At 69.8% G+C, this 57,671-nt stretch carries 39 protein-coding genes and 1 tRNA gene (1 of these 40 running past the window's edge); 15 read left to right on the plus strand and 25 right to left on the minus strand.

Annotated elements, in window-relative coordinates; genetic code table 11:
* Nucleotides 1-356 precede the first annotated feature (356 nt).
* Together mmuM and PPSIR1_RS19765 are read right to left on the minus strand one after the other, a co-directional pair.
* Nucleotides 357-1,334, minus strand: coding sequence for a homocysteine S-methyltransferase (gene mmuM, locus PPSIR1_RS19760; protein WP_006972898.1), 978 nt, complete (start codon nt 1,332-1,334; stop codon nt 357-359).
* Complete coding sequence (locus PPSIR1_RS19765) at nt 1,331-2,164, minus strand: dienelactone hydrolase family protein (RefSeq protein WP_006972899.1); 834 nt, start codon at nt 2,162-2,164, stop codon at nt 1,331-1,333. Before PPSIR1_RS19765 ends, mmuM begins: the two co-directional genes overlap by 4 nt.
* A 26-nt stretch (nt 2,165-2,190) precedes the next feature.
* Between PPSIR1_RS19765 and PPSIR1_RS19770 the strand changes: the two genes are divergently transcribed.
* The 3 genes from PPSIR1_RS19770 (at nt 2,191) to PPSIR1_RS19780 (ending at nt 6,812) form a co-directional block, all read left to right on the plus strand.
* Nucleotides 2,191-3,384, plus strand: a complete 1,194-nt coding sequence (locus tag PPSIR1_RS19770; protein WP_006972900.1) for an NAD(P)-dependent oxidoreductase — start codon at nt 2,191-2,193, stop codon at nt 3,382-3,384.
* Nucleotides 3,385-3,492: 108 nt separating this feature from the next.
* Nucleotides 3,493-5,163: a hypothetical protein gene (locus PPSIR1_RS43245; RefSeq protein ID WP_006972901.1), complete on the plus strand. Its 1,671-nt coding sequence runs from the start codon at nt 3,493-3,495 to the stop codon at nt 5,161-5,163.
* A 26-nt stretch (nt 5,164-5,189) separates the two neighbouring features.
* Nucleotides 5,190-6,812 carry a vWA domain-containing protein gene (locus PPSIR1_RS19780; RefSeq protein ID WP_006972902.1) on the plus strand — a complete coding sequence of 541 codons (1,623 nt, stop codon included), beginning with the start codon at nt 5,190-5,192 and terminating at the stop codon, nt 6,810-6,812.
* 508 nt (nt 6,813-7,320) lie between these two features.
* Here PPSIR1_RS19780 and PPSIR1_RS19785 read toward each other — a convergent pair.
* The 5 genes from PPSIR1_RS19785 to PPSIR1_RS19805 all read right to left on the minus strand — a co-directional run bounded on the left by PPSIR1_RS19785 (nt 7,321) and on the right by PPSIR1_RS19805 (nt 13,692).
* A complete protein-coding gene (locus PPSIR1_RS19785) occupies nt 7,321-7,536 on the minus strand; it encodes a hypothetical protein (protein WP_006972903.1) in 216 nt (71 codons plus the stop codon).
* Entirely contained in the window at nt 7,530-8,645 is a 1,116-nt protein-coding gene (locus tag PPSIR1_RS19790; protein ID WP_006972904.1) for an NAD(P)/FAD-dependent oxidoreductase, read from the minus strand. The genes PPSIR1_RS19785 and PPSIR1_RS19790 overlap by 7 nt, the downstream gene beginning before the upstream one ends.
* 124 nt (nt 8,646-8,769) lie before the next feature.
* Nucleotides 8,770-10,416 carry a hypothetical protein gene (locus PPSIR1_RS50240; RefSeq protein ID WP_045116367.1) on the minus strand — a complete coding sequence of 549 codons (1,647 nt, stop codon included), beginning with the start codon at nt 10,414-10,416 and terminating at the stop codon, nt 8,770-8,772.
* A complete protein-coding gene (locus PPSIR1_RS50245) occupies nt 10,400-12,952 on the minus strand; it encodes a VWA domain-containing protein (protein ID WP_006972906.1) in 2,553 nt (850 codons plus the stop codon). The genes PPSIR1_RS50240 and PPSIR1_RS50245 overlap by 17 nt, the downstream gene beginning before the upstream one ends.
* Before the next feature lie 11 nt (nt 12,953-12,963).
* The gene (locus PPSIR1_RS19805) at nt 12,964-13,692 is read right to left on the minus strand and encodes a hypothetical protein (RefSeq protein ID WP_232296513.1); all 729 of its coding nucleotides are present in this window, start codon (nt 13,690-13,692) and stop codon (nt 12,964-12,966) included.
* Nucleotides 13,693-14,525: 833 nt separating this feature from the next.
* On the opposite strand from PPSIR1_RS19805, the gene PPSIR1_RS43250 reads away from it, so the two are divergent.
* A complete protein-coding gene (locus PPSIR1_RS43250; protein WP_006972908.1) occupies nt 14,526-15,128 on the plus strand; it encodes a c-type cytochrome in 603 nt (200 codons plus the stop codon).
* Between the two features lie 156 nt (nt 15,129-15,284).
* Here the strand turns inward: PPSIR1_RS43250 and PPSIR1_RS19815 are convergent, their stop codons facing one another.
* Both PPSIR1_RS19815 and PPSIR1_RS19820 read right to left on the minus strand, forming a co-directional pair.
* A complete protein-coding gene (locus PPSIR1_RS19815; RefSeq protein WP_006972909.1) occupies nt 15,285-16,412 on the minus strand; it encodes a hypothetical protein in 1,128 nt (375 codons plus the stop codon).
* Nucleotides 16,413-16,547: 135 nt separating this feature from the next.
* Complete coding sequence (locus PPSIR1_RS19820; protein ID WP_157595737.1) at nt 16,548-17,966, minus strand: esterase/lipase family protein; 1,419 nt, start codon at nt 17,964-17,966, stop codon at nt 16,548-16,550.
* Nucleotides 17,967-18,021: 55 nt separating this feature from the next.
* On the opposite strand from PPSIR1_RS19820, the gene PPSIR1_RS43255 reads away from it, so the two are divergent.
* Nucleotides 18,022-18,492: a GNAT family N-acetyltransferase gene (locus PPSIR1_RS43255; RefSeq protein ID WP_006972911.1), complete on the plus strand. Its 471-nt coding sequence runs from the start codon at nt 18,022-18,024 to the stop codon at nt 18,490-18,492.
* Between the two features lie 91 nt (nt 18,493-18,583).
* Nucleotides 18,584-20,815 (plus strand): molybdopterin-containing oxidoreductase family protein, encoded by a 2,232-nt coding sequence (locus tag PPSIR1_RS19830; protein ID WP_157595738.1) that lies wholly within the window; start codon nt 18,584-18,586, stop codon nt 20,813-20,815.
* Nucleotides 20,816-20,836: 21 nt separating this feature from the next.
* Here PPSIR1_RS19830 and PPSIR1_RS19835 read toward each other — a convergent pair whose 3' ends face one another.
* From PPSIR1_RS19835 to PPSIR1_RS19845, 3 genes are all read right to left on the minus strand, one after another.
* Nucleotides 20,837-22,009, minus strand: coding sequence for a hypothetical protein (locus PPSIR1_RS19835; protein WP_006972913.1), 1,173 nt, complete (start codon nt 22,007-22,009; stop codon nt 20,837-20,839).
* A gap of 153 nt (nt 22,010-22,162) precedes the next feature.
* Nucleotides 22,163-22,858: a hypothetical protein gene (locus tag PPSIR1_RS19840; protein ID WP_006972914.1), complete on the minus strand. Its 696-nt coding sequence runs from the start codon at nt 22,856-22,858 to the stop codon at nt 22,163-22,165.
* An 86-nt stretch (nt 22,859-22,944) separates the two neighbouring features.
* Nucleotides 22,945-24,534, minus strand: a complete 1,590-nt coding sequence (locus PPSIR1_RS19845) for a 3,4-dehydroadipyl-CoA semialdehyde dehydrogenase (RefSeq protein WP_006972915.1) — start codon at nt 24,532-24,534, stop codon at nt 22,945-22,947.
* Nucleotides 24,535-24,777: 243 nt separating this feature from the next.
* On the opposite strand from PPSIR1_RS19845, the gene PPSIR1_RS19850 reads away from it, so the two are divergent.
* Entirely contained in the window at nt 24,778-27,492 is a 2,715-nt protein-coding gene (locus PPSIR1_RS19850) for an MXAN_6230/SCO0854 family RING domain-containing protein (protein WP_006972916.1), read from the plus strand.
* Between the two features lie 33 nt (nt 27,493-27,525).
* Here the strand turns inward: PPSIR1_RS19850 and PPSIR1_RS19855 are convergent, their stop codons facing one another.
* The 5 genes from PPSIR1_RS19855 to PPSIR1_RS19875 form a co-directional block, all read right to left on the minus strand.
* Entirely contained in the window at nt 27,526-29,919 is a 2,394-nt protein-coding gene (locus PPSIR1_RS19855) for a CocE/NonD family hydrolase (RefSeq protein WP_006972917.1), read from the minus strand.
* 124 nt (nt 29,920-30,043) lie between these two features.
* Nucleotides 30,044-30,766, minus strand: coding sequence for a hypothetical protein (locus PPSIR1_RS19860; RefSeq protein ID WP_006972918.1), 723 nt, complete (start codon nt 30,764-30,766; stop codon nt 30,044-30,046).
* Between the two features lie 109 nt (nt 30,767-30,875).
* Nucleotides 30,876-31,442, minus strand: coding sequence for a Uma2 family endonuclease (locus PPSIR1_RS19865; RefSeq protein WP_045116377.1), 567 nt, complete (start codon nt 31,440-31,442; stop codon nt 30,876-30,878).
* Nucleotides 31,443-31,473: 31 nt separating this feature from the next.
* Nucleotides 31,474-33,405 carry an aconitase family protein gene (locus tag PPSIR1_RS19870; RefSeq protein ID WP_006972920.1) on the minus strand — a complete coding sequence of 644 codons (1,932 nt, stop codon included), beginning with the start codon at nt 33,403-33,405 and terminating at the stop codon, nt 31,474-31,476.
* Nucleotides 33,406-33,508: 103 nt separating this feature from the next.
* A complete protein-coding gene (locus PPSIR1_RS19875; protein WP_006972921.1) occupies nt 33,509-34,039 on the minus strand; it encodes a DUF4188 domain-containing protein in 531 nt (176 codons plus the stop codon).
* Between the two features lie 121 nt (nt 34,040-34,160).
* Here PPSIR1_RS19875 and PPSIR1_RS19880 point away from each other — a divergent pair, with 121 nt between their 5' ends.
* Complete coding sequence (locus PPSIR1_RS19880; RefSeq protein ID WP_006972922.1) at nt 34,161-34,895, plus strand: TetR/AcrR family transcriptional regulator; 735 nt, start codon at nt 34,161-34,163, stop codon at nt 34,893-34,895.
* Nucleotides 34,896-34,942: 47 nt separating this feature from the next.
* Here the strand turns inward: PPSIR1_RS19880 and PPSIR1_RS19885 are convergent, their stop codons facing one another.
* The 3 genes from PPSIR1_RS19885 to PPSIR1_RS19895 all read right to left on the minus strand — a co-directional run bounded on the left by PPSIR1_RS19885 (nt 34,943) and on the right by PPSIR1_RS19895 (nt 41,696).
* Nucleotides 34,943-36,793, minus strand: coding sequence for a hypothetical protein (locus PPSIR1_RS19885; protein ID WP_006972923.1), 1,851 nt, complete (start codon nt 36,791-36,793; stop codon nt 34,943-34,945).
* 104 nt (nt 36,794-36,897) lie between these two features.
* Entirely contained in the window at nt 36,898-40,215 is a 3,318-nt protein-coding gene (locus tag PPSIR1_RS19890; RefSeq protein WP_198154559.1) for a serine/threonine-protein kinase, read from the minus strand.
* A 392-nt stretch (nt 40,216-40,607) separates the two neighbouring features.
* On the minus strand, nt 40,608-41,696 hold the full coding sequence (locus tag PPSIR1_RS19895) for a hypothetical protein (RefSeq protein ID WP_006972925.1): 1,089 nt from the start codon (nt 41,694-41,696) through the stop codon (nt 40,608-40,610).
* A gap of 92 nt (nt 41,697-41,788) precedes the next feature.
* Here PPSIR1_RS19895 and PPSIR1_RS19900 point away from each other — a divergent pair, with 92 nt between their 5' ends.
* Both PPSIR1_RS19900 and PPSIR1_RS19905 read left to right on the plus strand, forming a co-directional pair.
* Complete coding sequence (locus tag PPSIR1_RS19900; RefSeq protein WP_006972926.1) at nt 41,789-43,561, plus strand: N-acyl-D-amino-acid deacylase family protein; 1,773 nt, start codon at nt 41,789-41,791, stop codon at nt 43,559-43,561.
* 592 nt (nt 43,562-44,153) lie between these two features.
* Nucleotides 44,154-46,049 (plus strand): thiamine pyrophosphate-dependent enzyme, encoded by a 1,896-nt coding sequence (locus PPSIR1_RS19905; protein WP_198154560.1) that lies wholly within the window; start codon nt 44,154-44,156, stop codon nt 46,047-46,049.
* 98 nt (nt 46,050-46,147) lie between these two features.
* Here the strand turns inward: PPSIR1_RS19905 and PPSIR1_RS19910 are convergent, their stop codons facing one another.
* A complete protein-coding gene (locus PPSIR1_RS19910) occupies nt 46,148-46,612 on the minus strand; it encodes a hypothetical protein (RefSeq protein WP_006972928.1) in 465 nt (154 codons plus the stop codon).
* A 1,150-nt stretch (nt 46,613-47,762) separates the two neighbouring features.
* On the opposite strand from PPSIR1_RS19910, the gene PPSIR1_RS19915 reads away from it, so the two are divergent.
* Nucleotides 47,763-48,728 (plus strand): terpene synthase family protein, encoded by a 966-nt coding sequence (locus tag PPSIR1_RS19915; protein ID WP_157595740.1) that lies wholly within the window; start codon nt 47,763-47,765, stop codon nt 48,726-48,728.
* 110 nt (nt 48,729-48,838) lie between these two features.
* On the opposite strand, the gene PPSIR1_RS19920 is transcribed toward PPSIR1_RS19915, so the two are convergent.
* The 3 genes from PPSIR1_RS19920 to PPSIR1_RS19930 form a co-directional block, all read right to left on the minus strand.
* Entirely contained in the window at nt 48,839-49,267 is a 429-nt protein-coding gene (locus PPSIR1_RS19920) for a hypothetical protein (RefSeq protein WP_006972930.1), read from the minus strand.
* Nucleotides 49,268-49,526: 259 nt separating this feature from the next.
* Nucleotides 49,527-49,598, minus strand: a tRNA-Val gene (locus tag PPSIR1_RS19925).
* Between the two features lie 237 nt (nt 49,599-49,835).
* Complete coding sequence (locus PPSIR1_RS19930; protein WP_006972931.1) at nt 49,836-50,249, minus strand: acyl-CoA thioesterase; 414 nt, start codon at nt 50,247-50,249, stop codon at nt 49,836-49,838.
* Nucleotides 50,250-50,858: 609 nt separating this feature from the next.
* Here PPSIR1_RS19930 and PPSIR1_RS19935 point away from each other — a divergent pair.
* Nucleotides 50,859-51,338: a hypothetical protein gene (locus PPSIR1_RS19935; protein WP_006972932.1), complete on the plus strand. Its 480-nt coding sequence runs from the start codon at nt 50,859-50,861 to the stop codon at nt 51,336-51,338.
* A 310-nt stretch (nt 51,339-51,648) separates the two neighbouring features.
* On the opposite strand, the gene PPSIR1_RS43260 is transcribed toward PPSIR1_RS19935, so the two are convergent.
* A complete protein-coding gene (locus PPSIR1_RS43260) occupies nt 51,649-53,013 on the minus strand; it encodes a serine/threonine-protein kinase (protein ID WP_157595741.1) in 1,365 nt (454 codons plus the stop codon).
* 899 nt (nt 53,014-53,912) lie between these two features.
* Between PPSIR1_RS43260 and PPSIR1_RS19945 the strand changes: the two genes are divergently transcribed.
* From PPSIR1_RS19945 to PPSIR1_RS19955, 3 genes are all read left to right on the plus strand, one after another.
* Entirely contained in the window at nt 53,913-56,525 is a 2,613-nt protein-coding gene (locus tag PPSIR1_RS19945) for a carboxypeptidase-like regulatory domain-containing protein (protein ID WP_157595742.1), read from the plus strand.
* Between the two features lie 26 nt (nt 56,526-56,551).
* Entirely contained in the window at nt 56,552-57,082 is a 531-nt protein-coding gene (locus tag PPSIR1_RS19950) for a protein-disulfide reductase DsbD family protein (RefSeq protein ID WP_006972935.1), read from the plus strand.
* Between the two features lie 116 nt (nt 57,083-57,198).
* Nucleotides 57,199-57,671, plus strand: partial view of a serine protein kinase PrkA gene (locus tag PPSIR1_RS19955; protein WP_006972936.1) — the start only. The gene runs 1,870 nt beyond the window's last position; 473 of the gene's 2,343 nt are visible here — the first part of the coding sequence; it begins with the start codon at nt 57,199-57,201; its stop codon lies off the right edge, out of view.

Genomic DNA, 57,671 nt, shown 5'->3' on the forward strand with positions numbered 1-57,671 from the left:
GTCGACGGAGGGGTCGGCTTCGGTGGGCGTTGGGGCGGCTCCTCGCGCTGGGGGATCCGACCCCCTTGCCCCTTTTGTGCCCGTCGTGGTGCGGAGGTTGTTGGCTCCGACTCGACGTGGGAGCGGGGGTCTTGGGGCTAATCGTTGGCGTCGAGGTCGGCGCGGATGCGGTCGGTCTCGGCTGCGCCGTACTCGCTCTCGATGACGAGTCGGTAGCCGCGCTCGTAGGTGTAGGCGTCCGGGCCTGGGGCGGATGAAGGGGGCGAGGGCGGCCATGGCTTGGCCGTAGTCGTCGAAGGGGTCGCGGTCGACGAGCAGTTGGCCGTCGCGTTTGACGGACAGGTAGTACATGGCGGTCAGGTGGCCGCGGCGATGCGCTCGCGCAGCTTCACGAGGGCCTGGATGTGGGCGTAGTTGGTTCGGCAGCAGCCGCCGATGAGGCGGGCGCCGAGCTCGAACCAGCGCTCGGCGAGGGCGGCGAATTTGTTCGGCTCGAGGGCGGCGCCGGACCAGCCGCGATCGATCCAGCGCTCGCCGGAGTTGGGGTAGGCGACGAGGGGGCGATCGGTGCAGGCGGCGAGGACCTCGAGGGCGGGGGCGACCTCGCGGGGGCCGACGCAGTTGACCCCGAGGGCGGCGACCTTGGGGTGGTCGGTGAGGGGGGCGAGGGCCTTGGTCAGCGGGGTGCCGTCGGCGAGGCGAACGCTGCGGTCGGGGCCGGGCGGACTCAGGGAGGCGGAGATCCAGGCGCGCGGGAGGGTGTCGCCCAATTCGGTGAGCAGCTCGGTGAGCAGCTCGGCGAGGGCGGCGAGCTCGACAGCGTCGGGGAAGGTCTCGAAGGCGATGAGGTCGGGCCCGGCGGCGGCGAGCTCGAGCAGGCGAGGGCGGTGAAAGTCGGCGAGGGCCTCGACGCTCAGGCCGTAGCCGCCGCGGTACTCGGAGCCGTCGGCCAGGTAGGCGCCGTAGCTGCCGACAGACGCCGCGATGAGGGGCCGGGGAGCGTTCGCTTCGTCGGCGGCGGCTCGGGTCAAGGTCACGCTCTCGCGCAGCAGCGCCTTCGCCCGTGCCTCGCTCAGGCCCTTGGCTCGAAGCCCGGGGAGGCTGGCCTGATAGCTGGCTGTCGCGAGGATGTCGGCCCCAGCGTCGCGCCAGCGCCGGTGCACCGTCCGCAAGGCCTCCGGGTCATCGAGGAGCAGCCGGGCCGACCACAGCGGGTCGTCGAGGTCGCAGCCGCACGCTTCGAGCGAGGTCGCCAGCCCGCCGTCGAGGACGGCGAAGGGTTCACGCGCGAGCAGCCTGTCGAGTGCATCCATGCCGTCGGCTTCGGCGCTCACGCGCGGGCCTGCTTTGCCGGGCGCAGCTTGGCCTCGAACAGCTCGAGCACCCGGTCGAGGGCGCGCCGGGTGGGGTGGCCGTCCTCGTCGACGAGGTGCTCGGTCAGCACGCTGTGGGCCGAGAGCGGGTTGCCGTGGGGGTTGCCGCGGCTCGAGTCGATCTCGATGCCTTCGAAGTGCGGCCCCAGGCTCTCGCGCAAGCTGGCGAAGCGCCGCGCCGGGCACATGAAGTCGTGGGTGAAGCGCAGGCCGAGGACGGTCAGGTCCTCCTCGCGGCAGCGTGCGGCGACGCGCTCGAGCTCGCCGGGGTCGAGGTGCACGGCGCCCGCGTGGGCCGGGGTCACGGCGAAGGGCAGGGAGGGCTGGGACAGCACCGGGGCCTGCATGCAGGGGTCGAGGGCCATGGCCAGGGCGAAGTTGCCGGTCAGGCACATGCCGACCGCGCCCACGCCCGGGTCGTCGGGGCGCTCGGCGTGCATGGCCCGGGCGAGGGCGCGCAGCCACTCGGTCACCCGCGAGCGCTGGCCCCGGGACAGCACGGTGAACTCCCGCGCGACGCAGGCCTTGGCGATGATCTGGCCCATGTAGAGGGGGCTGGGGGGGCGCCCGGGCTCGCCGAAGAGATCGGGCAGCCAGACCCGAAAGCCCCGCTCGACCACGCGATCGGCGAACGCGACGACCTTGGGGGTGATGCCGGGGACCTCGGCCATGACGATCACCCCGGGGCCTTCGCCGCGGGTGTAGACGGTGCGCGTCTCGCCGGCGAACTGAAAGGGGCGCTGGCCATACTCGGCCAGCGCGGCGGGGTCGCGGGGCAGGGGGGTCGCCATGGACGGCGCGAGTGTACCCTCGGGCCGTGGCGAAGCCCCCGATCGTCGTCGACGACGCCGTCCCCCTCGCCGGGGAGGTGTTCACAAAGCTCGGGGAGGTCCACGCCTTGCCCTCGGGGGCCATCGACGCGGCCACGCTCGCCCGGATCGGCGCGCGAGCCCTGGTCGTGCGCAGCGTGACGACCGTCGACGCCGCCCTGCTCGACGCCTGCCCCGAGCTCGAGTTCGTCGGCACGGCGACGGCGGGCCTCGACCACCTCGACCTCGAGGCCCTCGCCGCGCGCGAGGTGGCGGTCGCGGACGCGGCCGGGTGCAACAGCCTGGCCGTCGCCCAGTGGGTCGCGGCGGCCTTGCTGACCACGCGGCCGCGCTGGCCCGAGGCGCTGCGCGAGGCCGGGGACGCGCCGACGGTCGGGGTCGTCGGCCACGGCCACGTGGGCTCGAAGGTCGCCCGAACGCTGCGCGCCCTCGGCTTCCCCGTGCTGGTCAGCGACCCCTTCGCGCCGCCCTCGGATCCGGCGGTCGCCGTCGACTTCGAGACCCTGTGGCGGCGCAGCGCCATCGTCAGCTTCCACGTCCCGCTGACCCGCGGCGGGCTGCACCCGACCGCGGCCATGCTCGCGCCCGTGGGCGAGGGCGGACCGCCGCTCGCGGGCCCCAAGCTCGTCGTCAACACCAGCCGCGGGCCCGTCGTACGCGACGCGGCCCTCGACCGACCGGACGTGCGCGCGGCGATCCTCGACGTGTGGGAGGGCGAGCCCGAGCCCGCCGCCGCGCGCCTCCGGGACCCCAAGGTGCTGCTCGCCTCGCCCCACGTCGCCGGCTACAGCCTCGACGCGAAGATCGACGCCAGCTTGGCCGTCGCGCGGCAGCTCGCCGCCCGCTGGGGGGCCGAGCGCGGGGCCTTCGAGCGCGGGCGTTGGCTCGGTCCGGCGGGCGTGGTCGAGGGGGGGACGAGCGCCGAGATCCTGAGGGCCGTCGTCGCCCTCGAAGCCGACGATCGCAGCGTCCGCGCGCTGGCCGAGCTCGAAACTGGCGGGGCAGGCGCGAGTCCACGGGCGAGGGCTTTCGAGGCGCTTCGGCGGGGCTACGCGCTGCGCCGGGAGTTCGGCGCCTGGGAGGCCGTGGGCGGCGATTCGCGCCTGGACACCCTGGGCTTTGGGCGAGCCAAAAAGGGCGCAGACCGCACGGGACCAAGCGAGCCGAAAACGGCGTTTTGACGCGCCTTTGGGCGAGCGGAGCTCGCGCCACGCGTCCAGGGAGGCCCGTGTGAGCCCCCTTGTCGCCAATGTGAACCGTTCGGTGCCCGCTCGGTACGATAAGCGCGGATGCCGGAGACCCCGAACATGGCCAACGACGACCGCTCGAATCTCCGCGCGCTCAGCCCCGAGCGCGCGCTCTTGACCCCCACCTGGGTCGCCTCGCTGGTTGTGCTCGTCGCCAACGACCACTGGCTCAAGGGCTCGGGCCTGCTGCCCGACGTCGCCACGGGCAAGCTCAGCGACTTCGCGGGCATGATCGTCGCGCCCGTGCTGCTCGCGGTGCTGCTGCGCGTGCGGACCCGTCGGGGCCTGCTCGCCTGCCACCTCGCCGTCGCCGGGGTGTTCTCCGCCATCCAGCTCTCGCCCGCCTTCGCCGGGCAGTGGTCCTCGCTGATGGCCGCCGTCGGTCACCCCTGGGCGATCACCTGCGACCCCACGGACCTGCTCGCGCTGCCCTTCCTGCTCCTGAGCTGGCGGCTGCTCGTGCCCGAGATGGAGGCCGAGCGCTCGCTCCTCGTCCCGCTGCAGCGCACGGCCATCGCGGCCCTGAGCGTGGTCGGGCTGTGGTCCACGGTTGCGACCTCGGAGATCGACGGGGGGATCGACGAGAGCAACGTGTGGTTCGAGGACGTGTTCGGGCGCGTCTACATCAACAACGCCAACGACTTCGACATCAGCTTGTTCATCCGGCCGCTGCGCGAGGACATCCACGTCGACTGCGACGACGTCGCCAGCGAGCCCGAGCGCCTGCTCGCCGACGCGGCCTTCGGCGAGGCCGAGCACTGGTCGCTGCCGCCGCGGACCAACGTCGCCATCGAGATGAACACCAGCCGCAAGTGCTCCGCGGCCCTGGTCGCCGGCGAGGGCATCCCGCCCCAGCTGATCTTCGTCGACAACGACGTCGTCGTGCAGCAGTCCTTCCCCGGTCAGACCCTCGACAGCGTCGACCTGCTCCCGCTCAACGGCATGGCCATCGAGTTCGGCGAGGGCGGCGGGACCTGGATCGGCGGCGAGACCTGGCGCTACACCCCGACCGACGCCGCCCCGGAGCAGCCGCAGAGCTGCGAGCCGATCGAGGGCGAGAGCCGCCTCGACTGGTCCGACGTCCCGGCCAACGGCCTCAACGCCCGCGTCGAGGGCCTCGACCTGGGCCCCGACGGCTGCTTCGAGTTCACCATGCAGCGCGTCGAGATCAGCGACGGCGTGGCGGTGGACATCGGCAACCTCGAGCCCTGGTACCTGTGCGCCCCGGAGGCGGCCGTGCCCTTCGCCGTCGGCGAGACCGTGCTCGTCGAGCGCTCCGCGGCCCTGGCCGACGCCGGGGTGGACGTGACCGAGCTCGACCCCGAGACCCTCGAGGTCGCCACCGACGAGCAGGGCCGAGCGCTCCGCATCGCCCGCTACATGCGCGGCGCCGCCGACCCGGGCGACATCGACACGGCCGTCGATCAGGTCCTCGTCGCCGTGCCCCGGGCGGGCTGCCCCTGGCTCGTGGCCGAGGCCTGCGCCACCGTCGAGCGCGGCGTGGACGTGGCCGTGCTCGGGGGCCAGAGCTTCTTCGTGCCCGGCGAGCCCGAGGTGTTCATGGACGAGGGCGACCCGCTCGCGGCCAAGGTCCGGACCGCGGTGCTGTCCTACGCCCGAGAGCGCGCCGTGCTCGACGGCAACTGCTCCCCGGGGTCGATGAGCCCGCCCTACGACATCGACCTGAGCGTCATCATCGAGCCCCTGAACTGAATCCAGCCGGACGCCTGAACCACCCCGTGCGCCGCCGCGACAACCTGCCCGTAGCCCCCATGGAGACCTTGACGATGAACCAGCCCAAGCAAGCCCGTCGCCCCCGCCTGGCCCTGTCGACCACCGCCCTCGCCGGTCTCCTGGCCCTGGCCGGGCCGAGCCTGGGCTGCGCCGACGCCGGCCTCGACAGCGCCGCGGGCTTCGGCGGCGGCGGCTCGGCCCTGGGCGGCGCCAACGCGGGCCAGGGCGGCGCCCAGGACTTCGGCCTGTTCCGCGAGATCCTGCTCGAGGGCGGCATCCCGGGGCCCGAGACCATCGACGACATGGGCTTCTTCGCCGAGCACCAGATCGAGCTGCCCGAGCCCACCTGCGGCGAGGACGTGTGCATCCACGGCAAGCTCGGCGTGATGGGCAACATGATCAACGGGGGCAACTGCACGGTCGTCGTCGTCGGCATGAACACGCCCATCGACCCCGCCGAGCTCGACCGCCCGCCGCTGAACCTGACCATCGCCGTGGACCTGAGCAAGTCCATGGAGGGCGAGCCCATCGATCGCGTGCGCCAGGGCCTGCTGCAGATGCGCGAGCAGCTCGAGCCCGAGGACCGCGTCACCCTGGTCGGCTTCGGCGACGAGGCCCAGGTCATCGTCGAGAACGCCGACAAGGACTCCGTCGAGCTGGCCACGGCCATCGCCGCCCTCGTCCCCTGGGGCTCCACCAACCTCTACGCCGGCCTGCGCACGGCCTTCGAGCAGACCGACCTCTACGCCCAGGAGGGCTGGCAAAACCGGGTCCTGCTCGTGTCCGACGGCGTGCCGACCACGGGCATCGTCAACTCCGACAAGATCGAGGGCCTGGCCGAGGCCTGGAGCGGCATGGGCTACGGGCTCACGACCGTCGGCATCGGCAACGACTTCGACATCGAGCTGATGCGCAACCTGTCCGAGCTCGGCAGCGGCAGCTTCTACTACGTCGAGGACCCCGACGCCGTCATCGAGGTGTTCTCCGAGGAGGTCCAGGCCTTCACCGTGCCCCTGGCGGAAGACGTCATCATCGACGCGACCGTGTTCGAGGGCTACGACCTGCGCGCCGTCTACGGCACCAAGCAGGTCGAGACCTGGGGCAACCAGGCGCTGATCGACATCCCGATCCTGCAGATCGCCCACCGCGAGGGCGCCAGCGACAACGAGAACGGCCGCCGCGGCGGCGGCGGGGCGATGATCTTCGAGCTGCTGCCCACCGGCGAGAGCCCCGGCGAGGTCGGCCGCCTCGAGTTCGAGTACACCGTCCCGGGCACCGAGGAGGTCGTCGAGCAGGTCGTCGAAATCTCCTCGCCCCTGGGCCCGTGGGAGCTGCCCGAGGACGGCTTCTTCGAGGCCGACGCCGTCGAGAAGAGCTTCGTCATGCTCAACATCTACGTGGGCTTCGAGATGGCCGCGAGCCGGGCCGCCGCGGGCGACTACGCGGGCGCGCTGACCGTGCTCGAGCCGCTGGTGCTGTCCGTCGAGGACTGGCTGAGCGCCAACGAGGACGAGGACATCGAGGACGACCTGTTCTACATCAACCTGTTCATCGACAACCTCGAGGCCCAGGGCGGGGCGACCAACTCGCCCAACCCCGTGCCTCCGGACCCTTGGCCGAACGACTAGTTCAAACGGCAGGACTCCCAAGGGGAGTCCTGTCGTTCGAGCTAGTCTCTAGGTTTGAGGAGAGCTTTCGCAGGCCCTCCCCCGTGCCGGCAAAGCCGTCCCGGGTCCCCCTCCCCGGCGGTCGGGCCGAGGCCCTCCTGGTCTCGTAGCAAGGAGCTTCGTTGGCGCGAGGGGCTTGTCTCTGGGCTTGATGGGGGGCCTTCGCAGAGCCCTCCCCCGTGCCGGCAAAGCCGTCCCGGGTCCCCCTCCCCGGCGGTCGGGCCGAGGCCCTCCTGGTCTCGTAGCAAGGAGCTTCGTTGGCGAGGGGCTTGTCTCTGGGCTTGATGGGGGGCCTTCGCAGAGCCCTCCCCCGTGCCGGCAAAGCCGTCCCGGGTCCCCCTCCCCGGCGGTCAGGCCGAGGCCCTCCTGGTCTCGTAGCAAGGAGCTTCGTTGGCGCGAGGGGGCTTGTCTCTGGGCTTGATGGAGGCCTTCGCAGAGCCCTCCTCCGTGCCGGCAAGTTGGAGCGCCCTCAGTCGGCTTCGACGCTGGCGATCGCGGCGACGTTGGCGACCAGCCAGGCGGACGCGGCGGCGAGCTGCAGCCAGTCTCCGGTTTCGCTGACGCCGTAGACGAACACGCTGACGATCCAGCACAAGCTGGCGACGGTCTGGCCGAGCCACTCGACGCGCAGGACTCGTTCGAGCCTGCGCGTGCGCTCGGCCCCGTTCTTTTCTGCTTTCAGCACAGGCACTCCTCCCCACAGATCGAAAGATCGTCGAGGTACATGCCCCACTTGCGGTAGAGCTCGAGTCCCGGCGCGGGCAAGCCCAGGGAGCTGGCGATGGCCTTGGCGACCACGGCGAAGCGCTGGCGGTACTTGTAGACGAAGCAAAAGATGATGCCGCCGTGGCGCACGGCGGGGCCGCACAGGAACAGCCCGGGCACGAGGGTCGACTCGTCGTTCTCGCTCAGCAGCGGGAAGCCGTCCTCGCGCGACTCGAACTGGTCGGCGACGAGCTCGTGGCTGCCCGTGAAGCCCGTGCCCAGGAGCGGCGCGACGGGGGTCTGGAACTGGCTGCCGTCGGCGGTGGTGACGGTGTAGCCGGAGTCGTCGTCGCCCTTGACCGAGGTGACCGGCATGTTCGGCAGCAGCGTCACGTGCTCGGTGAACCAGTCCTCGCGCATGCGCTCGATGGAGTAGGTCGAGAGCGCGATGCTGGGGTCGGAGGTGTCGCTCTCCCACGGGCAGCCCGAGTCGAACAGGCGCACCTTCTCGTTGCGGCTCGCCAGGTGGAAGGCCACGTCGACGCCGCTCTCGTAGCCGCCGATGACGATGAAGTCGTCGCCCGGGAGCGCATCGAAGCTGGGGATGGTCGCGGTGTGCCGGCACAGCTCGCTGCCCTCGAAGGCGCGCACGCGCGGGTACTGGTACTCGCCCGCGGCCCAGATCACGTGCTTGGCCCGGATCGTGTCCTCGTCGGTGTCGACGCGGAAGTCCTCGCCGATCTTGGTGACGCGCAGGACCCGGGTCTTGGTGCGCACGGGCAGCTGATTGAACTTGGCGACGGCGTTGAGGTAGATCGCGTACTCCTCGCCCGTGGGGTGCTCGGACTCGAGGATGAAGGCCGGGGAGGTCCCGAGCGCGACCGCGTTGAGGTCGAGCATGCCGATCGAGTGGGTCGGGAAGGAGGGCGTGATGAAGCAGGTCTCCGCCGGCCACAGGGCAAAGGAGGCGCCGATCATGTGGCGCTCGAGGATGATGAAGTTCTCGATGCCGGCGTGCTTGAGGGCCACCGCGACACCCACCCCCGCGGCTCCGCCACCGACGATCACGACGTCGTAGGAGTCGGTCATGCGGCGGTTTTTACATGCAAGCGGCTTGCATGTGCAACCCGCCTGGATGGCGCCGTGCCGGGGCGCAGGCCACGAAAAACGCCCCCGGCTTGGCCGGGGGCGCCCTCGCGGTTGCAGCGGAGGGCTAGAGCTGGAGCTCGAGGGGCGAGAAGCCGTCGAGCTCGGTCGAGCCGGTCCGGATGGTCTGCACGCCGCCGACCGAGGGCGGGTCGACGTTGGGGTCGCAGGGCGAGGTCGAGGGCGCGTTGAGCTTGGGCCCGCAGTTGTCCCCCTCGCACAGGACCTGCTCGACCACCGGGGACGAGAGCGCGGCCGAGGCCCCGAAGCCGTCGCCGTAGTCCGAGGGCAGGTTGTAGGCCGAGGTGAAGTCGAAGGCGTCGGTGCCCTCGACGACGAGGCGGAAGGTGACCTCGTAGGTGGCGCCCGGATCCGGGATCCACTCCTCGGTGTCGGCGTCGTACCAGCGCTCGTCGCAGTTGGCCTTGCCGGGCTCGTAGATGGTGTAGGTCACGTAGTAGACCTCCACGTCGAGCTGGTTCCCGCCGTCGAGCACACCGGTGACCCGAATCATCGGGGCGCGGAGCGGGCGGGCGGCCTTGGAGAAGTTGCGGGTCTCCGTCTCGACGTCGTCGTTGGGGAACACGATCGTCCGCGTGCGCTCAATCTGGCTGAGCGGCAGGCGCATGAAGGTGGGGTTGGTCCCCGGAGCGGTCGCGGGCGCGTTGGCCGGGATGCCGAAGCCCGCGGACGGGTCCGCGCGGTGGTCGTCCGCCAGCAGATAGAGGCTGCTGTGGAAGTCGTTGAGCGGGTCGCCGCCGTCGATGCTGTCGTCGTTGGGGCTGCCGCTGACGAGCGCGACGAGGAACTGGTCCCGGTCGCCCGTGGGCAGCGTGGTGCCCGGGTCGTCGACGTCGTCGATGCGGTTGTTGGCCGCGATCGCCGGGGCGAAGGTGAACACGTCGCCCTTGTTGCCGCTCGGGCCGATGGCGGCGATCGAGCAGTTGAACTCGTCCGTGCTCTGGCAGGCCGGGAAGCGGAAGGCCTCGGTGGCCACGGCGAAGCCGTCAGAGTTGAGCGGCCAGGCGCCGCCGCTGTCCGCCACGTGCGGGAAGCTGTCGACGTCGCTGGAGTCGGCCGCGATGTCCCAGCGGAACAGGCGCCCGGCCGGGTCGATCATGTAGGCCTCCTGCATCTCGCCCCAGTAGCGCGACAGGCAGTGCGAGCCGACGGCGATGTCGGTCACCGAGGTGATGTCGTCGAGGTCGTCGTAGGTGGTGTCCGAGGCCGGCAGCGGGAGCAGGGCCTTGGACACGTTGGTCTCGCCCGTGGCCGCGTCGACCATCCACATGGTCCGGCCGCGCTCGAGGTCGCCGGCGCCGTCGCGGTAGCCGCTGCCGAACACCAGGTAGGCCTTGGGCTCGACCGACATCTCGTCGTTGGGCACCGCGTAGGTCAGCGCCGGGCGGGACCAGGTCTCGCCGAGGGTGTCGGCGTAGTCCTGCTCGTTGCCGGTGGTGCTGGTGGTCCACACGATGTCGAAGGGATCGTCGGGGCGACCCATGTGCGACACGTCCATGGCGACGAGCTGGCTGCCGCCAGGCCCGAGGCCGAACACCGCGAGGTGCCGCCACTGGCTGGCGGACTCGTCGTAGATGATCGCGTTGTTGACCGTGGCCGCGAGCCCGAACACGTGCCCGTCGAGGTCCGTGGGCTGGCCGAAGTTGGTCGTCCCGTTGAGCGAGAGCACGCGGGCGTTATTCAGCAGCTCCATGGGCACGAAGCCGAAGATCTCGTTGCCGCTGTTGTAGTGGAAGGCGTGCAGGATGCCGAAAGTCGTCGCCGACGAGGACGGCCTCCGTGTACTCGTAGTAGTCGTTGCCGGCGTCGACGAGGTTCCAGGCCTGGGCGCTGAAGGCCTTGAGGCTGTCGGGAGCGTCGTCGCCCTGAACGTTGCGCCGCCCCGCGCAGTGCGGGTCCGCGATGCCCACGCTGGGCAGGAACTGGCTGTCGTGCTGCGCCACGCGGCGGATCAGCACCGGGGCCGAGTTGGCCAGGCCCGGGAGCTTCCAGTCGTTGGGCATGTCCTTGCCGTAGAGGAACTCGGCCATGGCCTGGATCTCGACGCTCTCGTTGCCGGGGGTGAGCGGCGGGTCGATCTTGCCCTGGCCGTTGAGGGTCGTGATCAGCGACTCGAACTCGGGCGTGACCGAGCCGGCGCTCATGATCTCGACCTTCTCGTTGGAGAAGCCGTGGGTGTAGAGGTTGCGGTTGCTCCACGTGGTCTGCTCGAGGCAGTCGCCCGCGTCCCACACGCGCCCCATGGCGCAGGGTCCGAAGGTCTCCTCCTCGAGGGTGTCCATGGGCAACAGCGCCACGTTCTCGCAGTACTCCGCGAGCTGGCCGGGGTTGTCCGGGTCCTCGTCGTCGCAGCCTTGGCGGGCGACGTGGCCGGCCCAGGTCGCGCTCTCCGTCCACGACTCGATGGTGGTCTGGGTCGCGGCGTTGGCCGAGTTGGGGTCGTTGGGGTCCGAGAGCTGGAAGTCGCTGGCGACCGTCGGCGCGCCGCCGGGCACGTCGGTCTCGAGCACCTTGGCGATGATCGACGACAGCACCGTCTCGAGCTCCTCGTGGTTCGAGGCCAGGTAGGCGCAGTCGTTGGCCGGGTCGGCCGGGTTGCGGCAGGTGTCCCAGTTGAAGGTGGCGTTGGTGCCGTTGCAGGGGTCGGTGATGCTGTCGGAGCCCGAGGCCGCGCAGGCCATGTGATGGACGCGCTCGAACTTGAGGGCGTCGGCGACCACGCCGTCGGCCAGCGCGACGAGGTAGGTCTTGACCCCGAAGATGTGGCGGACGGCGCTCATGCGATCGTAGAGCGCGGTGCCGCCCTGGCTCGTCCAGGTGTGCGGCTGACCGTCGGTCACGATGATCATGCTCAGCGGGGAGCACAGCGCGTTCTCGTCGTGCACGCGCATGAACGCGAGGTACGAGGAGATGGTCGGCTGCGAGAAGGCGGCGTTGCTCATCGTCGCCGCGGGCTTGGCCCCGGTGATCTTGCCCTCGGAGTCGAGGTAGACCATGTACTTGGGCACGCCGTAGGCGACCTTCATCGGGGTGCCGCCGGTCACGTCGACGCCGCCCATGAAGTTCTTGGCGACGGCGCCGTCGAGCATCATCTGGGCGTCCTCGATGCTCAGCGGGCCCTTGTCAGCCGGCGCGACGCCGGGGTCGGCGATGACCTCTTCGGAGTAGAAGGGGGCGTAGAGCGAGGTGCCCACCCACTGGTTGCGGCGGGTCACGCCGGTGCGGTGCTTGTCGTCGGTCTTCGTCGAGCAGTTCTCGTTGTCGTCGCACTCTTGGTGCGAGAAGTTGTCGAAGCTCTGGCCGAGGTAGAAGCTGTAGCCCGGGTTCCCGTCGACGTAGGGCCAGTAGTAGAAGTCCCGCCCGCACACGTCGGACTGCTTGTCGGGGTCGGTGTTGCCCCAGTCGCCGTAGGAGGCGAGCGCGATGGCCTCTTGGTTGGCGTCGCCGCAGTCGAGGTTGACGCGGCGGCCCAAAAAGCGCGGGAAGAACTGGACCTTGCGATCGTAGTTGGCGGCGTCGGTGTAGCCGCTGACGTTGGACTCGGTCACGTAGAGCGGCTGGTCGGGGAGCGCCGCGTTGCTGTTGTTGGGCATCGAGAAGGTGCCCAGGTCGTCGTGACGCAGGTAGGGGAAGGGCCGGTTGTCACCGCACAGCAGCCAAAAGCCCTGGGTCCCGAAGGCGTTGGTCGCGACCTTCCACTGCGTCGAGTAGGGCTGGTTGACGTTCTCGATCCAGGTGAAGCGCTTGGACTCGGTGGTGCCCAGGTCGACGCAGGGCTCGGGGACCTCGGCGGCGGAGCTCGGCGGCGCGGCGGTGCCGAAGGTCATCAGCGCGAACTCGGCCGAGCCCTCGTTGTCCGAGCTCAGCTTCTTGATGACGTTGCGCGCGGCGTGGATGCGGCTCTGCAAGAAGCCGGCGTTCTCGTCCTCGCAGTTGTCCCACCAGCACTTGGTGTCCGGGTAGGTCGCGCCGGGGATGTAGGTCTCGTCCATGGCCATCGAGCCCGAGTTGTCGAGCACGAAGAGCACGCGCGCGGGCACCTGGCCGTAGCTGGTGCCGTGGACGATGTAGAAGGGATCGAGGCGGGCCTCGGTCTGGCCCGGGCGGGCGAGCAGGCCGAGGGCGAGGAGCGCGAGGCCGAGCAGGCGCAGCGCCGCGGTCCGGGCCCGCGGGGAGAGCTGGGGGGCTCGCTTCGAGTTCGAGTTCGAATTAGGGGCTCGAGTGCTCATGGTCTTCGTCCTCACTGCAGGAAGTTCTCGACGCAGACGTCGGCCATCACGTTGTCGTTGTTGTGTCCGCCGCCGTAGCCGATGTCCGGCGTGGCCATGTTCCACGAGGACTTGTCGTCGGCGAGGGCGAGCACGAATTCTTGTTCGACGGCGATGGTCGAGTTGCCGACCGTGGCCATCGCCGTCAGCACCACCCGGTTGTCGCCGTCGATGATCCAGCTGCCGCTGCCCTCGGAGCTGTCGGCCATGGCGTCGGCGGAGTTGTTGCGCACCCACAGGCTGACCCGCGCGTGGGGGTCGGCGTTGTCGAGCAAGTTGCGCAGCGGGACGTTGGCCCAGTCGACGAGGTTGCCCTGGGCGTCGGGCAGGCGGAGGATGGCGCCCTGGCGCATGCACGGGCGCCCGGAGCAGTCGGACTTGCCCGTGACCCAGCGGTTCTTTTGCCCGGTCGCGGGCACGTTGGCGGCCCCGCCTCCGCCCGGGATGCAGTCCTCGAAGGCCGAGGCGCAGATCTCCGGGTCACCGGCCGGGTTGTGGCCGGCCAGGGCCTCGTCGACGACGGCCTGGAGCGAGCCGCCCTTGACGGCTTCGCGCAGCTGCGCGGCCCCGAGGTCGATGGTCGCTTGCGCGGACATCAGGGCCCGCTCGCGGGACACGACGGCGTTGGCTTGGCTCAGCTCTCGATTGGCCGAGCGAATCACGAGGATGCTGACGGTCAGCATGGAGACCGTCAACAACATCACGCTCACCATGGTCGCGCCGCGAGAGGCGCGACGCCGGGTGAGCTGCACACGAGGATCCAAGCGGGTCACGGTGATCCAATCCTAGCATGAAAAATCGCATCGATTCATAACACCCCAGCTCCTGGAGGTACGATGAGGTGGGAAGCTCAGAATCGCTGTGTGCGGCTCTCTTCCCCGTGGGAGTGGAATTTTTGCGCTTTGCCAGAGCACAACCAAACTAGTCAGATCGTCAATGTATACGAATGGCAGTGTCATCATTTTTGCGGACATGCGTCGTGGACCCCACCGCGGCACTGGGGGCGCGAAGGTCGGTCATCGAGTGCAATCTGGCCCAAAGACCAGTCTGGCTCGGTATTGGCCGAGGTTTGAGGCATTTTTGGACGGCCTCTCACTTGCTCACCCGCGATATGAAAAAAGTGCACAGCGGTGCGGAGAAGGTTCAGGACCTGCGTGCCGCGTCGTGAATCTTGGTTCATGGTCTGTCCGATTTCGCCCGCGCGAGTACAGTCAGAGTGCACGAGCGGTCGGGGTGAGCCCTGTTGCAGCGACGGGTGAGGGAAGCTCGATCACAACGTGAGGTCGGGCTCTGGATAGCTGTCGATCTCGACCGGCGCCCGGCACACCACGCTGAGGTGGGGGGCGCGGCGGGCTCGCTCGAGGGCTTGGGAACACCCTCGGCTCGGGCTTGGATCGGGCTCGGATCGCTTGGGGATCGCCCGCTGGATGGCTCGTGAGCTCGACATGGCGCTTGTCCCCAGGTCGGCTCCCGGCTTAGGCTCGGGCTCCCTCCGAGAGTCCTCATGTACCGACGCACGATTCGTTCCTTTTTGATGGGCGCTGCTGCTGCGACCCTTCTGCTGACCTCCACCGCTTGCGACAGCGGCTCTGGCGACGGCAAGGCTGACGCGGCCAAGGCCGACGACGGCAAGGCCGAGGGCGAGGCCAAAGCTGACGACGGCAAGGCCGAAGGGGAGGCTGCGGACACCACGGGCGCTCCGGCGGAGACCGGCGCCCCGGCGGAGACCGGCGGCGGCGACACGGCCGGCGAGACCGGCGGAGACACGGCCGGCGAGACCGGCGGAGAGACGGGCGGCGAGACCGGCGAGCCCACGGCGGCGGCCGGTGATGGTGGCGGCGACGACAAGCCCGAGCCCAAGAAAGAGGCGCCCAAGAAGGCCGAGGCGCCCAAGCTCGACGGCGGCCCGATCTTCCAAAAGAAGTGCAAGTCCTGCCACGGGACCGACGGCAAGGGCGACACCACCATCGGCAAGAAGGTCGGCATCCCCTCGCTCAGCAAGACCAAGCTGAGCCTCGCCAAGGTCACCAAGATCATCCAAAACGGCGTGCCCGACACCAAGATGAAGGGCTACAAGTCCAAGCTCAGCGCCGAAGAGCTCGAGGCCGTCGCCTACTACGTCAAGAAGAAGCTTTGAGCCTAGCCTAGCCTAGCTCTGGCCCAACAAAGCCCGCCCGACCCCTGGTCGCGGCGGGCTTCGTCGGTTCAGGCCCTGTGAACCCAAGCCAAAGCGGAGGAGCGGATAGCGACGAAGCGCCCCCGGTTCGAGGCGGCTGCGGGGGCAAAGCAGCGCTCAGACCTGCTTCTTGCGCACGGACCAGACGAAGCCGTCGTACCAAAAGTGCATCAGTGACACGAGCAAGGTGACGGCCCACAGGCCGTGGATGGAGGGGTCCATCCACTGCACGAAGGTCCCGTAGAGGAAGGGCACGGACACGAACAGGGCGAGCACGAGGTACTTGCCCAGGGGCGTGCCGGCGACACCCAGGCGCTCTTGCAGGTTCTTCTTCTCCATCGCCCACACCAGCCCGAAGTACTGCAGGGCGTGGAACACGTTCATGATGAAGAAGGCCTCGCCCCAGCTGTTGAAGCCCCAGGCGAACAGCGACACGGCCCCGGTGGTCACGTAGAGGAAGACCCGCTGCCAGGCGATGGCCATGCCCTCGCGGCGCAGCTGGAACTGGGCGTAGACGTAGTAGGCCAAAAAGCCCGCGCCGGCGGCGAGGATCGACCAGGTGAAGTAGCGCTGGTTGCCCTCCATCCACGCGGGGATCTTGGTGAAGAACATCAGCTCGACGGCGGCGAACTCTTCGAAGTCCTTGAAGTGGTCGAGCATCACCGCGCCGGCGACGATGGGCCCGGCGTAGAGCAGCTGGTTGAGGGCCCAGTCGAGGCGCCGGCTGGCCGCGCTGGCCTTCTCGATGGCGGCGAGCTTGGCCTCCCGGGCCTCGGCCTCGAGGCCCTCGAGCACCAGCGGCTGGGTCTTGGCGGCCCGGGAGTCGTAGATGCGCCCGAAGCCGAAGGTCTGCATGCCCGAGTGGTAGACGTCCCAGAAGGTGGCGACGACCGAGCAGGTGTAGAGCACGTAGTTGCTGGTCACCATGGCCACGTAGAGCAGGGCCGGGACCACCAAAAAGCGCAGCCGGTGGGTCTGGAAGATCGCCTTGTTGGCGTGGCTCCGGAAGAACACCAGGACCAGGTGGGCGTGGATGAAGATGCCCAGGAACAGGCTGCCCCAGGTCACCTCCCAGCCCCACCAGGCGAAGCTCTCGTTGGAGAAGGCCGTGTCCTTGAGCAGGTAGCCGAGGACCAGAGCGATCAGCGGCGGCCCCAGGAAGAACAGCCAGTCGTACCAGGGGCTGATGATGTAGCCCGTGGCCTTGGGGGCTCGGGGCGAAGGCGCTTTTGGCTGCTCGCTCATCGCGGGGGACACACTAGCAAGACCGGAACCAGGACCTGAACGGTCGAAGCGTGGGCGCGAGAATAGCGCCCGTCGTCGACGCCCCAACGCGCGAGCGCGCGGGACGGTGTGGGAGACGCCGAGGGCTCGGGGGGCTCAGTGCGCGCCGTCGACGAGCATCTCGGCGTTGTCGCGGAAGAACTGGATGTGGTCGTAATTGAGCCCCGTGACCCCCGCGATCTGGCCGATCTGATCGATGTGGTCGGCGGGCATCAGCCCGAGGTACTCGCCCCACTTCGCGCTCTCGGTCGGGACCAGGCCGTCGTTGTCGCCAGCGAGGGGCAAGATCAGCTCGTAGGGGATCAACAGCAGGGGGTCGAGGGTGTCCTGACAGCCGATGCCCGCCACGCAGGTCTCCCCGGCCCAGCTCCAGTATTGAACCTCGGGGTGGTCGAGGTAGGTGGGGTTGAACTCGTCGATCATGTGCGCCTCGCTGAGGGTGTCGAGGGAGGCGAGCACGTCGGACTGCTGGTCCATGGTCGCGCCGAGGAAGTTGAACAGCCAGGCGAGCACGACCTCGCTCGCGCCGGGCAGCAGGCCCAGGGCGATGTCGGGCACGGGGGTGCCGTAGTGGGGCGTGCCGATGGTGATCACCGAGCTGACCTGCGCGCCCATGCCCCCGCCGGCGTCGGCGGCCACGTAGCGCGAGTCGATGCCGCCTTGGCTGTGGCCGATGAGGTTGACCTTGCGCGCCCGGGCGGCGCCGAGGGTCGCGGTCACGAACTCGACGAGCTGCTCGCCGCGGACGTCCACGGAGTTGTAGGGGTCGAGGACGGCGATGGCCACGGGGTAGCCGAGGGCCTCGAGGTCCTCGCGGACGTTGTAGAAGTAGGTCAGCGGCCCGATGTTCTCGAAGCCGGTCCACCCGTGGACGAAGACCATGGGGAAGCGCGTGGTCACGAACTGGCACTGGTTGGTGCACGCGACCTCGATGTCGTAGCTCAGGCTCAGCTGGGGATCGGCGCCGGGGTTTTGGGCGCGCACGAGCACGGCGAACTCGCCCGAGCGCGGGGCCTCGAAGGCGAGCTCGCCGGTGTCGAGGACCGAGGCGGTGGCGAGGGCCTCGACGTAGTTCGGCGCGTCGGGGTAGGCCACGGCCAGGTCGACCCCGGCGCCCTCGTCGACGCCGGAGACGGTGATCGTGGTCTCGACCCCCGTCGCCGCGGACACCCACCACACGTGGTAGTCGCAGGCGCCCAGCTGGACGTCGGCGCGGGACTCCCCCTTGGCCAGGAACTCGCGCGCTTGCCAGGGCAGGGCGTTGGGGTCGCTCGGGTCGCAGGGGGTGCCGGTCTCCGAGCCGCGCTCTTCCCCCTCGCTCGAGCCGGTGCTGCCGTCGTTGTCGCCCGATTCGGAGCCCGACTCGCCGTCTTCTCCGGCGGACTCCTCTTCGGTCGGGGCCTCGGCTCCGATCTCGTCGTCGCGGGTGCCGCCGACGCTGTCGTCGGCGCAGGCCGGGGCCAGGGCGAGCGCGAGCAGGGAGCAGGCGGGGGCCAAGCGAGCAGTCCAGGTCATGGCCGCATTGTACGGCCAAGGTTGCGCGCTGCGGGACCCCACCTATGCTGCACGGGTGATTCGGGTCGCCACTGCCGAGGACGTCGACCTGCTCGTCGCGCTCAACGAGCACGTGCACGTCGTCCACGTCGAGGCCGAGCCGCAGCGCTATCGACGGACGCAGGCGCAGGAGCTGCGCCCGTGGTTTGCGGCCTCTGTCGAGGACTCGAGCTGCGTCTATTGGCTCGCCTTCGCCGAGGGCTCGGGCGCGCCCGTGGGATACCTGCGCGCGGTCGTCCGCGAGCTCCCGCCCAACCCCTTTGGCTTCGGGCGCAAGGAGCTCGAGGTCGATCAGCTGGCCGTGGCTCCGGCGGCGCGCGGCCAGGGCTGGGGCAGGGCGCTGATGGACGCGGCCGAGGTCTACGCGCGCGGCCAGGGCTGCGGCTCCGTGGTGCTCAGCGTGATGGCCTTCAATACCGGGGCTCGGGTCTTCTACGAGGCCCTCGGCTATGCGCCCCAGCTGACCCGCATGGCCAAGGCGCTCTGAGCGTTCCGCGGGTGGGCCATTCGATCGGCGTCACGCGGCGCCGCGCGTCTGGGAAGCCGCGCGCTCGCGCGTTGCTATATTGCGCGGCGACGTGACCACGCACCACACCTTTTGTCGCATCTGTGAGTCCCTGTGCGGGCTGGAGGTCGAGACCCGAGACGGCGCGATCACGGCGGTCCGGCCCGACCCCGCCCACGTCGCCACCGGCGGCTTCGCCTGCGTCAAGGGCCTCAAGCAGCACCGCCTCTACGCCTCCCCCGATCGCCTGATGCACCCGCTGCGGCGGACCGACGCTGGCGACTACGCGCGGGCGAGCTGGGACGAGGCGAACGCGTCGATCGGGGCCAAGGTCGCCCAGCTGCGCCGGGACCACGGCCCCAACAGCGTCGCCATGTACGTGGGCACGGCCGCGGGCTTCGGCGTGCTCCACCCGGTGTTCGCCCAGGGCTTCATGACGGCCGTGGGCTCCAAGAGCATGTACGCCTCGGCGACCCAAGACTGCGCCAACAAGTTCGCCGTCGCCGACCTCATCTACGGCTTTTGCTTCACCCAGCCCTTCCCCGACCTCGAGCACACCGAGTGCTTGATCGTCGTCGGGGCCAACCCGGCGGTCTCGAAGTGGAGCTTCTTGCAGGTCCCCAACCCGGTCAAGCGCCTGCGCGAGCTCGAGCGCCGGGGGACCAAGGTGGTGTTCGTCGATCCGCGGCGCACGGAGTCGGCCAAGGCCGCGGGCGAGCACCTGTTCATCCGCCCGAACACCGACCCCTTCTTCTACCTCGCCTTCTTGCGCGAGATCCTGGCCCGCGACCGGGCGGGGCAGGGGGTCATCGACCACGCCCGGCTGCGCCGCTACACCAAGAACTTCGACGCGCTGTGGGCCGTGGTCGAGCCGTGGACCCCCGAGCGCACCGCGACGGTCACCAAGATCCCGGCCGACGCGCTGCGCGGCCTCGTCGACGCGTACCTCGGCGCCGACGGAGCCGCGCTCTACAGCTCCACCGGGGTCAACATGGGCACCCACGGCTCCATCGGCTTTTGGCTGCAAGAGGTCATCAACGCGGTCTCGGGCAACCTCGATCGTCGCGGCGGGACGCTGGTCGGCGAGGGGGTCATCGACTTCCCCGCCTTCGGCTCCCAGCGCGGCCTGCTCAAGCGCCGCGATCGCTCCCGCGTCGGCGACTTCCCCTCGGTCAACGACACCTTCCCCGGGGGCGTGCTGGCCGACGAGATCCTCACCGAGGGCGAGGACCAGGTGCGCGCGCTGTTCGTCACGGGCGGCAACCCGCTGCTGACCATGGCCAACGCCGGGCGCCTGCGCGAGGCCTTCGGCGAGCTCGAGCTGCTGGTGTGCCTGGACATCTTCCAGGGCGAGACGGCCTCGCTGGCCCACTGGGTGCTGCCTTGCACCTCGCCGATGCAGCGCCCGGACCTGCCCTTCATCTTCCCGCTCATGCTCGGGCTGCAGTCCAAGCCCTACCTGCAGGCGACGCGCCCGGTGCTCCCGCCCGCGGGCGAGCAGCGCGACGAGGCGACGATCTATCTGGACCTGTGCCGCGCCGCGGGCCTGAACCTGTTCGACTCCGCCGTGGCCCAGCGCCTGCTCGAGTTCGGCAAGCGTCGCCACTCTCGCCGCCTGCCGCCGGGGGCCCAGCCGAGCGTGCCCCAGGAGTTCATGCTCGACGCGCTGCTGCGGATCACCGGCCAGGGGCGCTTTCGGGACCTGCTCGCCGAGCCCCACGGGCGCCGCCGCGGCGAGCATCGCCCGGCCAGCTTCCTCGGCGAGCGGGTGGTGACCGAGGACGGGCTCATGGATCTGGCGCCGCCGAGCCTGGTCGCCGAGGCGGCCAAGCTCGAGGCCCACTTCGAGCGCGAGCGCCGGGACGCCCACCGCCTCAAGCTGATCACCAAGCGGGCCATCACCACGCACAACTCGTGGACCCACAACCTCGACGACTTCGTGCGCGCGCGGACCAACCACCTCCACGTGCACCCCGAGGACGCCGCGCGCCTGGGCCTGGACGAGGGGGCCTACGCCGACGTCCAGACGGACACCGGGGCCGTGCGCGTGCCCGTGGCCTTCAACGCGGACCTGATGCCGGGGACCGTCGCGCTGCCCCACGGCTGGGGTCATCAGCACGCCCGCGGGCTCTCGGTTGCGGCCAAGACCGCCGGGGTTAACGTCAACCTGCTCGCCGCCGACGGCCCCGAGCGCCTCGAGCGGGTCTCGGGCATGGCCAACCTGACGGGCTTCGTCGTCGACGTGAAGCCTGCGGCGGGGCCCTTCGAGCCGACGAGCTGGTCTGGGATCGCGGCGGAGGGCTGAACGAGGGCGAGCGCGAGCGGCTCACTGCGGGCAGATGCCCTCGCAAAAGGGGCCGTTGAGGTTGTTGCAGCCCCCGATCATGCCCGGGACCGCGGCGGCCGCCCAGGCGTCGATCAACTCCTGCTCGAGCCAGTAGTTGTAGGCAATCTCCGCAGACCCGACGGCGATGTTGGCCGTGGGCAAGCCGTCCAAGCTCTCCAGCCCGCCCTGGCCCATGATGGTGAGCACCTCGACCGCTTCCAGCTGCTCGAGCCCGGTGAGCGTCGCCAGCTTGGCCTCGGGGTTGGGCGTGCATCCGTTGGACAGGGTGAGCTCGCCGACGTGGGTGAGGTTCTGGAGCCCCGTGAGGCTCTCGGTGTCGAGGCTCTCGTAGAGCATGAAGCGGTCCAGCTCGGTGAAGGCCTCGAGGCCCTGCAGGTGGGTGAGCTTCGGGTTGTCGGTCAAGGTCAGGTCCAGATCGGCCTGCTGCGCCAGGCAGCACGCCGCGACGTCTTCGAGGTCCTCGAGGTTGTCCGCCCCAGAGATGGTCAGGCGCCGCGGAGCCGGGCTCGCGGTTGTCAAGATCTCGAGCTCGGGGCGACCCCAGCCGCCGAAGCTGATCCAGTCGGCCGCACCCCCGGGCGGCATGGCCAGGCTCTCGAGGGCGTCGTTGTTCGAGCCGATGACCATCAGCCGGTAGATCTCGACGTCCTCCGGCAATCCCGAGAGGTCGACGAGGGCAGGCACGCCGCGCAGGCGCAGGTACTCGACCTCCTCGAGGGAGTCGAGGCCGGCGAGGCTGGTGAGGTTGGGGGTCTCGGTGAGCTCGAGCTCGACGGTGGTCTCGAGGGTCGAGAGGAAGCTGAGGTCCGTGAATTCGCCGGAGATGTAGATCCACTCCGCCTGGCGCAGGCACGCGAGGGTCGAGAGATCGGTGTCGTCGGTGATCTCGAGGAGATCGAAGATGCTCTGCGGGCAGTTGGGGTCCTCGGCCGTGGTGCTCTCGCTCTCGCTCTCGCCGTCGGTGGAGCTCTCGCCGTCGGTGGAGCTCTCGCCGTCGGTGGAGCTCTCGCCGGCGTCAGCGTCGGCAGAGTCTGTGTCGGATCCAATGTCCGAGCCCTGGGTGTCCGAGTCGCCTGCTTCGTCGTCGAGCTGCGCCCCGCCGGGCCCGCACGCCAGGGTGAGGCAGGCGAAGCTGAGGACGGCCCCGAGCATCGCCCGGTGACCGAGAAGGAGTGGCCGGGGAGAAGCCATGAGAGATCCTCGCACGGTCATCGTGAGTCGCGCCGATCGTGCATCCACACCCTCGCCATGGCCGCTGGGGATGGTTCCTTCACCGAAGATGGCGCGCGGAGTACCCGCGCCTCCTCAGCCGCCGCCGAAGGCCTCGCCCGCGTAGGCGACGAGGCCAAAGAAGAACTGGACGGGATCGACCCAGGCCGCGGCCATGAGGGCGTGCTGGCTGTCGGGGAGCCACAGGCGCTCGTGGGTCAGCGACAGGCCCAGGAAGCCGAGGCTGACGAGGCCGGTCTCGGGCGGGTCCGAGCGGGCGGACCAGCCCATGCCGAACTCGAGGCCGTGGCGGGCACCCAGGGCGGTCGTGTAGGCGTCGGCGCGGTTGCTGCTGCCCGCGACCACGCTCGCTCGGTAGCCGAGGAAGTAGCTGTCGCCGAAGATGAACCCAACGCTCGCCCCGAGCTCGGCGAGGTGGCGCCACGCGTTGGTGTTCGCGTCGGGGTGGTGGTCGTAGCGGTAGGCGAAGTGTGGGCGGAGGCCGAGGCCCTTGTAGGTGTCGGTCCAGTACCAGGCGCGGTCCCAGCCCAGGTCGATGCGCAGGGAGTACTGGAGCGGATCGGGGCCGGTCAGGGGGATGCGCGCGCCAGAGTCGAAGCGCATCGACAGGAACTGGGCGGTCTCGGGCGGCCAGCCCTCGACCTTGCCCGGGGCCTCTGCGTCGCCTTCAACCTCTGGGACCACCTCGGTCTCCACCGCGGGGGCCACCTCGGCCTCTGGAGGGCTGGCCCAGCACACCACGGCGATCAAACTCGGGAGGACCACGGCCACACCTCGGTTCTATCACCGGAAGCACGCAAAAAGGCGAGCTCGCGCCCGCCTTTCAACGACTCTTGGAGCTTGTCCGAGCCTGGACCCTACTTGCCGAGCAGGCGCGCGAGCTGGCTGGCGCCGCCCTGAACGGCGACGCGCTGCATGTAGAGGCTCATGCCGTGGACGCCACCGAGCTCGGCGCCCCCGCCCGCGCGACCGGGGCCGCCGTGGTTGGCGACCGGGAACACGCAGCCCGGGGCCATCGACGCGCCGGCGTGCTTCTCGTTGGCGACGACGATGCGCCCGAGGTAGGGCCCCATCTCGGCGACGGCCTGGGCCAGCCACTTGCGGTCGTCGGTGTAGACGGTGGTGACCAGGCTGCCGTTGCCCATGGCGATGAGCTTGGCGGCGGTGGCCAGCTCGCCGTCGTAGGGCAGCAGGGTCGAGACGGGGGCGAAGACCTCGTGCTGGTGGAAGGCGGCCTGGGGATCGGCGACCTTGTCGGGCTTGCCCAGGAGCACGATGGGCTCGAGGAAGTAGCCGGTGCCCGCCTCGACGCCGGCGAAGCCCTCGCTGCGCTCGGGGTTGCCGCGCAGGATCTCGGCGTCGGCGCTCAGGGTCTTCACGCCGGCGCGGGCGTCCTCGAGCTGGCGCTTGCTGGTCAGCGGGCCCATGCGGTTGGCCTTGTCGCTGGGGTCGCCGATCTTGATCTGGTCGAGGCGGTCGAACAGCGCCTCCTTGATGCTGTCGACGGCGCCCTCGGGCACGAACACGCGGCGGGTCGCGGTGCACTTTTGCCCGGCCTTTTGGGTCATCTCCACGGCCAGGTCGCGGATCACCAGGTCGAACAGCTCCGTGCCCTCCTCGACGTCGGGGCCGATGACCACGGAGTTGAGGCTGTCGGCCTCGAGGTTGACGCGCACGCCCCGGGCGATGACGTTGGCGTGGGTCTTGATCTGCAGGCCGACCGCCTGGGAGCCCGTGAACGCGACGACGTCCTGGGGCCCGAGGTGGTCGAGGAGGTCGCCGGCCGAGCCCATCAGCAGCTGGAAGGCGCCCTCGGGGACCAGGCCGGCGTCGACGAGGATCTGGACCATGCGGTGGGCGAGCCAGGCGGTGCTGGTCGCGGGCTTGCACAGCACCGGCATGCCCGCGAGCAGGGCCACGGCGGCCTTGCCCATCATGCCCCAGGCCGGGAAGTTGAACGCGTTGATGTGCACGGCGAGGCCGTGGCGGGGCAAGAGGATGTGCTCGGCGCGGATCTTGGAGCCGCGGTAGACCTCGACGGGCTCGTCCTCGATGAGCCAGGGCTTGTCGTTGCCCTTGGAGTCCTTGCCGAGCTCCTTGGCCAGGTAGGCGTAGTGGGACAGCACCGAGATGCCGCCGTCGATGTCGAACTTGGCGTCGCCGCGGGTGTTGCCGCCGTTTTGGATCGCGATGTCGATGAGCTCCTCGCGGGCCTCGTGGAGCGCCTTGGCCATGCCCTTGAGCATCGCGCCGCGCTCGGCGAAGCTCATCGCGCGCAGGGACTTGCCGCCGGTCTCGCGCCCGTAGGCCACGGCGTCGGCGAGGGAGCGGGTCACCGAGCGGATGGTCGCCACGGTCGCTTCGGTGGTCGGGTTGATGAGCGAGCGGGGGTCGCCCTCGCCGGCCTTCCAGGAGCCTTGGAGATAGCTGTCGAGCTGCACGGACATGGTCGGTGGCGACCCTAAGCCGCGGCCCCGCGGGCGGACAAGGGGGCGCCTCATGCCAGGCCGGACCAGGGAGGGCCGCGGGCGTGAGCAAGCGCCTGCGTGCTGGCTTTTGCACGGGGAGGGGAGTGCGCGTAGCTTGAGAGGCGGCAGGCCGAGTCCGGGCTTCCTTCTCCAAGTCTACCCACTTTCCTAGCTCGGGCGATTCCCTGCCATCTTTTTTTGGCTACGGGTGGAGACGACTCCATGACTGCGGACACGCGTGCGATCGCCGACATCCTGCTTCGGCGTCAGGGCCTCCTGTTCCTCCCCGCGCCGGACTCGTCCGCGGGCGAGGGGGGCTCGCTGCGGGCGATCTTCGCGTGGGGCCGGTCCAAGCTCGACGACGCGACGCTGCGCCAGACCGCGCGCGAGACCGAGGCCTTCCTGCTCGAGTTCGCGGCGCTCGGCTACGCGGGCACCGAGAAGCTGCGCCTGGCCGTGGCCGCGCTGGCTTCGGAGCAGCGCCGGGCGGTCCGCGACGGCGCGCTGGCGACCCTGTCGGCGCAGCTCGGCGCGAACCAGGTCCACCGCCCGCTGTTTCGCCGCTTCCCCAAGGGCATCCCCCGGGACACCCACGCGCTGTGGGTCCAGCGCGTGCTCAGCCACTACCTGCAGCAGCCCGACCAGCCTTGCCTGCACTGCGGGGCCGAGGGCAGCACCCACGTCCTCGACCCCTGCGAGCACGTCGTGTGCGACCGCTGCTTCGACGGCGACAACTACTCGGCCTGCCCGATCTGCAACGCCAAGGTCAGCCGCGACTCGCCCTTCTTCGGCCCGGACATCGTCCGCGAGCTGCCCAAGGAGCAGGTCCGCTTCGCTCGCCTCGAGCTCGGCGAGGACCTCGAGGCGGCCACGCGCGAGCTCTTCGTGAGCTTGTGCGCCCGGACCCAGGCCCTCAACCCCGTCGACAAGGCCGACCTGGCGGCGATCGTCGACCACCACGGCGCGGCGCTCATCCCCTGGCTGCCCGAGGCCATCCCGCTCAAGGAGAACGTCGCGCTGGTCCTCGGCCGGCTCCTGGCCCTGGCCGGGGACGCGCTGCCGGAGGTCCTGCCCCTGGCCAAGGCGCAGCTGCGCACGGCCACGGACGTGCTCCGAGCCATCGCCGTGTACGCGGGCGCCGACGCGGCGCTGCAGGGCGAGACCTACGTCCAGGTCACCGAAAAGCGCTACCGCGATCTGCCGTGGTGGGAGACCTGGCTCGAGAACAACCCCAAGCTGGCGCGCCAGTACGCGGACCAGCCCATCAACGTCAGCGAGTCGAAGACGGTCAAGCGCTTCCCCATGCCCAAGCTGCGCCGAGCCTTCCGCCGCGCGCTGCTGGGCCTGCTCGAGGAGCTCGACGAGCGCTCGCTCATCGAGGACATGCTGCGCCACCGCTCTTACTGGGTGTGGGTCGGCCAGTTCCTGCACCCGGGGGAGTACGCCAAGCGCTTCCCCAAGGTCGCGCGGGCGTTCGAGGTCGTGCGGGGCAAGACCTCTTCGGGCGAGAAGGCCCCGGCCTTCGCGGGCTTCTACAGCCAGCTCGAGGCCGCCGCCGGCCGGGGCGACGCGCGGGCCATGGCCGACCTGCTGGCGACCCGTCCGGGCGAGCTGGGCCGGCGCTTTGATCACCTGCTGCGCGTGGCCGCCGTCGACGACGCGACGGGAGACGGGGGCAGCGTCGACCATGCCCTCGCGCGCTTCGTCGAGGCGGCGCCGAAGTGCTCGACGCCCGTGCTGCTGACCCTATACGCCCTCTTGCCCACGCGCACGCGCCGGGCCAAGCGGCGGATGTTCTGGCCCAAGGGCGGGGTGGTCACGGCGGTGACGACTCCGGACGAGCGCGCGACCTTGCCCCCGGCGGTCGTCGAGTCGGCGCTGACGTGCGTCGAGGCCGAGCTGCTCGCGCGCTTTGCCGAGGCGCCTCGACACCGCGTCGCCCTCGTCGACGCGGGGCTCACCGACATCGTCGCGCCCTTCAACGAGCGCACGGCCTCGCCAGCGGCGATCAACCTCCCGCGGGGCTCACGGGTGCGCGTGCCGGAGGGCAAGACCCTGCGCCTGTTCCTGCACTGGTGCGAGACCGAGGGCGGCCCGAGCACGGACATCGATCTGTCCGTGGGCTTTTACGCCGCAGACTGGAGCTACCTCGGGGTGTGCAGCTACTACGAGCTGACCTGCGCCATCGCGGGCAAGGCCATCGCGCGCAGCTCCGGCGACCTGACCTCGGCGCCCTTCCCCGAGGGCTCGAGCGAGTTCGTCGACCTCGACTGGGAGGCCGCCCGGGCCGCGGGTGTTCGCCACGCGGTCATGGTCGTCAACGCCTACTCGGGCGCGAGCTTCAGCCAGCTCGAGCGGGGCTTCGCCGGGCTCATGCTCCGCGACGACGTCGACGGCCGCGTCTTCGATCCGCGCACGGTCACCCTGCGCTTCGACCTCCAGGGCGACAACGGCATCTTCACGCCGCTGAGCCTCGACCTCGAGGACGGAACCATGCACTGGCTCGACGTCTACTCGAAGGGCGAGATGGCCTTCAACAACGTCGCCAGCTCCAACCGGGCGATCCAGCGGGTCTGCCCGGAGACCATCGACTACTTTGGCAGCGGCGTCCGTTTGGACATGTACCGCCTCGGCCTGCTGCACGCCGCGGCCCGGTCCGCGCAGGTCGTGGTCCGGGCGGGAGACGGGAGCCTGCGCCGCTTCGAGCGGAGCGAAGGCGAGACCGCGGGGGCCTTCCTCGCGCGCCTGCGCGGGGGCTCCGAGGGCGTCGAGCTGGACGCGCGGGACCTGGCGAAGCTCCTCGGCGAAGAGCCCTGCCTGGCCCTGCTGCTGCGCGGGGACCTGCCGACCGAGCTGCCCGAGGGCAGCCAGGTCTACGCGCTGGTTCGCGAGGCGCTCACCCCCGAGCTGGCCGCGGCGGACCTGCTCGTCGGGTGAGCGGACGGCTTTTGAAGGGTCGAAAGAGACGGCCTACTCGGCCGGCGTGTTCGTGAACTCGAGGTGCTCGCGGCAGGGCTGGGCGCGCAGCGGGCAGGCCGGGAGGGGGGAGTCGACGACCACGTCGGGGACGACCGGGAGCAGCACGGAGCTCGCCGCGTCCTCGTGGTGGCCGACGTCGATGCGCGTGTCGTCGGTCTGCGTCTCGTCGAGGATGAACTTCCACTCGGGCCGGCTGGATCCGGGGGTGTCGACGGAGATCTTGACCTTGGAGCCGGCGCGGAAGATGTGCGCGAAGGGGAAGATGCGGATCCGGGCCTCGACGTACTCGTCGGCGGGCACGGGCTGCAGGTCCGCCTCGAGGTGGGTCAAGATCGGGTCGAGGTCCGTGGTCTGGCTGGCGTCGAGGAAGCGCTCGGTCGCCCGGAGCCAGCCGCCCTGGACGTAGATCTCCTGGCCGTCGGGGCGGACCTCGATGACGTTGACCTCGATGTCGGCCTCGCCGGCGTTGCTGCGGATCCACAGGTCGGCGCTGGCGGGGCCGACCATCACGACGTCCTCGGCGAGCTCGGGGCTCATGAACACCGCGGCGGTGTCGGGCTCGTCTTGTTGCCAGTCGAAGGGCGGGACCAGGGCGTTGATGTCCCCGTTGGGCAGGGTGCCGGCCTGCCCGTCGGCGGTGTCGATGTGGTAGCTGGAGCCGCCGCCGTCGGGGCCGGGGGCCGCCTCGCTCAGCGCCCCGTCGGGGCCGAAGTACCAGCGCTGGGTGTCGAGCTCGTTGGGCGGCCAGGCGTCGAAGCTCATGGTCATCGTGGGCGAGGGGGCGCCCTGCTCGTACTCGGGGTTGGCGCCCATCTCGAACTGGATCACGACGGGGTCCTCGGCCTCGTAGGCGGCCAGGGCCTCGTCGTAGGAGCCGAACATCGTGTAGGGGTCCGGCGGGAACTCGACGGCCTCACCGAGCAGGGCGCCGAACAGGGCCGGGGCGACGCTGCGCAGCTCCGGGGTGATCACCGGGACCTCCTCGCGGATGTAGAAGTCGAGGAAGGCGCCCCACTGCAGCAGGTGCTCGGGGGTGTAGCCGTCGGCGTGCACGCCGTTGAAGCCGCGCAGCTTGACCATGGGCGAGGCCTCGAGGGCGTTGATCAGCCGGGCCCAGTCGCCGCCGGTCTGCTCGTCCTGCCACGCGCCGGTGATGAACACGGGCACGTCGATCTGGTCGACGAACTTCATGGGGTCGAGGGGGTCGTAGATCTCGGGGACGTAGTAGGGGTAGTCGTCGATCTTTTTGATCACGTCGACGAGCTGCCCGTGGAGCAGCTGGTTCTCCTCGCAGACCGTGTCGCCGCCGTCGACCAGGCCCTGCTCCCAGCCCTTGCCGTAGGGCACGGCGCTGTTGAGCACGTTCTGGGCCCAGTTGATGGCGAAGCCGTTGTTGGTGATGCCGCCGGGGCGGAGGGTCGAGTCGGCCGTGTGCGCGAACACGGACATCGGGGCGATGGCGGCGAGGCTGGGCGGCTTGGTCTGGGCGACCCACATCTGGCTGATGCCGGGGTAGCTCAGCCCGGCCATGGCGACCTTGTTGTCGAGCACCCAGTCCTGGGCGGCGGCGACCTCGACGATGTCGTAGCCGTCGAGGACCTGGAGCTCCTCGAAGAAGTCGTAGGCGCCGCCCGAGCACCCGGTCCCGCGCATGTTGACGTTGACGGAGGCGAAGCCCATGAACCCGCCGAGCAGGCCGGCGGGGCTGTTGGGGGCGTCGCAGATCACCGGGAAGAGCGGGCACAGCGAGTCGAGGTCGATGCCGCCGAGCTCCCCGAACTGCTCGCTGACGGGGCCGCCGGGCTTGCTGGGCTCGTAGCCGGAGTAGTTGACGATGGTCGGGTAGGGGCCGTCCTCGATGGGCCCGGGCAGGAACACGTAGGCCGACAGCTGGGTGCCGTCGCGGGTCGTGATGTAGTTGTAGCCCGGCTGGAGGGTCTGGCCGTCGTAGAAGGACTGCTCGGGGTAGCTCTCCTCGGTGTCCCAGACCTTCAGCTCGCGGGCGGCCTCGAGCTCGACGCCCACGGTCTCCTCGACGGAGTAGCCCTCGCCCGGGGTCAGCTCGCGGAAGATCAGGCTGCCCCACTGGTCGACGGTGCCCGTCGCCACCTCCATGCCCGCGCCGTCGAGGACCCGCAGGACCATGTCGGGCTCGGCGTGGGTGATGTGCAGCTGCTTGACGCTCTCGCGGACCTGAAACTCGGCCTCGACGAAGCCCGTCTCGCCGGTGTCCGTGGTGTCGTCGGCCTCGTCCGTCCCGTTCTCCCCGGCCTCGTCGTCGCCCGAGGGGCCGTCATCGCCACAGGCCGTCAGGCTGAGGGGGAGCAGACACAGGGATAGGGGAAGGACTCCCCCGAGACTCGAAAATCCAACACGCAGCGGCATTGGACGATGATACGCGCAGCCGTCAGTGGAGTGGAACCATGTTTTTGCCCATCTTCCACGACGATCGTGGAATGGATGAACACGGGATCAACGGATGGACGATCGGCGCGTCGGGCTCGGGAAGTCAGCCCGGGAAGGGGTCGCGGAGGTCGATGGCCGGCGTCACGCACCGCGGGTCCCGCATGGGCTCGGCGCCGGGGCGCTGGACGACGGTGCCGTCGCCGGTGGTCTGGCTACAGGGCGGCCGCGGGCTGTCGGGGCGCGCCGCGTCGTGGAAGGGGTCGCGGATGTCGTTGGGGACCTGGCGATCGAGGGTCGTCGAGCGGACCTGCCGGGCCTCGGGCGCGAAGGGGTCCTTGAGATCGGGCAGCAGCATGCGCTGGGCGAAGGATGCGTCGCCGGGGCGCCCCGGCGTGGTCGGCGGGCGGTTGAAGGGGTCGCGCAGATCGATGACCGAGCGCTGCTCGGGCCGGGGCATGGGCGACGGCGCCACGCCCATGGGCGAGGGCAGCGGCGTGCTCGGGTTGCTCGCGCCGGGGATCGGCGGCGGCGGCGTGGCGTCGCGGGTCTGCTCGAGGGGGAAGGGCACGACCTCGAGCCCGGCAGGGAGGGCGCTGCGCGGGGGAGCGCTCGCTGGCGGGGCGGCGTTCGCTGGCGGCGCGGGACTCTCGGGGCTGGGGGCGGTCGCTGCGTCGGAGGCGGGCGCGTCTTCGGAGGGCGTCGGAGCTGGCGCTTCGGCGCTCGGCGTCTCCACCGTCGCGTCGCTGCTCGGCTCCTCGGGCAGGGTCGGCGGCCCGCTCAGGGCGAAGGCTCCCGCGAGGGAGAGGCACAGGCGCGCGGCGATCACGGGCCAACCCTAGCAGGCTCGCCCAGGGCAGCGCCATGGACTTGACGCGGCCCCCAACGGGAAGCTGGGCGTTGTCGCGCGCTCCAGGAGCCAATCGGCCCGCTGGGCATCAGGCGCCAAGCTCGATGCCGGCGTAGAGCTCGTCGACGGGGAGTGAGAGCTGCAGGGACGCCACGCTGAGCACCTCGCCCGCGCGCGCGTTGGTCTCGCTCCAGCCCGTCGCGGTGCGCTCGATGACGGTGACCTGTGGACGGCGGTGGGAGATCAACAGGACCGCCCGCAGGTTCGGGAGCTGCTTGTAGTGGCTGAGCTTGTCTCCCCGGTCGTAGTCTTCGGTCGAAGGGCTCGTGACCTCGACGAGCAGGGTCGGGTTGATGACCGCGTTCGCGTCGATCGCCGCGGTCTTGCGCTCACCGCAGACGACCGTGACGTCGGGGAAGGTCGACAGATCCGTGGCCTCGACGCGGACTCTGAGGTCCGAGGACGACACCCGGCAGCGCTTACCGAGGGCGCCGATGAGCAGGCCGATGGCAGACGCAGCCAGGTCGGCGTGGGCAGGTGTCCCGCCAGCCATGGCGTAGATCTCACCGTCGCAATACTCGAGCTTGACGGTGCTGAGCTCGAGCAGGCTCAGGTAGTCTCGATAGCTGTGGTGGACGCGCCGGGCAGTGGGCACGAGCACCACGGTAGCACGGTCCGCGCTCAGCTCAGCTCAGCGCACGTGGATCGGTGAGCTTGCCCGTCACGGCCGAGGCGGCGGCGACGGCCGGGGAGACCAGGTAGACCGGCCCCGGCGCGCCCATGCGCCGGTCGAAGTTGCGGTTGGTCGTGCTCGCGGTGGTCTCGCCCTCGTAGGGGATGCCGGGGCCGTTGCCGATGCAGCTGCCGCAGCCCGGGGCCGAGACGACGGCGCCGAGCTTGGTGAACAGCTCGAGCAGGCCCTCTTTTTTCGCCGCGGAGGCGACGTCGTCGCTCGACGGGGTGACGGTGACGCGGACCTTGTCGGCGAGCTCGCGGCCGCGCAGGACCTCGGCGGCGGCGCGCAGGTCGGCGAGGGAGCCGCCGGTGCACGAGGCGATGACGACGTTGTGGATCGGCACGTCGCCGACCTCGGCGAGGGACTGGCGGTTGCGCGAGTCGCCGGGGGTGGCGACGGTCAGCGGGACCTCGTCGAGGTTGACGTGGATGGTCTTGACATACTCGGCGCCCTCGTCGGGCTCGACGAAGCGCTCGGCGTAGTCCTGGCCGCGGGTGGTCTTCAGGAATTCGCGCAGCGGGGCGCAGGGCTCGACGATGCCGGTCATCAGCCCGCCCTCGACGGTCATGTTGGTGATCACCGAGAGCTCGTCGACGTTCCACTGGTCGAGGCCGGGGCCGCCGAGCTGGATGACGCAGGTGTCCGTCGGCGACTCGCGCCACTGCTCCTCGCGGAAGAAGGGATCGCCGATGAGGTGCAGGACCAGGTCCTTGGGCGAGAGCACGCCCTTGGCGTCGCCCTCGACCCACACGCGGACGGTCTTGGGCACGGTCACGGGGATCATCCCGGTGCGCAGGGCGAAGGCCATGGCCGTCGAGCCCACGCCGAAGGCGAAGGCGTTCATGACCCCGGCGGTCGGGGTGTGGCTGTCGGTCAGCACGATGATGTCGCCGGGGCGGGCGTAGTCCTCGACGACGATGCGGTGGCACACGCCCTGCTTGAGGCGGCCGGGGCCGTGGAGGCGGATGCCGTTCTTCTCGCAGGCCTCGATCATCTCCTTGGCGAGGTTGCGGGCCGGGAGCAGGCGCTTGTTCTTGACGGTGAGCGGGACCGTGTCGCTGTCGATGAGCACGAAGTGGTCCTCGAAGGCGGCGGCGAGCTCGGGCTGGTGCACCGGGGCGCTGCCCCACTCGTCGGCGTAGAGCTTCATGACCATGCCGCCGGTGTACTCGTGCATGCCGCGGAAGTCGGCCTCGCACAGGATCTGATCGCCGGGCTTGACGGCCGCGATGCCGAATTTTTCGGCGCTGTCCGGGCCGCGCCAGGCCTTCTTGGCCACGATCTTCTCGATGCAGTTCATGGGCCGGGCCTCGACCTCGGTCGAGTAGGTCGGGCCGACCTCGCCGGCGAGCACCTTGGTGCCGTAGGGCATGAGCCCGCCGGCCTCGCTCACGGCGCGGAAAAAGGGCGGCAGCGCCTGGCCGAGGGCGCCCAGGTCGACGTCCTCGCCGGCCTCGAGCCGGTCGATCACCCCAAAGTCGGTGGTGAAGGGCAGGCCGGCGTAGACCATGTTCTCCTGGAAGATGCGCTGGAAGCTGCGCGCAATCACGAGCTCGATGCCGGCGCCTTGGTGGGCGACCACGGCGACCTCGCGGGAGCTGCCCGAGCCGTAGGCGTCGCCGCCCACGACGACCTGGAAGCCACCGCTCTTGACGCCCTCGACCTCGACGGTCTCCTTGAAGTTCTGCAGGAAGTAGGGCCCGAGGATCTCGCCGGTGTAGCCGAGGGTGCAGGCCGCTCCGTTGATCATCGCGTCGGTGTTGACGCCGAAGTGGAGGGCGGGCGGATCGGCAGGGCTGAAGTCGGGGTCCTCGCCTGCGAGCTGTTGCGCAACGAGCTTGGAGTCATCGGTGAGCCAGAGGAGTCGACCAGTCAGCAACATGTGCGCGGGAGTATAGCGGTCGAGGGCCCGCCGACAGAGGGCGGTCTTTGCGTCCAGACCCCCGAATTGGCCCGTTTGGGGCCTGCCTGAGGTGGCGGTCAGCTCACGCCGCGTCGGCTTCGTGTTTCTCACTTTGTCGAGCACTCGCGCGGCCTGCATCGATGCGCGCCGTGGCGCTGTCGGTGCGCCGCGTGATGGCCACGGGCTCGGTGGCCGCGGCGAGGCCAAAGGCGGGCATGTTGACGTAGACGGTCTCGTAGTTTCCCGGGCGCACGAGGTAAGTCTCGTGCCAGATGCCCACGTCCCCGCCGACGCCGACGCGCTTCATGAAGCGCACCCACGCGGGCATGTGGCGGCGCTGCTTGGCGCGCGCGTAGTCCTCGAGGTGTTGGTGGGAGCGCCAGTACTGCAGGACGATCATCGTCTGGCCAAACCACGCGTGGTGGCCGAGGAGGCCGAGCTCGGGCGAGGCGCGCAGCTCGCTGAGCATGCCGCCCATGGCCATGAACACCGGCAGCCAGTGGCTCGGGCGCCACCACTTGTTGATGCGCATGCCGGTGAGGAACACGACGACCTCGCCGTCGAGCTCGGGGGGGATGAAGGCGGTGAACTTGTCCGGGGTGGTGGTGCTCATGGTGGCTTCGCGCTCGATGTAGACGACGTAAACATGGCGGATGTGTAGACAGTGTCAACATGGATCTGGGAAAAAGTTTCTACTGGTAACATCGAGGGCCTCGACGTAGGCTCCGGGGCCAGTGGCGCGGTCCAAGGGAGCTTCTGCGAAGTCGAAGGGTGCTCGGCGCAAGTCACGCGGGGCGACCTACCACCACGGCGATCTGCGCCGCGCGCTGATCGAGGGCAGCCTCGAGCTCATCGCCGAGCGCGGGCCCGAGGGCTTCACCCTGCGCGAGGTCGCTCGGCGCGTCGGGGTGTCTCACGCCGCGCCCTACCGCCACTTCGCCGACCGCGACGCCCTGCTCCTCGCCGTGGCCGAGATGGGTTTTGCCGAGCTGCTCACCCGCGGCCTCGCGGCCCAGGAAGCCGTCGAGGCGGGGGACCCCCTCGCCCTCGCGCGGGCGCGGCTGCGATCCTTTGGCGAGGTCTACCTGGGCTTCGCGGCCGAGCATCCGGCGCACTACCGCGTGATGTTCGGTCGGGCCATCAGCGCGCCCACGCCGGGGCTGCGCGACGCGGGCGAGGGGGCCTTCGCGCTGCTCGAGGTCCAGGTCCGCGGCGTGCTCGAAGCCCTCGCGCGCGCGGGCGAAGGTGACGGTTCAGAGCCGAGCGACCGACGGGTCCACGATCTGGCCATGGCGATCATGGCGGGGGTCCACGGCCTGGCGATGCTCGCCCTCGACGGGATGCTCGCGGACGTGCCCGTGGGTCCCGAGGCGGCGGCGGCCCTGCGTCGCTCCGAGCGCTTCGCCACGCTGAGCTCCGTCGTCCTCGATCTCATCGACGCGGGCTTGCGGGCGCGCGACCTCGACTGATTTTTTTAGGGCCGTCGGGCATCCTCTCGTGGAGGTTGCCGCGCGGCTCACTCGCACGACAGCCCGAGGGCGTCCTCGACCCGCACGGAGGTCACGGCCAGGCTGCCCGCGGCTTCCCCCGCGGTGTAGGCGAGGCTGAGCACGGCGCCCTCGCTGGCGGGCCAGTCGCTCGCCGGCCAGCCCTCGTCGCCGTCGAGGAGCTCCCGCCAGCGCACGCGGATGGTCCGGCCGTCGTCGAGCACCCGCGCGCCCTCGAGGGCCGTGACCTCGCCCAGGTGCGCGTCGAGATCGATCTGCAGCTCCCGGTCCCAGACCTCGAGCTTGACGTTGAGGGGGCCGTCGGCCGGGGCCCAGTCGTCGATCGGCGCGGTGAAGGGCTCGAGGCTCAGGCCGAGGCTCGGGACCTCGACGTGGACCTCGACGCGGGCAGGGTCGGGGAGCACGCGCAGGACGATCGCGGGGCGGCCGACGGCCTCGTCGACGCTCACGGGCGCCGCGGACAGATCGTCGCCGTGGACGGCCGGATCGTGGGCGAGGACCCCGAGCTCCGCGGCGCCTCCGGGCGCGTCGCCGAAGTCCAGCTGCGCGCGCCAGATCAGCCCGTGGCGGTCGCGCCAGCCCGTGCGGTTGCGGATCAGCGCGGCGCTCGGGCCCGCGCCGGGCTCCGCCGGCAGGTGCAGGGCGCCCCCGTCCTCGAACGCCGGACCCGTCGCGCCCTCGCGGTCGACCAGGCCGTCGCCGAGGCCCGCGTTGACCCCCAGCTCGCCGTCGTCGAAGCCGTCCTCGACCACGCGCCACAGCGGGTGCTCGACGAAGCCCAGGCCGTCGCGCAGGTGGGCCTCGTTGCTGGCGCAGTGGTTGCCCGAGGTCTCGATGAAGCGCGCGAACAGATCGTCGGCCTCGAAGCCGTGGTGGTAGATGTTCATCATGTCGCCCTCGCGGAAGTCGTCGAAGCTGGTCATCAGCGCGAAGCGACGCTCGAAGCTGCGCAGGTGCTCGAGGTAGGGCTGGCCGCCGACGTCGGGGAAGAAGCCCGGGCCCCAGAACTCGTAGTGGCTGTCGGGCTCGTGGGTCTCGTAGTCCTGGGCGACCTGGGCCGGGTAGTTGGCCCCGCAGCGCGCGAGGGTGCCGGTGTAGAGCTGCGGATACTGGTAGGCCAGCATGTTCGCGCTCCGGGCCCCGCCGGAGGAGCCCATGGCGTAGATCCGCGAGCGGTCGATGGCGTAGTGCTCGAGGGCCCACAGCGTGCCGAGGTAGGCCAGGCCCATGCGCACGTCGACGTTGACGCTGTTGCCCGCGTCGTTGGGGGCGATCCACAGCAGCTCGCCCGCGTCGAGCTCGTTGGCGTAGCCGTTGCTGGGCAAGCTGCCGTTGTTGCCGGAATTAATGAACACGATCAGGCCGTGGGGGGTCTCGCCGTCGTAGCTGGGCGGCACGCGGAGGTCGTAGGTGGCCGCGCCGAGGTCGAGGCCGGCGTCGACGGCTCCGGGCGCGACGGGGTCCTCGACGGGCTCGACCCCGGCGAGGGCGCCAAGGGAGAGGTTGGTGTGCTCGCCGACCGCGAAGGGCGGGGGGCCGTCGGGGGCGGTGCTGCGGCCGGGCGGGACCGTGGACGGAGTCAGGCCCTCGCACAGACCCTCGGCGGGCTCGCCTCCGGTGGTGTCCGTCTCGGACTCCGTGTCGGTCGTGGACTCGGTGTCCGTCTCGGACTCGCTGGACCCCTCGCTCGTCCCGTCTTCGGTGGTGTCCGCGTCGTCGGTGCTGTCTTCGCCGACCTCGTCCTCGCTGCCTGCGTCTGCTTCGTCCGCGCCGCCGTCGTCGGAGCACGCCAGGGTGAGCGCGAAGGCGGCGAGGATCAGGGCGGGGGAGGACTGGGTAGAGACGGTCGTGCGCGGCATGGGCAGGCGCCACGCTAGCGCTCGGGTGGGCTTGTCTACCGGTCAATCCCAAGGGAAGCGGCGCGCTCGAACATGGTTCGGCTCACTCGGGCAGCGCCGCCGGATCATTCGTGTTGGCTGAGCCACGCGTTGATCTCTTCGAGCAGCGCGGCGCGCTCGTTCGTGGGGTCGCCCGCCTCGTCCGTCTGCGCCGAGGGCTCCGCGCGCTCGTGGGCGCCCGAGGCGTGCGGGGTCTCCTCGCGCAGGCGCTCGAGGCTGCGCTTGGCCTTGCGCGCCAGGGCGATGGCCTCGGTCCGCGAGGCCGGCGAGGTCTTGGGCTCGGCCGCGCCCGCGTCTGCTCGGGCCGGCGCCGCCGCGGCGACCTGCCAGCGCGCCCGGGCGAGGTTGAACTCGGTCTGGGCGAGGACGACGGGGTGCGCCGCGTCGGCCTGGTCGAGCAGGGACACGCCGCGCTCGAGCACGACGATGGCCCGGGTCACGCTGCCCGGGTGCGCCTCGGGGTCGCGCTCGAGCTCGCCGATGCCGATCCACAGCAGGTGCTGGGCGAGCTCCTCGTGCTCGGTGCCGAGGACCTTCTCGCGCAGGTTGAGGGACTTGCGCTGGAGCTCGAGGCTGTCCTCGACCTCGCCCTGGCGGTGCATGGCCTTGGCCCGACCGCCCATGGCCAGGCCGACGAGCTCGTGCTCGCCGCCGACCAGATCGCGCCACACCCCCTCGGCCTCGCGGTAGCTCTGCTCCGCCGCCGCGTAGTCCCGGCGCTCGAACAGCAGCTCGCCGGTGTTGTAGTGGATGAAGCCCACGGAGTTGTGGCGCTCGCCGTAGGTCGACAGGGCCACGCGCTTGGCCTGCTCGAAGGTCGCGAGCGCGGCGTCGAGGTGGCCGAGCTCGGCCTCGGCCGTGGCCAGGTTTTGGTACACGCTGACCAGCCGGGCGTTGTCGGGGCCGAACAGCTCGATGAGGATGTCGCGGGCGCGCTCGAAGGCGGCCTTCATGGCCTCGTGGTCCGCGAGGCTGTGGTGGGCGATGCCGATCTTGTTCCACGTGCCCGAGACCGCGACGTGCAGCCCGCCGACGTCGGCGTAGGCGGCCTCGTAGATCTGGAGGGCTTCGCGGTGGAGCTCGAGGGCCTGGCGGTTCTTGCCCTGGTAGCGCAGCAGGGTGCCGAAGCCGTTGAGGGCCTCGGCGCGCAGGGGGTGTCCGCGGCCCAGCTCGGCGTCGACGATGGTCAGGGCGCGCTCGAGCTCGCTGCGGCCCTCGTCCCAGTGGGCCAGGCGCTCGCGGGTCACGGCCAGGTGCAGCAATTCCCGACCGACCTCGACGTGATCTTCGCCGTAGAGGGTCTCGACGATGTCGACGACCTCGAGGCGATCGGCGAGGGCGCGCTCGTAGTCGCCGCGCTGGTGGGCCAAGGTCGCGCCGGCGCGCAGCAGCCGGGCCTTGGTCTTGGGGTCGCCGTCGATGCGCTCGAAGGTCGAGGTCCCGATCCGGTGCCACAGCTGGGCCTCCTCGAACGCGCCCTCGGCCGTGTGCGCCTCGGTCAGGCGGTTGCTGGCCTCGATGGTCAGCTCGTCGTCGCCGGCGGACTGGGCGAGGAGCCAGGCCTCGGTCAGCTCGAAGATGCCGGCGGACTGCTCCCCGGTCAGCAGGAACAGGCGGCCGTGGGCGAGGTGCAGCTGGGCGTCGAGGGGGGCAAAGTCGAGCTCGATGCTGCGCTCGTCGAGCTTGGTCAGCAGCGCCCGGGCCTGGTTGTATTGGCCGAGGGCGAGCAGGCCGTCGACGCGGGTCAGCTTGGCCCGGACCTCGATGATGGCGTCGACGAGCTCGGGCTTGGGCTGGCGACGGTCGAGCTCGTCGAGGAGGCTCGCGCGGCGGCAGCGGAGCGGATCGGGGAGGGTCAAGATGGCGTCGAGGGCCTCGTCGAGGAGGGTCGCGACGCCTGCTCGCGCGGGCTGCTCGTCGCTGCCCGCTTCGGTCCCGGCCTCAGCCCCGGCGTCGGTCGCGAGCACGGTCGTGACCGCCGCGACCGTGTTGAGCTGGCGATCGAGGCAGGCCATGCGCAGGTCGAGCATCTCGGCCGACTGCTCGCGGGTGACGTGGGTCGCCTCGCAGGTCTGGACGCCGACCTCGAGCCAGCGCTCGGTCCACGCGTCGAGCTCGCTGGCCATGGTCGCCCAGGTGTCGGGGGCGAAGGTGGCCGTCGACGCGGTCAGCCGGGCGCCGATGCGCTCGCGCAGGTCCTCGTCCCAGACCCCCGCGAGGGACTCGCTGCGCGGGGCGCAGGGGGCCTCGTCGTCCTCGCTCAGGCCGAGGGTCAGGGCCACGCCCGCGCCGGCGAAGGCGAAGGCGAGGAGCAGGGTCGAGATCAGCACGAGGGGGGTCGAGCGCGGCTGGGCCTCGAGGGCGTCGAGCAGGCTGACCATGTCGACGTAGCGCCGCTCGGGGTCGGGGTTGAGCCCGCGCTCGAGGACCTTGCGGACCCGGCCGGGGACCTCGCTCGCGCCGGGGTGGCCGCGCTTGATCTTCAGGGCCTCGCCGCGTCGGGGTCGCTGGCCAAACAGCGCCTCCCACAGCGCCACGCAGAAGCTGTATTGATCGGCCCGGGAGTCCGCGGCCCGGCCGTCGGCCTGCTCCGGCGCCATGTAGGCGGGGGTGCCCATGATCCGACCTTCGATGGTCAGGGGCGTGGGCGTGGCCAGGAGGTTGGGCAGGGACTTGGCCCGCTGGCGGCGGCGGGGCTCGTCGTCTGCGTCGGGCTCGTCGGCGGACTCGCGCCGGGCCCGGCCGTTGGTGTCGAGGATGCCCTCGGCGTGGGACTCGAAGGCGGCGTCGCTGGCCGGGATGGCCAGGCCAAAGTCGAGCACGCGGACGCGGCCGTCGTGGCCGACGAGGACGTTGTCGGGCTTGAAGTCGCGGTGGATGATGTCGGCCGCGTGGGCGGCCGCGAGGCCCCGGCCGGCCTGGACGTAGAGCCCGACGATGTCCCGCCACGAGCGGCGCTTGGCCTCGAGCCACTCGCGCATGGTCTGCCCGTCGATGAACTCCATGGCCACGAACACCTGCTCGGCCACGGCTCCAACCTCGTACACGGGGACCACGTTGGGGTGGGACAGGCGCGCGAGGGACTGGGCCTCGCGGATCAGCCGGGCCCGGCGACGCTCGCTGCCGCGTTTGGAGGTCCGGACCAGCTTGAGCGCGACCTTGCGGTCGAGGTCGGGGTCGTAGGCCGTGTAGACGATGCCGACCCCGCCCGTCCCGATGACCTCGATGATGATGTAGCGGTTGAACAGCGCGCCGGGCTCGAGGGGGCGCTCGGCCTCGGGGCGCCAGCCAGGCTCGAGGTCCACGCGCACCTCGCCCTGGGACTCGAGGGCCTCGGCGCGCTCGCTGCGACGCAGCGCGTCCACGGCGGCTGCGGCAAGCACCGCTCCCGGATCAGTGGGCCCTTCGGGGCGAGGCGACCCTCCCCGCGCGGACGAGTCCTCGCGCGCACCCACGCGCGCCTCGCTCGGATCCACCGGGGTCATCGGCGCATCATAGCGCTCGGCGAGGCTCCCAAGCAGCGACTCGATTCAGGGACTGTGAAGTTTTCACAGTCCCTGTCCACTTTGGCCGTCGTGGACGACGCCACGCCCTCCCTGCCCCACGTCCACGACTCAGAAACGGGTTCTCTCGATGATGTGCAGTGGCGAGGCAGGGACCCCAGTCGTCGAGGGTGACGCCGAGTGGCGCGCGCAGTTGACCGAAGAGCATCGCCCGAGCGGGGGCCGAGCTCCGCCGTGACGTGAGTCATGGGGGCGCCCCCTTCGTGGCCCCGTCAACGCATGGGATCGCCGTCGCCGTCGAGGGCGTTGGCGACCGCCTGGTTGTGGGCCTCGGTGGTCTCGCTGCTGCCGCCGCCGCGCAGGTTGATGACCCGGCTGAGCAGGCCGAACCAGAAGGGGGCGCCGAGGGTCGTCGCGAGGATGGTGATCCCAAAGCCGATCAGCTTCATCAGCCAGTCGAACAGGTTGTTCGGGGGGGAGCGGCGGTCGACGGGGTCGAGGGACCAGCCGAAGGGGAAGCCGTCGATGGCCTGGATGGTCTCGAGCTTGGCGATGAGCTGTTTGTCGCTGATCTGGCGGCCGGCGTCTTCGCCCTCGGAAGCCTCGCCTTCGGCCTCAGCGGCAGCCGGCTCCGCGGGCGCGTCCTCTCCGTCGGCGCCGTCGCTCGACGCGTCCTCGTCTTCGTCGCCCTCGGTTGACGCGCGCATCTCCTCGTCGAAGCCCACGGCCTGGCGCGCGATGGACAGGCGCAGCTCCGAGTTGGACCACAGCGCGTTGGCGATCATCAGGGAGTCGGCGTTGCCGACGACGGTCACCAAGGTGGCGAACACGAACGCGGTGATCTGCGAGCGCCGGCCGTAGTGGCTGCTCAGCCGCTCCATCGAGGCCTCGAACCACATCTCGATGTTGCGCTCGGCCTGGCCGAGGTCCCGGCGGGTATTGGTGCACAGGTTCAACAACACCCGGCGCAGAGGCGCCGACTCCTCGATGCCGTGGACCATCGCGTGGAGCTCCTCGTAGGTGTCCGGACGCATCCGCCGCTCCTTGTCATCGGGGGGCGCGAGCACCTCGAGCAGGGCCTTGGTGAACAGCGGCGTCGGGATGTAGTCCGTGGAGCTGCCCTGGGCGGCCAGGCCGCGGATGATCGGGTGATTGAGGAGGTCCTTGGCGATGCCCTGATTGCGCCCGCGGGCGTCGACCCAGGTGTCGCCGAGCATGTGCGCCAGCCACCGCTTCAGGGCGCGCTCGCGGGTCGAGAAGAGGTTGGCGAAGCCCTCGGTCACCGAGGTCGTGACCAGGCTGAGCAGCGCGTAGAGGAACATCAGCCCCAGAGCGACTTCGATGATCGTGTCCTGCAGCATGGCGCGCGGCGACGATAGCAGGAAGGCGCGAGCCGCGGGGCCTGGAGGCTCGGGGGGCCACGCAGGCACGCCGGCTCGTCTATGATCGCGCCATGGCGCAGGCCGATGTCGTGATTCACGGGGGCTCGATCTTCGATGGCGAGGGTCGCCCGCCCGTGGAGGGGGATCTCGTGCTCGCCCAGGGTCGGGTGCGGGAGCTCGTCGCGGGCGGCCTGAGCGAAGCGACCCGGGCCGAGCTCGCGACCTGTGGGGCCGAGCTGCTCGACGCCCAGGGCTGCTGGGTGAGCCCCGGCTTCATCGACCTGCACACCCACTACGACGCGGAGGTCGAGATCATGCCCAGCCTCGGCGAGTCCGTGCGCCACGGCGTCACCTCGATCGTGCTCGGGAGCTGCGGCCTGAGCATGGCCGTGGGCGATCCCGTGGATCTGGCGGACATGTTCTGCCGCGTCGAGGGGATCCCGCGCAGCACGGTCAAGCCCCTGCTCGAGCAGACCAAGACCTGGGCGGGGCCCGAGGCCTACTTCGAGCACCTCGCCCAGCTCCCCCTCGGCCCCAACGTCGCGGCCTTCCTGGGCCACTCGGCGATCCGGGCAGAGGCCATGGGCCTGGGCCCGAGCCTCGACGCGCGCGTGCGGCCCCGCGCGGAGGAGCTCGCGCGCATGCAGAGCCTGCTGCGCGAGGCCCTGGACGCCGGCTACATCGGCCTGTCGATCAACACCTTGCCCTGGGACAAGATGGACGGCGAGGAATTCCGCAGCCGGCCCACGCCCTCGGTGTTCGCCAGCTGGTCGGAGTACCGCGCGCTCGCGGAGATCCTGCGCGAGCGCGGGGCGGTGCTCCAGGGCGTGCCCAACGTGTCGACCAAGGTCAACGTCGCGCTCTTCGCCCTGCTCAGCACGGGGCTGGGTCGGCGGGCGCTCAAGACCACGCTGATCGCGATGATGGACGCGATCGCGTCCCGGGGCATCCACCGCGTCGTCGGGACCGTGGCGCGGCTGACCAACACCTTGCTGCGCGGCGACCTGCGCTTTCAGGCCCTGCCCAACCCCTTCGACATGTGGGTCGACGGCATCGAGGTCCCGGTGTTCGAGGAGATCGGCGCGGGCACGGAGGCGCTGCACTTCCAGGACCCCGGCGAGCGCGCGGCGCTGCTCCGCGACCCGGCCTTTCGCAAGCGCTTCAAGCGACAGTGGCGAAACCCCATCCTGGGGCGGGCCTACCACCGCGACCTGGCCGAGACCCGCATCAAGGCCTGCCCCGAGCCCGCCCTCGTCGGCCGCTCGTTCGCGGACATCGGCGCCGAGCGGGGCCTCGACCCCATCGACGCGATGCTCGATCTGGTCGCCGAGCACGGCCACGCGCTGCGCTGGTTCACCGTGGTCGCCAACGACCGCCCGCGCTGGCTGGAGTGGATCGTTCGCCACCCCGACACCCTGATCGGCTTCTCCGACGCGGGCGCCCACCTGCGCAACATGGCCTACTACAACTTCCCGCTGCGCATGCTCAAGCTCGTCACCGACGCCCAGCGCGAGGGTCGGGCGGTGCTCAGCCCCGAGGCGGCGATTCAGCGCCTGACCTCGGAGATCGCCGATTGGCTGGGCCTCGACGTCGGCCGCCTCGCCCCGGGCAAGCGCGCCGACGTGGTGGTCATCGATCCGGCGGGCCTCGACGACGCCCTCGAGCACATCCACGAGGAGCCGATGGCGGGCTTCGACGGGCTGAGCCGGCTGGTGCGGCGGAATGACCGCGCGACCCGGGCCGTGTACGTCGGCGGCAGGCGGGCCTTCGCCGAGGGTGCTTTCGCGCCAGGGCTCGGCCGTGAGGGCGGCTTTGGCCAGCTCCTGCGCGCGAATCACGGATAGTCACAGAGTGTATTAAAATTGGGGCACTCTGCCTCAGATATGCGCACTCCTGTGTCATGAGATGAGCGATACCGCACGCTTGACGCTCTCTCGAATTCCAGTGTAGCTGAAATCTCATGGTAATCACAGGAGGGCGCGGAGTGCTCGCTGCTCTACTCGAGTACACTCGCTCTGTAATCGATCGCTCTCTTTTTTCATGACTGCGAGCTCGCCTTCGGTACGAGGGATTTGTGCTATTGCACACTGCGACAAGTTTTAAAAATAGAAAAACGCGCACTTTTTGGCATGGGGACTCGTTTTGAAGTGTCCCGAAGACCGCTTTGCCCTGTTTCGCCACGACCCATACATCTCATTTTGAATCAAAATGAGGATTGACCGTGACAGGATGGGACATCTGTTGCGATTCCACCCTCATCGAAATTTTCTTGAAAGGTGGGATGTCCGAAGGTACAGAACCAATGTCTTCGATTTCAGCCGATTTGAAATCTGGACGACGGTGAGACCGCCGAATCAACGGCGACAGTTCCTGGCTTTCACGGCACGGATGCCACGAATGGGAATTGGCTCGATGACCCTCAAAGAGGACGACGACATGGCAGTCGACAACAGCGCACGGAAGCGAGGAGCCTGGCTCCGCACCATCGACGGCGGGGAGGCGCCTCCGACCAGGGAGGTCGGGGGCGCGCCCGAGCCGTCTGGCGACGACGAGTTCGTCGAGGATTGCCCGCAGCTGCGCGGGCGCGCGGGCACGGGCCCGTGGGAGCTGTGGGAGGAGCTGCCCGGACCCGTCGCTGGGGTCGAGGTCACGAGCTTCTCCGACGCCTTCGTCGAGATCCTCGGGGAGCTGGGCATCGAGCACGCCTACGGGATCTCGGGCGGCGCCATCGTACCTTTCTACGACGCGCTGTCTCGCTCGCAGCTGTCGGTGATCCACTGTCGCCACGAGGCCGGGGCGGCCTTCGCCGCCCTCGAGGACTCCCTGGCCAGCGGCCGCCCGACGGTGGTGTTCACGACGACCGGGCCGGGCATCACCAACGCGCTCACGGGCCTGGTCGCCGCGCGCTGGGAAGGCGCCAAGGTGCTGTTCATCTCGGCCGCGACGCCCCTGGCCCAGACGGGCCGCGGCGCCTTCCAGGACACCAGCTTCCACACCCTCCCGGTCGGCCTGTTCACCGCGGGCTCGGTGTTCGACTACGTCGAGACCGTCGCCGCGCCGGAGCAGCTCGCCCGGGTCGCGCGTCGGCTCGAGACGGGCCTGGCCAAGGTCGGGGGCTTCGTCGCCCACGTCAGCGTGCCGACCGATCTACAGCGCGCCGAGGTCACCCGCGACCGCGGGGTTCGGCGCGGCAGCCTGATGCGGATGGGTTGCGACCCCGAGGCCGTGGCGAGCATCGCCCAGGAGCTCCGCGACACCTCGGCTGGGCCGACGGCCATCTGGGTTGGCTTCGGCGCCCGCTCGGCCGCCCCGCAGATCCGCGCCTTGGCCGAGCGCCTGGGCGCGGCGGTGATGAGCTCGCCCCGGGGCAAGGGGGTGTTCCCCGAGTCCCACCCCCAGTTCATCGGCGTCACGGGCTTCGCCGGCCACAGCCACGTCAAGAGCTGGATCGAGCGTCACCGGCCGCAGCGCGTGCTCGTCCTCGGCACCCGCCTGGGCGAGTTCACGACCTTTTGGGATCCCCGGATGGTGCCGGATCAGGGCTTCATCCACGTCGACATCGATCCCGACGCCGGCGGCGAGGCCTACCCGCTGGCCTACACGCGCACCGTGCAGGCGGAGATCGGCGCCTTCGTCGGGGCCCTGCTCGAGCAACTCGACGATCACGTGCCCGCGACCATGCCCGGGCGCGGCTACCTCGGCCCCCAGCGCCTCGATCCCGTCGAAGATCGCCGGGTGCGGCCGACCTTCCTGATGCAGTGCGTCCAGGACGGAGTGGTCGACGCGGGCGCGCGGGTCATGACCGAGGCCGGCAACGCCTTCGCCTGGGGCAACCATCTGCTGCGCTTCGACGAGCCCAACCGCTACCGCGTCTCGACGGGCTTCGGGTCCATGGGCCACGCGGTCACGGGCGTGATCGGGGCGGCGCTGGCCGAGCCCGGGCGCAAGGCCGTGGCGATCGCGGGCGACGGCGCGATGCTCATGAACAGCGAGATCAGCACCGCGGTGCAGTACGGCCTGCCCGCGGTGTGGATCGTGCTCAACGACTCGCAGTACGGGATGATCGACCACGGCATGCGCCACGGCGGCTACGCGCCGGAGTCCGTCAGCATGCCGTCGACGGACTTCGTCGCCATCGCCCGGGCCATGGGCGCAGACGGCGTTGCGGTGCGGGACGAGTCAGAGCTCGCCGCGGCCCTCGAGCAAGCGATGCGCGCCGAGGGGCCCTTCGTCGTCGACGTGCACATCGACCCCAACCAGCGGGCGCCCTTCCTCGAGCGCGCCGACGGCCTGTTCAAGGCCAAGCCCTGGCAGGGTCCGCCGCGGGCTTGAGTCATCGCTAGCAGCCGCCCACGGGTTCAACGCCAGCTGAGTCCGTGGACGATGCTTTCGTGGATCATGGGTCCCGGCGCGGCCGGGGTGGGCGACTGCTAGAGCCGGGCGAGGGCGCCGGCGATGGTGTCGGCCTCGACGACCATCCCACCGCGCTGGGCCATGATCTCGGGCAGCCACTCGGCCGCGGCCGCCGTGGTCGAGAAGGTCTCGATCGGGAAGCTGCTGCGGCTGACCACGGTGAGGGTCCGGGTCACGGCCCGGACCAGGCTCCCGCGCACGCCTCCAAACTCGATCACCAGGGCGTTGCCGAGGATCTGCGAGTCGAGCTCGAGGATGGTCTGGTCGAAGACCTTGCGGACCCCGCCGTCGGGGGGCCCCACCCCATCCCGGAGCACGGTCAGCACGGCGAGGCCCTGGCCGCTCGCGATCTTGGGGAAGGTGTCACAGACCAAGCGCGCGCGTTCGACCGTCGGCGTCTGGCGCCAAACGATGATCGCCAGGTTGGCGAGGCGGGCGAGGCAGTAGCCCGCGGTGTCGGCCAGGATCTCGGCTTCGGTCATGGACGCTGCACCTCTTCTAACACGGGCGGGAGGTCCGCGGATGGCCATGACTCCTCCCCAGGGCGGGCTGGACCGCAGGCTGGGAGAGACTCGCCACCCGCTCATGTCGACACCGCCGGCGCCGTCGAGCCGGTGTCTCCGAAAGTGGGAGAGACTCGGTATATGTACTCCGCTGCGCGCTTGAATCAATTGCGGGGGCCGATCTCCGGTGAACTTGGATCACGGGAGGGTGACCATTTGGCCGGAATTCGGCCCCTTTGGCCAGTTCTGGGCCGCTTCGAGTGCGCTCCGACTACACGAAATTCAATCACGCTGGCATCATTATTCGTGAACGGCAATTTTCTTGCCTGACTGGAATTGTGTTTGGTGCGATAAATGTAGTGACATCAATCAGCTGTTGATGCACTCTCGTGAGGGCAGGAATGCCGAGGTGCTGGCCGGCGTGGTGTGTCGATGACACGGGTGTGGGTTGGCGAGGAAATGGGACAGCAGCACCTCGGCATCCTTGCTGGCTTCGCGGGTGACGTTCACCGGGTGGCCCGGCTCGAGACCGCGGTCTCGGGCTGGGCTGCTGGCGCTGGATGACCCTGGCCGCGCGGGCGGCTCGCTGAGGATCGTTCGCCGAGCCATCGGGCAGTCAGGGCCTGTGATTGGGCAGTCACGGAGATCGCAGAAGAAAAACGCGTACTGTGCGCCGCGTGTGATGTCAGCACGCGAGACTGGGATTCTCCGACGGCCCGAGCGAAAACGCCCTGTTACAGCAGAGCTGGAATTCCAAAGTGGCCATTCGATCATCCAGCAAAACACGAAATTTAGCGATATCAAGCGCCCCTACGCCGTTTGGCGCTTCGTCGAGGGCAACATTAGCTGCCATCCGTAGTTCAGCCAGGCCAGAAAAATTATAGTGATCTGTTGCATTCCGCCCCGCCCGGAGGTATCGATTTCTTGCGCCGGCTAGCCGACCCATTGGTGAGCAAACCGACCAGCTTTTCACACATCCACTCCCGACGAGCTGACAGCCATGACCACCACGAACACTCTCGAGCGCCTCTCTCGCCCCGATGGACCGGTCCTCAGCTTCGAGCCCACCCAGGGACGGGGTGACCGTCCTCGCCTCGAATGTGGTCTCGAAGAGGCCATCAATGAGTTCGTGGAGGAGGCTCACGAGCACACGCTGCGCTGGGCCGTCGAGTCGGGCCTCGTCCAGGACACGGGCTCCAAGTTCGAGCGCTTCCGTGGCGCGCGCTTTACGTGGCTGGCCGCTCGGGCCTACCCCACGGTGACCCGCGGGCAGCTCGAGCTCATCTCCGACTGGATCACCTTCCTGTTCTTCTACGACGACATGTGTGACACGCAGGAGTCGACCGAGAAGGACTACCTCAAGAAGTTGGTCGCGGCCGAGAACCGGCTCATCGCCATCGGCCACGGCGCGGAGATTGACGACACCGACTCGCCCCTCAACTCGGCCCTCGCCAACATCCGCGACCGCGTCGCGGAGCAGGGCGCCGACGCGTGGCTCGGTCGCCTCGGCTACCACATCCAGGAGTACATCGAGGGCTGCCGCTGGGAGCGATTCATTCGCATGCAGGGCTCCATCCCCAGCCTCGCCACCTACTCCAAGCTGCGCCTGCTGATCAGCGCGGTCTACCCCTGCTTCGACTTCGCTGGCCTGTGCATCGACGGCTCGCGCACGGACTTCGCCGACAACATGCTCGTGCAGCAGCTCGAGATCATGGCGAACAACTACATCTGCTGGGTCAACGACATCTACGGCGTCGACAAGGAGATCAGCGAGAGCACCACGAGCAACCTGGTCATCGTCCTGGCCAGCGAGCACGACCTGAGCTGGGAGGCCGCCCTCGACCGCGCCATCGAGATGTGCAACGCGGAGCTCGAGGCCTTCATGGACCTCGAGCAGGCCATCGTCGCCCTCGGCGACAGCGAGAGCTGCACCTATATCGAATCACTCAAGAGTTGGATGCGGGGCAACCTCGACTGGTACGCCGAGACCGTCCGCTACGGCATGGAAGAAGGCGACTCTCTGTCCCGCTGCTGGAGCACCTGGGGGTGGGAGGGAAAGGACGTCGCTGAGGCCTCGGCTGGCGCTGCCGCCTGAGGACCTCAATAGGTTCGAAGAAGCCTCCGCGCTGCGGGGGCTTTTTCAATTGAGCGGGGCCCGAGGCGTCGAGCCCCGAGCCCCGAACTGGTGGGCGCAGCCTGGCCGCGTCAGGACGCTTCCTCGTGGCCCTCGACGCGCCGGCGCACGGAGTCGACCAGGTCGAGGGTCTCCTTCTCGTTGATGCCCGAGGGCCCGAGGTGCTGGTAGGCCGCCGCGACCTTGTGCCAGGGGAAGGCCTTGACGTCGACGCGGCCGAGCCAGGACACGGCGATCATCAAGCCGCGGACGATGGCCTCGTCGGTGACGACGGACACCGATACGCGCGGCTCGGTCTTGAGGGCCTGGGACATCGACTTGCGCTGCGGCGCGCTGACCTCGACGGCGCCGACGGAGGTCGCGAGGACCTTGAGCACCTGCTGCGAAGCGACGGTGTCGCAGTAGTCCTGCCAGGTCTCATCGTCGATGGGGCCGGGATCGTAAAAGGACACCATCAAGTTGCCTTGTACCGTCCAGTTCTTTGCTTCGCGCTTGAACATGGTGTGGTCTCGTCATCCAGAGACGCTTTCACTATTTCACGACGTACGCCGTTGGCCAAGCACTGTAGACATGCGCGATTATCCGTGCGTCGGATCGAGCCATCTTCGCGACAGGGTGTTTTGGAGGGTGGTGACCGCGAAGCCACGCGCGGCCGCAACGCAGCGCGCGAAGATCGTGCGCGGCGATGGAAGATCGTGCGCGGCGATGACCATGGTCAAAAACGAGAGACGGCCAGTCGGGTGACTGGCCGTCTCGGGTTGGGCGCGACAGGACTTGAACCTGTGACTTCCACCGTGTGAAGGTGGCACTCTACCACTGAGTTACGCGCCCTCTGGGGTGCCCTCGCAGGCGAGGAACGGGCATTTAGCAAGCTTCGGCGAGGCATGCAAGCGTCGGACGGTCTCGTCCGTGGAAGCTGCGTGGAGGACGCTGTGAGTCCGCCCCCAGCCCAGGAGTCGGCCCGCCTCCCAACCCGGCCCGTGCGCGGCTCGAGGGCGTCCTGGGCCGCTCCTGGGCCATCCTGGGGACGGGGACGGGTGCCGCACTGGAGGTGCGCTTGGAGCTCGCTCAGGGACCATCCTCGAGCACGGTGAACGCGTCACGGACCTCGGCCGGGATGCGGGTCGGGGCGCCGCGACGCAGATCGATGAACGCCCAGGTCGTCGTCGCCTCGAACAGCCGCTCCGCGCCTCGCTCGATCCGGGTGCGCCGAGTCGAGCTCGCCGGTCGGATTTCGCTCACCCAAGTATGGATGGTCAGGGCGTCGCCCAGCATGGCCGCCCGGCGGTAGTCGAGATCGTGGCGACGGACGACCCACGCTGCGCCCAATTGCGCGTAGCGTGGCCAGTCCCACCCAGCGGCGGAGGAGTGGGCCGTCGCCGCGGCCAGGGTCCACTCGAGGTAGTGGACATTGCCCGCGTGGCCGAGGAGATCGATCTCTTCTTTAGAGACCGTATGGTGATGGAGGTAGATGCCGTGCATGGCGAGGGGCCGTGGGTGGGTTGCGAAGGGGCTCGCGTATCGCGTTGTCGACTACTCGATGGCGACCAGGCTTCGCAAGGACGCGCAGCGCACCAGGCGCGGGTATTGTGCGCAAATTGGCGTCCCAAAACAGGGCATGGGCCCAATTGGGACAGCATTCCCGGAGTGTGGTGGGGGTCAATGTGCAGTCCTCTCTCATTTCGAGGTCCTTGTTTCCGCGGGCCCAACGCGTGGGTGTGACATTTGGAGTCATTTGGGGCAAAGGTACCCATCACATCGGTCTGTAAAGCTTCACCGCTGTGGCGAATGTACACATGAAACGACGGCGGTGTTCGCAATCGTGACTCATCTCAGTGTGGATAAAGGGCAGAGCCTGGCCCAAAGGTCGGACCGCCTCGGGGCGGGTCATCAAGTGCGCCTCATTGGGGTAAAAAGCCACTCAGCTGGCTTCTGTTGGGCCTGAGGGCAGGTTCCGAATTTTTTTTAGATTTTTTTTTGTGCCTTCAGGGCGGGCTGAGGGCGGCTCAGAGCAAAAATGGCAATTGTGAATGGTGGGCGTAGTTGACGGTCGACGAGACAGGAATCGCAAATGGGTGTAGTGTTCGAAGCATGGAGCTTCGCAGCAAGGTTGTTCAAGGATTCCTGGCCGCCGCGGTTGGGATGGGGTTGTTGGTGGGTGCTAGCGACAGTCAGGCGACGAACTATCGTTACCTCTGCACGTCCGTACAGGGGGCGTGCGACTACACCGGGCCGAACGCGCCGGTGCTTCGCGCGGACGTCTGTTACAACGCGGCCTCGGGTGTCTCGACCCTCAAAGGCAGCGGCGCCTGCACCGGTGGCGAGACTCCCTACTACGTCGAGCATGGCGAGGTGATCGACCCGATGAACTCCCAAGTTGCCAGCTACGTGGCGCTGAACGACGCTTGCGACCAGGGTTACTGCTCCGCGGGGTCGTCGAATGGCGTCGAGGAGGCCCTATGCTGCGACGGTGACGGCAACTGCACCCAGCACGTGGGCGGCACCTGCACCGGTGAGATCGTGTTCTGCGCCGACTGGACCGGCACGGAGTGCAGCGACGGGTCGAACTGAGCTGAAGCCGCGCTTCGCGGCACATCTGCGAACGACATGGGGGAGCCTCGCGGCTCCCCTCGTTCAATTGGTCCTGGTGAGGCCCCAGTCCTAGCGAGGCCCAGAATGGGCCAGGAGAGGGCCGAGGTTCCACGAGAGTTCCCAGGGCCTCATCGGCGTGTGGCGCTCAGGAGAGCGCGGCGAGGCGGGTCATCGTCGCCCGCGAGCCCACACCATGAGGCGAGGCGAAGTGGGGGAGGGCACGTGCGAAGGCCGGAGCGTTTGCCCCGGCCTTTGGTCTGGTGGTGTCGGCTCATTCGAGCCGAGCTGCTCAGTCGACTCGGCGAATGTCTCGCGGCCGATCGGCGCGCACATCGCTGATCTCCACGCCCGCCTCGAGCAGGTCGAGGTTGCGCGCGGTCATCTTCTTGCCGTCGAGGACCTCGGTGCTCTCGCCGCAGTCCTCGGCGTGCTTGATGGCCATGGCGTACATCATGCGGCCCTGCTCGTAAGAGCCCCCCTCGACGAGGGTGTCGCCGATGGGGATGAGCTGCTTGCCGAACTCGCAGTAGGCCTCCGCGCCGGGGCTGGCGCTCTCGAGCAGCATCTCTCGGGCGAGCTGGCTGTCGGTCCAGGCCATGTCGCCGTCGCCGTCCTCGGCGCGGCGAGCCGCGGACTCGAGGATGACCATGGCCGCGTCGACGCGCGGGTCGTAGTCTGACTGGGCGACGTCGATGTTTGGGCTCTCCGGGGCGAGGCCCCAGCAGAGCATGAAGGTCGCGGCGAGGGCCAGGCTGGTCAGCGCGGGCCGACGCATGCTCCGGCCGATCGTCGAGCCCGGGCGGGTCAGCTCCTCGAGCAGCTCGGCCAAGGTGGCGAAGCGCGAGGCGGGCTCGAAGCTCATGCCCCGACGCAGGGCCGAGACCATGTGCCGGGGGATGCCCTCGACGCTGCCCTGGGGGCCCGACCGCATGGCGCGGTAGCGGCTGAGCGGGTCGGAGCCGCGGAAGGGGTTGCGGCCAGTGAGCGACTCCCACAGCGCGACGCAAAACGAGAACTGGTCGCTCCGGGCGTCGCTCTCGTGTCCGGCGATGCACTCCGGCGCCATGTAGGCCAGCGTGCCCTCGGCGAGGAGCTGGGGCCCGCGGCCAGCGAAGGCGTCGATGGGGCGCGCGAGGCCAAAGTCGATGACGACGACGCGGCCATCTTCGGCCAGCATGACGTTACTGGGCTTGAAGTCGCGGTGTGACAGGCCGGCCTCGTGCACGGCCACGAGCCCGCGACCCGCCTCGATGAAGCGCTCGAGGATGGCGGAGGGGCTGGGGCGCTGGCCGAGCCACTCGTCGAGGCGCTCGCCTTCGATGAGCTCGAGGACCAGGAACTCGAGGCCGTCGGAGCAGCCGTGGTCGTGGACCTTGACCACGTTGCGGTGGCCGACCTGCGCGAGCAGCTGCGCTTCGCGACCCGCCTCGCCGAGTTCGCCTGGCTGCAGCAGCTTGAGGGCCACCGGCCGGCCGAGGGTTCGATCGAGGGCGCGGTAGACCGAGCCGCCCGCGCCCTGGCCGAGGTGGCCAAAGATGCGGTAGCGGTTGGCCACCAAGGTGGCGCGCTCCCAGGTGCCAGACTCGTTGCCGAAGGGGCCGTCCACGATGGACGACTCGGCGCTTCGAGCAGGAGGGCACAGGGGCGGGGTCACGGCTTCCATTTTGTACCACGATGTCGAAAAAAGAGTAGTGACAGAAGGCAAAAAAAAGTTGTGACTTTGAGGGTGGTAAGAGTGGTGGCCAGCGGACCCAACGCCGCGTGGAAACTCCCTCAGTGGCCGTTTCATGGGGATTTTTGGCCGTCGGGGCACTTCGCCCCGCTGGCTGGTCGAGCGCACGAACAGTGGGAGAAGGACCACAATCGTGTGATTAGTTGGCACTGGAGAAAGTAGCGAGTTGGGCTACACATAGAACGGGGCAAAACGACGCAGATGATCCTCGGGGCCCTGGCTGCTAGGGTGCGGCGGTGTCGGAGGACATGCCCGAGGGCCGAGATCCCACGGAAAACACCGCTGCGGGCGCCGGTGACGTCGCGGTCAGTGGTGCAGATGGGGACACCGAGGGGGGCGGAGTGGCCGAAGGGTCTGGTGCCTCGGGACAGGTTGCTGGTCAGGAGACCAGCGCGCCCGAACAGTCACACGCAGGACTACGTATACGCGCGGTCGCCGTGATTGCAGTGGCTATTCTCCTTTCCCTGCTCGTGTTTGCAGTGCGGTCTAAATATGAGCATAGTGAGCGCGGCGAGGTGCGGGAACGCGCCATGGGGGAGGCGCAGAGCCCCGAGAATGCGCATACTGTGCACAAAGACTCCTGGGGTGTGCGCGGTCGGGTGCTCGTGGAAGCACTGGCCGAGGAGCCGCCTGGCGACCCTTCAGCCGCTGTGGCCGGGGATGGGGACACCGGCAGCGAGGACGGCGGGGCCCCAGTCGACCAGGAGGCAGCGAATCCGGGCCATTTGGACACGGGAGCGGAGTCTGCGGGGGACGCGTTGGAGGAAGAGTCGGGCGCGGAGGGGGCCGAGGGAGCGTCCGTCGATCTACCTACGCAAGCGATGCGTCCGCGTTTGGACCCCCCTGCCGCAGGGAGCTGTCGTGTTCGCGCGTGGCAGGAAGGTCGCGAGCTCGGGACCGCCCCCTGCGAAGCGGACGGGAGCTACGCTCTGGCGCTCTCACCCCAGAGCGATGGCAAGGTCGCGCTCGAGCTCCTGGTCGAGGGTCACCTCCGCGGGGTGATCACCGTCGATCTCGGCTCGGAGGAGACGAGCGAGGCGGGAGAGGGGAGCGGCGAGGAGACGGGGGAGTCGCGCGGCCCAAATGGGGACGGGGACACCAACGCGCCGCCGCAGGAAGAGTCGCCCCAGAGCGATCCCGACCTCGTCGCCGATGAGAACACGCCCACGTCGGAGGACGGCGTGCGCTGGCTCGACGCGCCGACGGTCGCCCTGGGCCCGGGCTTCGTGGTGACCGGGCAGACCGTCGACGCGCGCGGGCAGCCCATCGCGGGGGTGTCGATCGAAGCGATGCCCCAGCCGGGCATCGGGGAGCCCGAGCCGTGGCGCACGGTCAGCGACGAACAGGGGCACTTTTCGCTGTCGACCCTTCCCTATGGCCCGGTGAGCCTCCAGGCCCACGCGCCAGGCTACGCCCTGTCGGTCGTCGAGGCGATCTCGCCGGAGGATCAGGTGTGGATGGTCCTCGACGCGCTCATCGACCTCGAGGGCTCGGCGGTGGCCGATCCCGAGCTGCTGGCGCGGGCGCGGGTGCGCCTCGAGGGCTCGTCGGTGTGGCCGGCGATCGAGCGTCCATTGGGGCCAGCCGAGGATTCCAAGCAGGAGGCCGAGGGGCCCGCGCGGGTCTTGGGCCCCGGAGACTTCGTGTTCGAGGCCTTGCCCGACGGCATCTACGGCGTCGAGGTGGTCGTCCCCGCGGCCGAGCCCGGGGGCCAGGAGTACGCCTCCGTTCCCCTCGAGAACGTGACCCCCGACCTGCGCGTGTCGCTGGCCGTGGTCCCGGCCTTTCGCGTGCCCGTGCGCGTCGAGGACCCCGACGGCTCTCCCGTGGTCGGGGCCCGGGTGACCCTCGCCTACGGCCAGCTCGGGATGCTGCAAAAGATCGCCGAGTCGGGTGTGGACGGTCGGACCGCGGTCGGGCCCGTGGTCCCCGGCCCCTACCTGCTGCGCGTCGACGCCGACGGCTTCCTGCCGCCGGAGCCCGTCGAGGTCGAGGTCGGCGGCGAGGGCTACGAGGGCGAGGAGCTGGTGCTCGTGGTCGCCCGGCCGGCGCGCATCGAGGGCGTGGTCGTCGACGAGGACGAGCGCCCGGTCGCCGGCGCGGAGGTCCTGGTCGACAGCGAGGTCGACTTTGCGATCGGAGAGGGAGACGCCCGCGCGCGCATGTTCGCCGCGGCCCTGGGCGCCCGCGGGGAGGTGGGCAGCCTCGGGGTGACCCAGGGGGCGGTGCCCGACATCCCGCTGTTCTTCGACGAGGACGAGGGCGCGAGCTTGTCGGGCGTCGTCGCCGACGAGGACGGCCGCTTCGTCCTCGACATGCTGCTGCCGGGCACGCACCGCATCTGGGCCGTGCACGGGGACCACGCCGCCTCGGCCGTGCAGACCCTCGAGGTGCGCTCGGGCGAGGTGCGCTCCAAGGTCGTGCTCACCCTGCGCGAGGGCGTGGCGCTGACCGGTGTGCTGCGCACGCGCAACGGCGAGCCCATCCCCGGGGGGCAGATCGACCTGGGCGACGGGTTGGTGTTGGCGACGGACGAGCGCGGGGTGTTCGACGCGGGCTTTCGCCGGGGCAAGCAGCGCCTCGTCGTGCGCGCGCCGGGCATGGTCCCGCAGGAGGTGGTCGTGGACCTGCGCAAGGGCGCCGAGGACATCGAGGTCGTGCTCGAGCCGGCCGAGGCCCACTTCGAAGGTCGGGTCGTCGACGGCAACGGCCGGCCCATCCCCGACGTCGAGGTCGAGCTGCGCCCGGTGGACGGGCTGTCGCCCTCGCTGGTCACCTGGACCGACGCCAAGGGCCGCTACGAGTTCGAGGAGCTCGGCCCGGGCGGGGTCGAGCTGATGTTCTCGCACCCGGACTTCGTGCCCGCGGACGCGCGCTCGACCCCGGATGAGGGCCTCGTCGAGCAGGTCCTCGACGCGGGCTGGACCATCGATCTGCTGGTCCGCTCGGCCGTGGCCGGAGAGGCCCTCGAGGGGGTCCGCGCCCAGGCGGGGCACGTCGAGGGCAGCACGGACGAGGCCGGCCGGGTCGAGCTCACCGGGCTGGTCGGGGAGGCGGTCGAGGTCGAGCTCAGCGCGCCTGGGTGGCTCGCGCAGCAAGTGCGCGTGCGTGACGATGGCAGCGGTCGCGTCGAGCTGACCGTCGAGCTGTTCGACGGCGGCGCGCTCGAGGGCACCGTCGACGACGACATCGGGGACCCCGTGAGCGGCGCGCGGGTGCAGGCGATGACGGCGAGCGGCGAGCTGTTGGGAGAGGCCAAGAGCGACAACCGCGGGCGCTGGCGCATCGACGGCGTGCCGGCGGGAGACGTGGTGGTTCGCGCCGATCCCCCCCCTGCCTGGTCAGCGGAGCTTGCGCCAATCGAGGAGGTCCGCTCCGATGTGATCCGCGGCGAGGTTACATCGGCCATCCGGTTGCGGTTTGAGAGGCTGTGATGTCTACTCGCCAACCAGCCTGCGCCATGAAGACCTCCGAGCTCAGCCTTGCATCCTTTGTCCTGTGTGCCTTTGCGGCGGTCTCCGGTGGCTGTGCGGGGAGCGAGAGCAAGGACGCGGCGCCCACGGAAGAGGGCGCAAAGACGAGCCTGGAGCCCAAGCCGGTCGACGGCCCGCAAAAGGTCGCCTCGGTCGACGGTGCCCCGGGTGACGCGGGCGACGAGTACGAGGTCAAGATCAGCCCCGCCGAGGCCAAGGTGGGCGAGGCCGCCAAGGTCACCATCGAGGTCCTCCCCGCCGATGGCTGGCACCTCAACATGGAGTTCCCGACGGCGCTGACCGTCGAGGCCCCGGCCGACGTGTCCCTGGCCAAGGCCGAGTACGGCAAGGCCGACGCCGTCGAGTTTGGCGAGGGCCGCGGGGAGTTTGCCGTGGGCTACACGGCGAGCGCGGCTGGGGACAAGGCCTTCTCGGGTGAGCTCAAGTTTGCGATCTGCCAGGACACCGGCTGCGCGCCCCGTACCGAGCGCCTGGCCTTCAACGTGCCGGTGGAGTGACGCGGGGCCCCGTCAGATGACGGGGTAGGGGAGTCCCCGGCCGGGTCTCGTGGGGAATCTTCGTCGAGAATCTTCCTCGACAGTCCTGGGGCCGAGCGGCCATGCTCTCAAGGCCCATGACCGACCCGCGTCGCCCCCTCGGAGCCCAACAGCGCCTCGCCCAGCTCGCCTCGACGGTGGCCGAAGACTTCTCGGTCACGCGCCGCTTGCTGAGCTTCGAGGAGTGGTTCGAGCTGTTGGTGGACAGGCCGCGGATCCACGCCCGCAACAGCGCCCAGTACGTCCGCGACGCCCTCGAGTCCTTCGGCCGCGACGAGGTGCGCACGCCCCGGGGGCTGACCACGCGCTTTCGCCTCTTCGATCGCAGCTTCGACGACAGCCCCCGCCTGGTCGGCCAGGAGCGGGCGCAAAACGAGCTCTTCGAGGTCCTCGACGGCTACTGCCGCCTGGGCCGGACCGACTCGCTGATCCTGCTCCACGGGCCCAACGGCAGCGCCAAGAGCACGCTCTTGGATTGCCTCCAGGCGGGCCTCGAGGCCTACTCGCACACCGACGAGGGGGCGCTGTATCGCTTCGCCTGGGTGTTCCC

The organism is Plesiocystis pacifica SIR-1, from assembly GCF_000170895.1.
Taxonomy (GTDB): Bacteria; Myxococcota_A; Polyangia; order Nannocystales; family Nannocystaceae; genus Plesiocystis; species Plesiocystis pacifica.

Coding starts and splice junctions, on each gene's coding strand:
- PPSIR1_RS19805 (WP_232296513.1), bottom strand. CDS start 13,692: ATGTTGTTGACGGTCTCCATGCTGACCGTCAGCATCCTCGTGATTCGC.
- PPSIR1_RS19910 (WP_006972928.1), bottom strand. CDS start 46,612: ATGACCGAAGCCGAGATCCTGGCCGACACCGCGGGCTACTGCCTCGCC.
- PPSIR1_RS19920 (WP_006972930.1), bottom strand. CDS start 49,267: ATGTTCAAGCGCGAAGCAAAGAACTGGACGGTACAAGGCAACTTGATG.
- PPSIR1_RS19845 (WP_006972915.1), bottom strand. CDS start 24,534: ATGTCCGTGCAGCTCGACAGCTATCTCCAAGGCTCCTGGAAGGCCGGC.
- PPSIR1_RS19930 (WP_006972931.1), bottom strand. CDS start 50,249: ATGCACGGCATCTACCTCCATCACCATACGGTCTCTAAAGAAGAGATC.
- PPSIR1_RS50245 (WP_006972906.1), bottom strand. CDS start 12,952: ATGAGCACTCGAGCCCCTAATTCGAACTCGAACTCGAAGCGAGCCCCC.
- PPSIR1_RS43250 (WP_006972908.1), top strand. CDS start 14,526: ATGGGCGCTGCTGCTGCGACCCTTCTGCTGACCTCCACCGCTTGCGAC.
- PPSIR1_RS19935 (WP_006972932.1), top strand. CDS start 50,859: ATGGAGCTTCGCAGCAAGGTTGTTCAAGGATTCCTGGCCGCCGCGGTT.
- PPSIR1_RS19945 (WP_157595742.1), top strand. CDS start 53,913: ATGCGTCCGCGTTTGGACCCCCCTGCCGCAGGGAGCTGTCGTGTTCGC.
- PPSIR1_RS19850 (WP_006972916.1), top strand. CDS start 24,778: ATGACTGCGGACACGCGTGCGATCGCCGACATCCTGCTTCGGCGTCAG.
- PPSIR1_RS19895 (WP_006972925.1), bottom strand. CDS start 41,696: ATGCTGCAGGACACGATCATCGAAGTCGCTCTGGGGCTGATGTTCCTC.
- PPSIR1_RS19870 (WP_006972920.1), bottom strand. CDS start 33,405: ATGTTGCTGACTGGTCGACTCCTCTGGCTCACCGATGACTCCAAGCTC.
- PPSIR1_RS50240 (WP_045116367.1), bottom strand. CDS start 10,416: ATGGAGCTGCTGAATAACGCCCGCGTGCTCTCGCTCAACGGGACGACC.
- PPSIR1_RS19815 (WP_006972909.1), bottom strand. CDS start 16,412: ATGAGCGAGCAGCCAAAAGCGCCTTCGCCCCGAGCCCCCAAGGCCACG.
- PPSIR1_RS19765 (WP_006972899.1), bottom strand. CDS start 2,164: ATGGCGACCCCCCTGCCCCGCGACCCCGCCGCGCTGGCCGAGTATGGC.
- PPSIR1_RS19875 (WP_006972921.1), bottom strand. CDS start 34,039: ATGAGCACCACCACCCCGGACAAGTTCACCGCCTTCATCCCCCCCGAG.
- PPSIR1_RS19835 (WP_006972913.1), bottom strand. CDS start 22,009: ATGCTCGGGGCCGTCCTCAGCTTCGCCTGCCTCACCCTGGCGTGCGGG.
- PPSIR1_RS19790 (WP_006972904.1), bottom strand. CDS start 8,645: ATGACCGACTCCTACGACGTCGTGATCGTCGGTGGCGGAGCCGCGGGG.
- PPSIR1_RS19820 (WP_157595737.1), bottom strand. CDS start 17,966: ATGACCTGGACTGCTCGCTTGGCCCCCGCCTGCTCCCTGCTCGCGCTC.
- PPSIR1_RS19905 (WP_198154560.1), top strand. CDS start 44,154: ATGGCAGTCGACAACAGCGCACGGAAGCGAGGAGCCTGGCTCCGCACC.
- PPSIR1_RS43245 (WP_006972901.1), top strand. CDS start 3,493: ATGCCGGAGACCCCGAACATGGCCAACGACGACCGCTCGAATCTCCGC.
- PPSIR1_RS19855 (WP_006972917.1), bottom strand. CDS start 29,919: ATGCCGCTGCGTGTTGGATTTTCGAGTCTCGGGGGAGTCCTTCCCCTA.
- PPSIR1_RS19900 (WP_006972926.1), top strand. CDS start 41,789: ATGGCGCAGGCCGATGTCGTGATTCACGGGGGCTCGATCTTCGATGGC.
- PPSIR1_RS19885 (WP_006972923.1), bottom strand. CDS start 36,793: ATGCCGCGCACGACCGTCTCTACCCAGTCCTCCCCCGCCCTGATCCTC.
- PPSIR1_RS19950 (WP_006972935.1), top strand. CDS start 56,552: ATGAAGACCTCCGAGCTCAGCCTTGCATCCTTTGTCCTGTGTGCCTTT.